At 34.4% G+C, this 57,671-nt stretch carries 49 protein-coding genes (2 of these 49 cut by a window edge); 12 read left to right on the plus strand and 37 right to left on the minus strand.

From position 1 onward, the window contains the following. From HKP48_RS02280 to murI, 8 genes are all read left to right on the plus strand, one after another. Positions 1–333, plus strand: the 3' portion of a protein-coding gene (locus HKP48_RS02280; protein WP_296342377.1) for an acetoin utilization protein acuB. Its footprint begins 324 nt before the window's first position; the window shows 333 of its 657 coding nt (coding positions 325–657); its start codon lies beyond the left edge, outside the window; the stop codon is at positions 331–333. 2 nt (positions 334–335) lie between these two features. After that, positions 336–1,214, plus strand: coding sequence for an NAD kinase (locus HKP48_RS02285; RefSeq protein WP_296342379.1), 879 nt, complete (start codon positions 336–338; stop codon positions 1,212–1,214). Between the two features lie 98 nt (positions 1,215–1,312). Continuing rightward, positions 1,313–2,002: a DUF6089 family protein gene (locus tag HKP48_RS02290; protein ID WP_296342381.1), complete on the plus strand. Its 690-nt coding sequence runs from the start codon at positions 1,313–1,315 to the stop codon at positions 2,000–2,002. Position 2,003: 1 nt separating this feature from the next. Further along, a complete protein-coding gene (locus HKP48_RS02295) occupies positions 2,004–2,744 on the plus strand; it encodes an isoprenyl transferase (protein ID WP_296342546.1) in 741 nt (246 codons plus the stop codon). Continuing rightward, on the plus strand, positions 2,677–5,289 hold the full coding sequence (locus HKP48_RS02300) for a POTRA domain-containing protein (RefSeq protein ID WP_296342383.1): 2,613 nt from the start codon (positions 2,677–2,679) through the stop codon (positions 5,287–5,289). The genes HKP48_RS02295 and HKP48_RS02300 overlap by 68 nt, the downstream gene beginning before the upstream one ends. A gap of 143 nt (positions 5,290–5,432) precedes the next feature. Continuing rightward, positions 5,433–6,542 (plus strand): OmpH family outer membrane protein, encoded by a 1,110-nt coding sequence (locus HKP48_RS02305; RefSeq protein ID WP_296342385.1) that lies wholly within the window; start codon positions 5,433–5,435, stop codon positions 6,540–6,542. A gap of 23 nt (positions 6,543–6,565) precedes the next feature. After that, on the plus strand, positions 6,566–7,078 hold the full coding sequence (locus HKP48_RS02310) for an OmpH family outer membrane protein (RefSeq protein WP_296342387.1): 513 nt from the start codon (positions 6,566–6,568) through the stop codon (positions 7,076–7,078). Between the two features lie 69 nt (positions 7,079–7,147). Continuing rightward, on the plus strand, positions 7,148–7,927 hold the full coding sequence (murI, locus tag HKP48_RS02315) for a glutamate racemase (RefSeq protein ID WP_296342389.1): 780 nt from the start codon (positions 7,148–7,150) through the stop codon (positions 7,925–7,927). Between the two features lie 40 nt (positions 7,928–7,967). Here murI and HKP48_RS02320 read toward each other — a convergent pair whose 3' ends face one another. The 5 genes from HKP48_RS02320 to HKP48_RS02340 form a co-directional block, all read right to left on the minus strand. After that, complete coding sequence (locus tag HKP48_RS02320) at positions 7,968–8,483, minus strand: gamma carbonic anhydrase family protein (protein WP_296342391.1); 516 nt, start codon at positions 8,481–8,483, stop codon at positions 7,968–7,970. A 31-nt stretch (positions 8,484–8,514) separates the two neighbouring features. After that, on the minus strand, positions 8,515–9,249 hold the full coding sequence (locus tag HKP48_RS02325; RefSeq protein WP_296342393.1) for a LytTR family DNA-binding domain-containing protein: 735 nt from the start codon (positions 9,247–9,249) through the stop codon (positions 8,515–8,517). A 7-nt stretch (positions 9,250–9,256) separates the two neighbouring features. Next, positions 9,257–11,413, minus strand: a complete 2,157-nt coding sequence (locus HKP48_RS02330; RefSeq protein WP_296342396.1) for a histidine kinase — start codon at positions 11,411–11,413, stop codon at positions 9,257–9,259. 206 nt (positions 11,414–11,619) lie between these two features. Continuing rightward, a complete protein-coding gene (locus tag HKP48_RS02335) occupies positions 11,620–12,630 on the minus strand; it encodes a type IX secretion system membrane protein PorP/SprF (RefSeq protein ID WP_296342398.1) in 1,011 nt (336 codons plus the stop codon). A 3-nt stretch (positions 12,631–12,633) separates the two neighbouring features. Beyond that, a complete protein-coding gene (locus tag HKP48_RS02340) occupies positions 12,634–17,220 on the minus strand; it encodes a choice-of-anchor L domain-containing protein (RefSeq protein ID WP_296342400.1) in 4,587 nt (1,528 codons plus the stop codon). A 134-nt stretch (positions 17,221–17,354) separates the two neighbouring features. On the opposite strand from HKP48_RS02340, the gene HKP48_RS02345 reads away from it, so the two are divergent. The 3 genes from HKP48_RS02345 (at position 17,355) to HKP48_RS02355 (ending at position 19,995) form a co-directional block, all read left to right on the plus strand. Then, a complete protein-coding gene (locus HKP48_RS02345; RefSeq protein ID WP_296342402.1) occupies positions 17,355–18,257 on the plus strand; it encodes a NifU family protein in 903 nt (300 codons plus the stop codon). Positions 18,258–18,466: 209 nt separating this feature from the next. After that, positions 18,467–19,129, plus strand: a complete 663-nt coding sequence (locus HKP48_RS02350; protein ID WP_296342404.1) for a hypothetical protein — start codon at positions 18,467–18,469, stop codon at positions 19,127–19,129. Positions 19,130–19,182: 53 nt separating this feature from the next. Next, a complete protein-coding gene (locus HKP48_RS02355) occupies positions 19,183–19,995 on the plus strand; it encodes a mechanosensitive ion channel domain-containing protein (RefSeq protein WP_296342405.1) in 813 nt (270 codons plus the stop codon). Here the strand turns inward: HKP48_RS02355 and tsaB are convergent. The 15 genes from tsaB to cyoE form a co-directional block, all read right to left on the minus strand. Next, the gene (gene tsaB, locus HKP48_RS02360; RefSeq protein ID WP_296342407.1) at positions 19,992–20,666 is read right to left on the minus strand and encodes a tRNA (adenosine(37)-N6)-threonylcarbamoyltransferase complex dimerization subunit type 1 TsaB; all 675 of its coding nucleotides are present in this window, start codon (positions 20,664–20,666) and stop codon (positions 19,992–19,994) included. The two genes, HKP48_RS02355 and tsaB, sit on opposite strands and share 4 nt — an antisense overlap. 3 nt (positions 20,667–20,669) lie before the next feature. Beyond that, positions 20,670–21,965: an efflux RND transporter periplasmic adaptor subunit gene (locus tag HKP48_RS02365; RefSeq protein WP_296342409.1), complete on the minus strand. Its 1,296-nt coding sequence runs from the start codon at positions 21,963–21,965 to the stop codon at positions 20,670–20,672. A 2-nt stretch (positions 21,966–21,967) separates the two neighbouring features. Next, a complete protein-coding gene (locus tag HKP48_RS02370; RefSeq protein WP_296342412.1) occupies positions 21,968–23,410 on the minus strand; it encodes a TolC family protein in 1,443 nt (480 codons plus the stop codon). 51 nt (positions 23,411–23,461) lie between these two features. Continuing rightward, positions 23,462–24,631 (minus strand): efflux RND transporter periplasmic adaptor subunit, encoded by a 1,170-nt coding sequence (locus HKP48_RS02375; RefSeq protein ID WP_296342414.1) that lies wholly within the window; start codon positions 24,629–24,631, stop codon positions 23,462–23,464. Between the two features lie 21 nt (positions 24,632–24,652). Continuing rightward, on the minus strand, positions 24,653–25,912 hold the full coding sequence (locus HKP48_RS02380; protein ID WP_296342416.1) for an ABC transporter permease: 1,260 nt from the start codon (positions 25,910–25,912) through the stop codon (positions 24,653–24,655). A 1-nt stretch (position 25,913) separates the two neighbouring features. After that, positions 25,914–27,158, minus strand: a complete 1,245-nt coding sequence (locus HKP48_RS02385) for an ABC transporter permease (RefSeq protein WP_296342418.1) — start codon at positions 27,156–27,158, stop codon at positions 25,914–25,916. After that, a complete protein-coding gene (locus HKP48_RS02390) occupies positions 27,151–27,852 on the minus strand; it encodes an ABC transporter ATP-binding protein (protein ID WP_296342420.1) in 702 nt (233 codons plus the stop codon). The genes HKP48_RS02385 and HKP48_RS02390 overlap by 8 nt, the downstream gene beginning before the upstream one ends. 136 nt (positions 27,853–27,988) lie before the next feature. Then, the gene (locus HKP48_RS02395; RefSeq protein ID WP_296342422.1) at positions 27,989–28,213 is read right to left on the minus strand and encodes a hypothetical protein; all 225 of its coding nucleotides are present in this window, start codon (positions 28,211–28,213) and stop codon (positions 27,989–27,991) included. 103 nt (positions 28,214–28,316) lie between these two features. Then, the gene (locus tag HKP48_RS02400; protein WP_296342424.1) at positions 28,317–28,862 is read right to left on the minus strand and encodes a DUF420 domain-containing protein; all 546 of its coding nucleotides are present in this window, start codon (positions 28,860–28,862) and stop codon (positions 28,317–28,319) included. A gap of 2 nt (positions 28,863–28,864) precedes the next feature. Further along, positions 28,865–29,629 (minus strand): SCO family protein, encoded by a 765-nt coding sequence (locus HKP48_RS02405; RefSeq protein ID WP_296342426.1) that lies wholly within the window; start codon positions 29,627–29,629, stop codon positions 28,865–28,867. Between the two features lie 3 nt (positions 29,630–29,632). Further along, a complete protein-coding gene (locus HKP48_RS02410) occupies positions 29,633–30,340 on the minus strand; it encodes a hypothetical protein (protein ID WP_296342428.1) in 708 nt (235 codons plus the stop codon). Positions 30,341–30,407: 67 nt separating this feature from the next. Next, positions 30,408–30,854 carry a cytochrome C oxidase subunit IV family protein gene (locus tag HKP48_RS02415; protein ID WP_296342430.1) on the minus strand — a complete coding sequence of 149 codons (447 nt, stop codon included), beginning with the start codon at positions 30,852–30,854 and terminating at the stop codon, positions 30,408–30,410. Between the two features lie 19 nt (positions 30,855–30,873). Beyond that, positions 30,874–31,872 carry a cytochrome c oxidase subunit 3 gene (locus tag HKP48_RS02420; RefSeq protein ID WP_296342432.1) on the minus strand — a complete coding sequence of 333 codons (999 nt, stop codon included), beginning with the start codon at positions 31,870–31,872 and terminating at the stop codon, positions 30,874–30,876. A 35-nt stretch (positions 31,873–31,907) separates the two neighbouring features. After that, on the minus strand, positions 31,908–32,498 hold the full coding sequence (locus tag HKP48_RS02425; RefSeq protein ID WP_296342434.1) for a cytochrome c oxidase subunit 3: 591 nt from the start codon (positions 32,496–32,498) through the stop codon (positions 31,908–31,910). 1 nt (position 32,499) lies between these two features. Then, positions 32,500–33,393 (minus strand): heme o synthase, encoded by an 894-nt coding sequence (cyoE, locus tag HKP48_RS02430; protein ID WP_363928579.1) that lies wholly within the window; start codon positions 33,391–33,393, stop codon positions 32,500–32,502. Between the two features lie 152 nt (positions 33,394–33,545). Here cyoE and HKP48_RS02435 point away from each other — a divergent pair, with 152 nt between their 5' ends. Further along, positions 33,546–33,680 carry a hypothetical protein gene (locus HKP48_RS02435; protein WP_296342436.1) on the plus strand — a complete coding sequence of 45 codons (135 nt, stop codon included), beginning with the start codon at positions 33,546–33,548 and terminating at the stop codon, positions 33,678–33,680. A gap of 189 nt (positions 33,681–33,869) precedes the next feature. On the opposite strand, the gene HKP48_RS02440 is transcribed toward HKP48_RS02435, so the two are convergent. The 17 genes from HKP48_RS02440 to HKP48_RS02520 all read right to left on the minus strand — a co-directional run. Then, the gene (locus HKP48_RS02440; RefSeq protein ID WP_296342437.1) at positions 33,870–34,001 is read right to left on the minus strand and encodes a hypothetical protein; all 132 of its coding nucleotides are present in this window, start codon (positions 33,999–34,001) and stop codon (positions 33,870–33,872) included. 173 nt (positions 34,002–34,174) lie between these two features. Next, entirely contained in the window at positions 34,175–34,900 is a 726-nt protein-coding gene (locus tag HKP48_RS02445; RefSeq protein ID WP_296342440.1) for an energy transducer TonB, read from the minus strand. Between the two features lie 61 nt (positions 34,901–34,961). Next, on the minus strand, positions 34,962–35,333 hold the full coding sequence (locus tag HKP48_RS02450; RefSeq protein ID WP_296342441.1) for a VanZ family protein: 372 nt from the start codon (positions 35,331–35,333) through the stop codon (positions 34,962–34,964). Continuing rightward, positions 35,326–35,706 carry a glycine cleavage system protein GcvH gene (gene gcvH, locus HKP48_RS02455; protein WP_296342443.1) on the minus strand — a complete coding sequence of 127 codons (381 nt, stop codon included), beginning with the start codon at positions 35,704–35,706 and terminating at the stop codon, positions 35,326–35,328. The genes HKP48_RS02450 and gcvH overlap by 8 nt, the downstream gene beginning before the upstream one ends. A 58-nt stretch (positions 35,707–35,764) precedes the next feature. Further along, on the minus strand, positions 35,765–43,111 hold the full coding sequence (sprA, locus tag HKP48_RS02460) for a cell surface protein SprA (RefSeq protein ID WP_296342445.1): 7,347 nt from the start codon (positions 43,109–43,111) through the stop codon (positions 35,765–35,767). A 5-nt stretch (positions 43,112–43,116) separates the two neighbouring features. After that, positions 43,117–43,698 carry a Holliday junction branch migration protein RuvA gene (ruvA, locus tag HKP48_RS02465; RefSeq protein WP_296342447.1) on the minus strand — a complete coding sequence of 194 codons (582 nt, stop codon included), beginning with the start codon at positions 43,696–43,698 and terminating at the stop codon, positions 43,117–43,119. 80 nt (positions 43,699–43,778) lie between these two features. Beyond that, the gene (locus tag HKP48_RS02470) at positions 43,779–46,064 is read right to left on the minus strand and encodes an NADP-dependent malic enzyme (RefSeq protein ID WP_296342450.1); all 2,286 of its coding nucleotides are present in this window, start codon (positions 46,062–46,064) and stop codon (positions 43,779–43,781) included. 547 nt (positions 46,065–46,611) lie between these two features. Then, a complete protein-coding gene (locus HKP48_RS02475; RefSeq protein ID WP_296342453.1) occupies positions 46,612–46,920 on the minus strand; it encodes a GIY-YIG nuclease family protein in 309 nt (102 codons plus the stop codon). 300 nt (positions 46,921–47,220) lie between these two features. Then, positions 47,221–48,153 (minus strand): tRNA epoxyqueuosine(34) reductase QueG, encoded by a 933-nt coding sequence (gene queG / locus HKP48_RS02480; RefSeq protein ID WP_296342455.1) that lies wholly within the window; start codon positions 48,151–48,153, stop codon positions 47,221–47,223. A gap of 64 nt (positions 48,154–48,217) precedes the next feature. Continuing rightward, positions 48,218–49,240 (minus strand): Holliday junction branch migration DNA helicase RuvB, encoded by a 1,023-nt coding sequence (gene ruvB, locus HKP48_RS02485; RefSeq protein WP_296342457.1) that lies wholly within the window; start codon positions 49,238–49,240, stop codon positions 48,218–48,220. Positions 49,241–49,309: 69 nt separating this feature from the next. After that, on the minus strand, positions 49,310–51,106 hold the full coding sequence (locus tag HKP48_RS02490) for a cbb3-type cytochrome c oxidase subunit I (RefSeq protein ID WP_296342458.1): 1,797 nt from the start codon (positions 51,104–51,106) through the stop codon (positions 49,310–49,312). Between the two features lie 34 nt (positions 51,107–51,140). After that, entirely contained in the window at positions 51,141–52,199 is a 1,059-nt protein-coding gene (locus HKP48_RS02495; RefSeq protein ID WP_296342459.1) for a cytochrome c oxidase subunit II, read from the minus strand. Positions 52,200–52,224: 25 nt separating this feature from the next. Beyond that, the gene (locus tag HKP48_RS02500) at positions 52,225–53,568 is read right to left on the minus strand and encodes a quinol:cytochrome C oxidoreductase (RefSeq protein ID WP_296342461.1); all 1,344 of its coding nucleotides are present in this window, start codon (positions 53,566–53,568) and stop codon (positions 52,225–52,227) included. A gap of 22 nt (positions 53,569–53,590) precedes the next feature. Next, complete coding sequence (locus tag HKP48_RS02505; RefSeq protein WP_296342464.1) at positions 53,591–54,148, minus strand: cytochrome c; 558 nt, start codon at positions 54,146–54,148, stop codon at positions 53,591–53,593. A 1-nt stretch (position 54,149) separates the two neighbouring features. After that, positions 54,150–54,692 (minus strand): DUF3341 domain-containing protein, encoded by a 543-nt coding sequence (locus HKP48_RS02510; RefSeq protein ID WP_296342466.1) that lies wholly within the window; start codon positions 54,690–54,692, stop codon positions 54,150–54,152. Positions 54,693–54,700: 8 nt separating this feature from the next. Next, positions 54,701–56,431: an NrfD/PsrC family molybdoenzyme membrane anchor subunit gene (gene nrfD / locus HKP48_RS02515; RefSeq protein WP_296342468.1), complete on the minus strand. Its 1,731-nt coding sequence runs from the start codon at positions 56,429–56,431 to the stop codon at positions 54,701–54,703. Positions 56,432–56,458: 27 nt separating this feature from the next. After that, positions 56,459–57,671, minus strand: the end of a protein-coding gene (locus tag HKP48_RS02520) for a TAT-variant-translocated molybdopterin oxidoreductase (RefSeq protein ID WP_296342470.1). 1,871 nt of this gene lie beyond the right edge of the window; only the last 1,213 of its 3,084 coding nucleotides appear in the window; its start codon lies beyond the right edge, outside the window; the stop codon is at positions 56,459–56,461.

The following is a 57,671-nucleotide window of genomic DNA, read 5'->3' on the forward strand; positions in this document are numbered from 1 at the left end:
CTTAATGATATCATTCATTTATTTAATGAAACACCTTTTTTTTCTGAACCAGGTAGCATCTTAATTGTTGAAAAAGGCATCCAAGACTATTCATTTAGCGAAATTAGTCAAATTGTAGAATCTAACGATGCCAAGTTACTCGGTGCTTTTATTTCAAAAATTGAAAATGATTTAGCCCAAATCACACTAAAAATAGGACATACAAGTTTGAATGATGTTATTCAAACTTTCCGTCGTTACAGCTATAATATTATTGCTGGTCATGAAGATGACAGTTACTTAAAAAGCTTAAAAGACCGCTCAAAATATTTAGATAAGTACCTAAACATATAATTATGAAGGTTGCTATTTACGGTCAAAACTACACTAACGAGAACAACCAAAAGGCTTTTGAAGTTCTTCTTGAAAACCTTAAAGGTTATAAAACTGAAATTTTTATTGAATCTCAATTCTTAAAACTTCAAAAAGAGATTTTTCATAATGACTGGCCTTTTGGAATATTTACAGAGCTTGATAATTCATACGATTTATTAATAAGTATCGGTGGTGATGGTACTATTTTAAGAGCGATTACTTATGTTAGAAATTTAGATATCCCTATTGTTGGTATTAATACTGGTAGACTGGGTTTTTTAGCAACAGTACAAACCAATGAGATTGAAGATGCATTAGTAGATATTTTTGAAAATAAATATAAAATATCTGAACGCTCTTTACTTTCTGTTGAAGTTACTCCTGAAAACCATTTAGTAACAGAAACCAATTTTGCACTAAATGAGATAACTATTAGCCGAAAGAATACCACATCCATGATTACTGTAGAAACCCATCTCGATGATGAATACCTCACATCTTATTGGGCTGACGGACTTATCTTATCTACGCCAACAGGTTCTACAGGCTATTCTTTAAGTTGTGGTGGCCCTGTAATTTCTCCAAGCACCGAAAGTTTTGTTCTAACTCCAATTGCACCTCATAATCTAAATGCAAGACCATTGGTTATACCTGATCAAACTGATGTTAAACTTAGAGTAAGCGGTAGAGAAAATCAATTTTTATTATCGTTAGACTCCAGAATAATTACACTTCCAAATACTGCTACAGTAAAAATCAAGAAAGCAGCATTTCATATTAATATGGTTGAACTTTTAGATGAAAGCTTTATTGATACTTTGAGAAAAAAAATGCTTTGGGGTGAAGATCGCAGGAATTAGACAATAAATATCTATAAATACTGTTTTCTATACGACAATTTATATCAAATTGTCATAGACTAATCTTAATTGTTATATTTGCAAACTTTCAAAAATTTATGAAGTATCTACTGCTAGTTTTATTAAGTATACTGGGAAGCCAAACTACTAATGCACAAATCTATGAATTTGGAATATTTGCTGGCGGTAGTAATTTTATAGGAGATGTAGGCGCTACTAATTATATTTCTCCAAATCAGGTTGCACTTGGCGCTATTGTTAAGTGGAATAGAAGTCCAAGACATGCCTTTAGAGCTTCTGTTATTTTTTCAGAATTAAAAGGAATTGACAGTAAATCTGATGACCCTAGACGCATTCAGAGAGGTTATGAGTTTTCAAATGGTATTTTAGAGTTTTCTGCTGGTTTAGAGTTCACTTTTTTTGATTGGGATTTACACGATGCATCTTCAAAAGGCACACCGTATTTATATACTGGAATTACTACAGCAGGTCATGATAATTTTTATTTTGATAATAACGGAACTCTAACTTCTGAAAATACAACAAGCTGGGCATGGGGTATTCCTATGGTTTTAGGGTACAAAGTCCTACTCAACCCGTACATTATAATAGCCGCAGAAGTTGGCGCCAGATATACATTTACTGACGAGATTGATGGTAGTATCCCAGACGCTGATTTTAGAGAACAATTTAGTTTTGGTAACATCAATAACAACGACTGGTATATGTTCACTGGAATAACACTAACTTACACCTTTGGGCAAAAACCCTGTTATTGCGATTTCTAAAATGAATTTAAAAGACCAACTAGACACTTCTAAATTACCAAATCATATAGCTATTATCATGGATGGTAATGGTCGTTGGGCTAAACAAAAAGGATTAGTAAGAGTACTTGGTCATGAAAGAGGAACAAAAGCTGTACGAAAGACTATTGAGGCATGTGCTGAAATTGGTATACAACATTTAACACTTTACGCTTTTTCTACTGAAAACTGGAATAGACCAAAATTAGAAGTGCAAACTCTAATGAAACTTTTGGTTAAATCTTTAAAAAAAGAGATAAAAACACTTCAAGACAACAAAATTAAACTAACAGCCATTGGAAGCTTAAAAGATTTGCCAAAAAAGGCTTTTGACGAATTAGAATTTGTTAAAGAAAAAACCAAAAATAATGAACATATGACATTAACTTTAGCCTTAAGCTACGGTTCTCGCGAAGAACTTGTTAATGTTGTTAAAGAATTATTATTTAAAGTTAAAAATAATATAATTTCTGCTGAAAGTATTGACGAATCAATTATAAATAAGCATCTTTACACGCAAAATTTACCAGACGTAGATTTGCTAATTCGCACTAGTGGAGAACAACGAATTAGCAATTTTTTATTATGGCAAATTGCATACGCAGAATTATATTTTACAGATGTCCTTTGGCCAGATTTTAGTAAAAAACATCTAATTGAAGCTATTAAAGATTATCAAAATAGAGAACGACGATTTGGAAAAACAAGCGAACAGCTTACATAAAAGCATAATACTACCAGCATTGCAAAAATTCTACACTTTAGTATTTCTTCTAGCAGTACTTATTCCTTTTAATTCTTTTGGACAAGCCGCTAAGACTTATACCATAAATGAAATAACAGTAACAGGAAATACGGCATTTAATGCAAATACAATTATAACTTTTTCAAGACTTAAAAAAGGGCAAGAAGTTTCTATTGGAGGTGAAAAAATTGGAGAAGCCGTAAAAAAACTCTGGAAATCTAATTTATTTAGTGCCATTGATATTTATTTCACGAATATAACTCCTGAAAATACTGTTGACATAGAAATCAATTTATCGGATTTACCTGAGCTAAACAAAGTAAAAATTGAAGGTGTAAAAAAAGGCAAAAAAGATGAAATTTTAGACGAAAATAATCTAAAACAAAAAGTAAAAGTTACAGAAAATCTTGTTACAACAACAAAAAACTACCTCACCAATAAATATAAGAAAAAAGGGTTTCTTAATACCAGAGTAAACGTCACAACTTCGGAAGTTACAAATGATTCTATTGAAAAGAAGCGCGTCAATATGTTTATTAACATTGACAAAGGTAACAAGGTAAAAATCAAATCCATTTCATTTAACGGTAACGAAAAGCTTTCAGATAAAAAGCTTAGAAAGGCTCTGAAGAACACTAAACAAAAGAGTCTTAGTCCGCTTCGTATTTTAAAACGTTCAAAATACGTAGAAGATGATTATAAAGAAGATTTAGTAAGCCTTGTGGACAAATACAAAGAAAATGGTTACCGTGACGCTCGTGTCATTAAAGATTCTATTATATATAATGACGACAAAACCATAAGCCTTGTTATAGACGTTGAAGAAGGTGAAAAATATACCTTCGGAAAAATAGATTTCGTAGGTAATACTGTATACAGTGACCAATTTTTATCTCAAATATTACGTATCGAAGAAGGTGACACCTACAATGGTGTAGAATTAAAGAAACGTATCGCCAACGAAGAAAAGCCAGATGGTATAGATATCACTAACATATATCAAAACACGGGCTACATGTTCTCCAGAATTGATCCTGTAGAAGTTAGTGCCGATGGTAATGTTATTGACTTAGAAATTAGAGTTATAGAAGGTAAACCTGCTTATTTTAATAGTGTAACCGTAAAAGGTAATGATGTTACAAATGACCACGTTATTTACAGAGAAATACGAACTAGACCAGGCGAATTATATAGCAGAGCAGATATTATAAGAACTATCAGAGAACTTGGTCAACTTGGATTCTTCAATGCACAGGCTATAGTCCCAGATATTAAAAATCCTAATCCAGTTGATGGTACATTAGATATAGAATATACTGTTGAAGAACAAGGCTCTAGCCAAATAGAACTACAAGGTGGTTACGGTGGTGGTGGTTTTATTGGTACACTAGGATTGTCATTCAATAACTTCTCATTACGAAATATTTTTAATGGTGAAGCCTACAAACCTGTACCAAGAGGAGACGGACAGAGTTTAGCACTAAGGCTACAGGCAAGTCAGTTTTTTCAAACCTATAGCTTCTCATTTAGCGAACCTTGGTTGGGTGGTAAAAAACCTTTTCAATTATCGTCCTCCATATCTTACTCTAAACAATTTCAGTTTAATCCTGGGTCTAGAAGAGCAGACCGAAGCCAAAGTTTTAATATATTGGGTATAACAGTTGGTGTTTCCACACGTTTAAAAGAACCAGATAATTATTTCTTATTGTCTCATGCTTTGAGTTTTCAGAATTATGATCTTAACAACTTCATATCAGGACTCTTTCAGTTTCAAAATGGGTCATCTAATAATTTAGCATACACTATAGGACTAACAAGAAACAGCACTTATAACGATCCTATTTATCCTACGGGTGGTTCTAATTTTTCTGTTTCTGCTAAGTTATCATTGCCTTACTCATTATTTAACGGAGTAGATTATGGTACGCTTAGAGAAGAAAGAGAAGACCCAAACACATCAGCTGAAAGAATTGCTGAAATTGACCAAGAGCGTTTTAAATGGCTAGAATTTTATAAAGTTAAATTTAAAGCAGACTGGTATACTGAGGTTGCAAAAAAATTAGTATTAAGGCCAAGTATAGAATTTGGTTTCTTAGGAGCATATAATAATGATAGAGGTGTAATTCCTTTTGAGCGCTTCTTCCTTGGAGGTGATGGTTTAGGAAACTTTGCCTTAGATGGAAGAGAAATTATACAATTAAGAGGTTATCCAAACCAATCTTTATCTTCACAAGATGGAGGATCTATATACAATAAATTTTCTTTAGAACTGCGCTATCCTGTAACTATAGAAGGTGCAACTAAAATCTTTGGTCTGGGCTTTGTCGAAGGTGGTGCTTCTGTCAATAGTTTTAGAGATTTTAATCCATTTAACTTGCAACGTTCAGCAGGCTTAGGTGTTAGGATTTTTATGCCAGCCTTTGGTTTATTAGGTATAGATTTTGGTCACGGTTTTGACCCATTACCAGGACAATCACAAAAGAATGGTTGGGAAACACACTTTATTATTGGACAACAATTTTAAGTTTGGCACGGTATTTTCTATAGGCTAAATAACATTTCATAGTGGTGTTAAAATTTTTAAGAATATATTTCGTTTATTTGAAGTGTTGCTTACCCTCTTAGAGAATAAAAGCGGCTAATTAAAATAAATAAAAACCATTACTTATGAAATATAGAGTTCTTTACATATTGGCAATTATTGGTCTAATAGGTTTTAGCACCTTTGCACAACGTGTTGCTGGTGCTAGAATTGGATACATTGATACAGAATTTATTCTCCAAAATGTACCTGAATATCAGCAAGCAAATTCGCAATTAGAAGAAAAGCTTACAAAGTGGAAATCTGAAATCGAAAAACGTTTAGCTGATATTGAAACCAAAAAGAAATCTTTAGAAAACGAAAAAGTGCTTTTAACTAAAGAACTTTACGAAGAACGATTAGAGGATATTTCTTTTGAAGAAGCCGAAGTTTTAGATTATCAGCAAAAGCGTTTTGGTCCAGGTGGAGATATGGTGATACAACAAACTCAATTAATACAACCTATACAAGATCAGATTTTTGCAGCCGTCAATGAAATTGCTGAAAACAAAAAATATGATTTTGTGTTTGATAAAAATGCTGATTTTTTGATGTTGTATTCTGCAGAACGTTTTGATATTAGTGAACAAGTTTTGCGAATAATAACTAGGACATCTGCCAGAGAGCAAGCAAAAACTAAAAAGGAGAAAAGAAAACTTGAAAAAGAAGAAGTTGTACCTGAAGTCAATAGTAATAGCACAAAAGATGAACGAGCAAAAGCTCTAGAAGAACGTAAAGCTCAGCGCGAAGCAGATTTAAAACAAAAACGTCTTGACCGAGAAAAAGCTTTAGAGGAGAGAATACAAAAAGTAAAAGAGGCTAGAGAAGCAAAAAAGAAAGAGGCTGAAGCCCGTCGTCAAAAGGTTTTAGACGCGAGAAATAAGAGTAAAACTCCTGATGAAGAAAATGAGGCAAAGAAAAAGGCAAGTGATTCTACTGCAAGCAGTACAGGTAGTGCTTTAAACGAAAAAGAGAAAACTGCTGTAAAAAAAGAGTCTACCAAAACTAGAGCAGAGCTATTGGAAGAAAAACGTAAAAAAGCAGCTGAAGCTAGAGAGGAACGAAAAAAAGCTCTTGAAGCACGTAAAAAGAAAATATTAGAAGACCGAAAAAAAGCCAGAGAAGAACGCTTAAAGCAATTAAAGAAAAACGATTCTATTAGAAAGGCAAAAGCCAAAGAAAAAGAAAACAACTAAAAACACGTAAATACTAAATTAAAATGAAACGATTAAAAACACTATTATTAGCAATTATTCTATTTGTAGGAGGTACAAGTCTTGCAACAGCACAAGCTAAAGTTGCTCATGTAAACACACAAGAAATTCTCGGTACTTTCTCTGAGTTTCTTACTGCACAAGAACAAGCCAAAAAGCTTGGTGAAAGCATGCGAAAAACTGACGAAGTACAGTTTAATGATATGGTAAAGTCTTTAGAAGAAACTGCCGCTAGATACCAACAAGAAGCTGGTACACAGACTAAAGAAGTAAATGATAGACGTGTACAAGAAGTTGAACAAATGAGAGCAAGTATTGCGGAATTTCAACAACAATCTCAAACAAAAATTCAGCAAGCTCAAATGGAGAAAATGCAACCTATTCAGAAAAAAGTAATGGACGCTATTAATAAAGTAGCTACTACACTAGGTTTTCAGTATGTATTAGACAGAGCAAGCTTAGTTGTAGCAAACGGTACAGACATTACAGCAGAAGTTAAAAAAGAATTAGGTTATTAATTCTTTTAAAACAATAAACTATAATTTTAAAGCCGCTTATATAAAGCGGCTTTTTTTATTTTTGTGTATATGAGTAATCAACCTATTGGTATATTTGATTCGGGGATTGGAGGTACTTCCATTTTTAAGGAAATAAAAACGCTTCTACCCTATGAGAATATCATTTACCTAGCCGATAGTAAAAATGCACCTTACGGTAACAAAACAGAAGAAGAGATACTCCAACTTAGTCTTAAAAATGTAAAATTACTACTTCAAAAAAACTGTAAGCTTATTGTAGTGGCATGCAATACGGCTACAACTAACAGTATTACTTATTTACGTAAAAACTACTCTATCCCTTTTGTAGGTATAGAGCCTGCTATAAAGCCAGCATCTTTACAAAGTAAATCAAAATCTATAGGTATACTTGCTACTAAGGGCACATTGAGTAGTACACTCTTTCATGAAACTTCAGATTTATACGCCAAAAACGTAACCATTATTGAACGTGTAGGCGAAGGATTAGTCCCTTTAATTGAAGCTGGTAAACTTAATTCAGACGAGATTAGAGAGTTACTCAAAACATTCACCAAGCCTATGATTGAAGCACAAATAGATTATTTAGTTTTAGGCTGCACACATTACCCATATCTTATTCCCGAATTGAAAAAAATATTGCCGGAACATGTTAAAATAATAGATTCTGGTCTAGCAGTAGCAAAACAAATCAAAACTCTGCTTGAAACTTATAATCTTATAAACACTAGCTTGAATTCTCCCAAAATTCAATTCTTTACAAATGCAAGTGTAGGGATTTTGGACAATGTTCTTGATAAAAAATTTTCTGTTAAGCCATTAAAGTTCTAACGTCTTTATTTTTTTATAGTCATCAAGACAATTAAATAATCTATTCCTTAAACCAACTAGAATATTCTATGTAGTTATTAGCAATTCTGTCTATTTCACCAGAGATTAATTTTTTACTAATATTCTTTACTTTTTTAGCGGGTACGCCAGCATAGATACTTCCAGACTCCACTCTTGTATTTTTGGTCAATACAGCTCCGGCAGCAATAATACTATTACTTTCTACAACACAATCGTCCATTATAATACTTCCCATACCTACAAGTACATTATCGTTTATTGTACAGCCGTGTACAATCGCATTATGCCCAATAGATACATTGTTTCCTATAGTGGTTGGTGATTTTTGATAGGTTGCATGTATCACGGCTCCGTCTTGTATATTCACTTTATTTCCAATTTTTATAAAGTGTACATCACCACGAATGACCGCGTTGAACCAAATACTACAATTCATCCCCATTGAAACTTCTCCTACTATGGTTGCATTTTCTGCAACGAAACAATCCTTAGGTATTTTTGGGTGCTTTCCTTTTACTGGTTTTATAATTGGCATGTTTGATTAGGTTTAAATTAAATACTGTAATTTATTTAAAGTATGACAATAGTTGTGACTTTTTAGATGCTGAAACCATAATTTCTTTACCATTGCTAAGCATAACACTACCTCCTTTTCCTTTAAGATACTTTATAATCTCATCTACATTGACCAAATAACTCTTGTGTACTCTTGCAAAATTAGCTTCGACTAGAGCTTCTTCAATGTACTTAAGCGTCTTACTTACTAGTCTCTTTTTGTTGTCTTTTAGATAAATTTCTGTATAGTTATCGTCAGCTTTACAATACAGGATATTGTTGGTTTCTAAAACTTCAAATCCACTTTGTAATGGTATGGTAATTTTGCCATCTACTGTTTTGGTTTTAGTTGCCAAAACTTGGTCTTGCAACGCATCTTCTTTTGTACGTATCTCCGTAACGTAGTCTACAGCTTTTATTAGCTCGTCAATAGCAATTGGTTTCATTAAATAATAGGATGCATGTGCGTTTAAGGCATCCATCGCATAATTATTATAAGCCGTTACAAAAATGGTCTGAAAATCAGCATCACCAACTTTTTCCAATAAATCGAAAGCATTACCGAAAGGCATCTCTACATCTAAGAAGACAACATCTAATGTATAATTTCGGATTAAAACCAAAGCTTCATCAATATTTTCTGCTTCTCCTAAAACTGAGATATTGGGACAATATTTAGATAAATAATTCTTTAAAATATCACGACTCGTTTTTTCGTCTTCAACTATTATTGCATTTAATTTCATATCGTAATTAGTCTTTTTTTAGAGTTACTGTAACTTTGGTTCCAACATCTCCATCAGCCTGATAATCATCAATAGTTACGTCCAATTTGTCCTTATACATATCATTAAGTATAGAGATTCGCTTTTTTATATTACTCAGTCCTTTTGAATTGTGCTTTTTCTGATTTTCAGTTTTTAAGATTTTAGATTTTTCACGACCTATGCCATCATCTATAATTTGAATGGCAATTTGATTTTTAGTCTTTTGTGTTAATTGAATTTTAAGGTGTCCTTTTTCAGTCTTATAACGCAGACCGTGCCATACCGCATTTTCAATATAAGGCTGAAGTAACATGGGAGGAATAGCGTAATCTTCAACCCTTATGGTATCGTCTATTTCGATACTATAATCAAACTTATCTTTGAACCTGAAATGCTCTAGCTTTGTATATAGTTGCAAAAGCTCTATTTCTTTTTCTAAAGGAATAAAATCTTCTTCACTATTTTCTAAAACGGCTCTCATTAAGAAGGAAAAATCAGATAAATATTTATTTGCTGTGCGTTCGTCATTTAATGCTATAAAACTATTTACCGAGTTAAGTGCATTGAAAATAAAATGGGGATTCATTTGGCTACGTAGGGATTTTAAAGCCAATAGGTTATTTGCTAAGCGCTGTTGCTTAATGTACTTGTAGGTAAAGTATGCCGCAATTAATAATAATACTAGACCGCCAATTAAAGCATAGATAATTACTTTTTGACGTTTGTTTCGCTCAACGGTAACTTGATATTGAGAGCTACTTATTAGCTTATCTTTTTCAAGACTGGTTATTCTGTTTTGGCTTTCTGCTATTGATCGAGATAATCTCGCTGAGTGCGAAATTTCCTGCTGTTTTATCATGTACAACTCGTCTACAGAAGCCATAAATTCTTCAAATGCTAGCTTTGCTTTATCATACTCTCCTAAACTTTCTAGTGCATCTACTTTGCGTCGCTGTGCATCCTTTTTTACTTCTAAATCTTCACGCTTATCCGCCTCTTCTATACTTGCGTTCAAAAAGGGAATAGCCTCATCAAAATTATTCTGAAGCATTAAAGCATTACCTATTTTGTAATTCTGCTTTTGAGGTGTTATAGGACTTTCGTTAGAGATAACAGAATCCTTTTCAATTTCTTTGACGGTGCTAACGACTTCTTTTCTTAGAGAAATCTCATCATCATAATTTCTATTCTTATTATTAAATTCTGCAACATTTACCTTTTCTTCTACAGCTCTTGTCCTACTTACTTTTTGCGCTGAAGAGAGAGAGCTATTATAAAATTTCTTCGCTTTATTAGTATCTCCTGATGTATCATAAGCCTTTGCAATTTTGGAGTTTAAGTCGGTTACTTTCGATTTAATTACAAATGAAGTCGCTTTATTTAAACCTAATTGATAATTAATAATTGCTTGTTTTGAATCTTCCTTTTTAAGATAGACATCACCAAGAGTTTCATAATACTCTGTGATTTGGTAATTGGTTAGCGACTCTTTAGCAATAGTATTTAAAGTTTGAAGGCTTTTTTTATAATCATTATCTGCCAAATAGGCTTTTGCCAATTTTAATTTGATATCCTCTCCATCTCTATTTTGCAAGGCTATTTTATAATTATTTGCAGCCAAATCATACTGTTTCCAATACATGTAAGTATCGGCAAGTGTTTGGTAAGCTTCTGCATTTTGTGTTTGGGAAGTACTCTTATTTAAAGCATCTACAATAAACTGAACACTTTTTTCGGCATCACTTTTAAGATATGTGTCAGCAGAATCTATAAGCTGATTAAACGTATCTGTAGAATTTTGTCTTAGCTTTTGCTTGGAGAGTTTTGGGTCTTGGGGAATTACATCGACTCTAATTCGGTCGTTACTTTTTATAGTATGATATCTCGTTTGAAAATCTGGGTGACTAATTATAAGCTCATCACCTATTTTTACTCTAATTTTAAACGTACCGTCAAAACCTGTCTTTTCGTAAACGCCTCCATTAACCATTATGGTAACATTAGATATAGGCTCATTACTATATTTTTCTTTTACAGAGCCTCTAACAACAAAGTATTGCTCTTCACTGGCTGTATTGAGGTTTTGTGCAGATAAAGGCAGAAAGGCTAACCAAATGATAAAAAGGAAAGAATATTTATACACTCTTTGAAAATTAATTTTGAATAAACTTACAGCCTTTAATTGACTTTAAAAAATCAACAACTTAAGCTTTTAAGCAAATCTCATAGAGAATAGTCCTGATTACTAAATAAAAGTGACACTTGACTCATTTATATAAGCCATATATTCATTCTAGTTTTATTATAATGAAATAAAAAAAACCTCAATGAATATTGAGGTTTTGATGTTTAGTTAATTGCAGGACAATTACACTCGTATTTTTCTCGTCGACAGTTAAAGTTGTAGCCTAAAGTAATTTGATGGAATCCTCCCGTATTAAAATTAATAGTATTCGCTTGGTAAGAATAGGTGTAAGCAAATGTAAACTGATTATAATCTACACCAATAAATGGTGTGAAATACTGAAGTTTTTGGCTGCTTACAGAATTTCCTTCTAGAAATTGTGCACCGTCTAAACTTCTTCTATAAGATAAGCCGCCCCATATTTTACCAAAATCTACTTCCCTATATACCTTAGCGTTGATATCTATTGAAGACTCTTGCGTTGCATCACGATACATATACATTAACGAAGGTTCAAAACTCCAATCACTTCCATATTTTTGAAAAACATATCCACTAGACAATAAAAAGGTTCTGAGATTATTGAATACGAAACCCTGTTCGTTAAAATTAATGCCGTCGTTATTTAATATATTTTTTGCCGTAGCATGTGCATAAAAATCTAAAAAGTGGTACGACATCCCTACATCTATATTAAAATTTGTAGCACTTTGTTCAATACCTGCAATGAGTTGATCAAAGTCTCCTGCAGCCAAAAAGCTTGTTTCATCTAACTTATATTGTATAAATCCAGCACTTAACCCAAAGGAAATCATATTTAAATCTACCTCATTTCGAGATAATAATAAATGATGCGCGTATGTAATATAAGCACCAGTACTAGAATGAAAACCATTAGCATCATTGTACACTATACCACCTATAGCAGATGGCCCATCTCCTATTCTACTGTTTACGCTTAGTGTTTGAAGACTTGGAGCGTCGTCTACACCAAACCATTGTTGTCTAGCCGTTAGCCTTACTTTTGCACAGTTAGCAACACCAGCCATCGAAGGGTGAATAAGATAGTAGTTATCTGTTAAGTAATCTGAATATAAAGGCATACCTTCTTGAGAAAATCCAAAAAAAGTGCTTAATACTGTAAGTCCTACTAGATATGTGTTTTTTAATTTCATAGTTTATCGTTTCAATGTAAAATGGGCACGTTGTTCTTTTCTTTCGCCTGTTGTTGGCTCAATATACTCAACAGTAAACCAATAATCATCTGTTGGCATTAAATTTCCTTGATAGGTGCCATCCCATCCTGGACTTGTTGGACTTAATTGTTTCAACAATTTTCCGAACCTGTCAAATATATAAATTTTTGCACTAGGTTGTGTGTCTATACCTACGATGTTCCACGTATCGTGATTTCCATCGCCGTTTGGTGTAAAATAAAGTGGATAATCTATCACTAAAACCGTATCTGAACCTATTCCACAACCGTTAATATCTCTAGCATAAACCGTATGTAATCCTGGCGATACATTCTCAAAATTACCATCGTCTTGGTAAGATCCATTATCTAAACTAAATTCAAAATCACCAATATTAGTTGTTGTGGCCTCTATAACATGATTTCCTGCAAAAGCTTGAGAGGTGACCTCAGCCACTACAATGGGTAGTTCACTTTCTAGAACAATGGTTTCATCTATATTAGTACAACGCGTTAATATCGATGTTGTATCTGTTACTACTACAGAATAAGTTCCTCCCTGAGTTGGAATTAAGTTTGGTGCAGTTTCGGTCGTTAAAACAACACCCTCTAAGCTCCACTCAAAACTGTAATCTGTAGCAGATAAGCCTGTTTCCAAAACTGGTGGCACTGGCACTACTTCAGTTCCGTTAGTATCGTTACAAAGAATATATAAATCATCTAAATTAAACTCTGGTATTGGATTAACACGTAAAGGAATTTCTGCAACTTCAAAACATATTTCTGGAGAAATATTATTACTTACTCTTACCCAAATGATTTGAGGATTAGTCAAGTTTTCATACAGTACAGGCAATGGTTCTTGGTTATTAATAGCATCATCTTCACTAAAATGGTAAGTCAGTGTATAATCATCTGGATCTTGACCATCTAAAATCTCATCTACTAAGGATTCTAAATTGAACTGAGCGACACCGTCATTTTCAATATTATCATCACATAATTCAAAATCTAATGGTTCGCCGTCGCTATTAACTTGTGCACCTTCTAATACTTCTATAAAAAATGAACCCATGCTATTAGAACAATTAGTGATATTATTAGTTATAGCGAAGAAAACTTCTTGTGGGTTAACTGTATTAGTAAATATATCTGGCTGTGGATTTGTTAAGTCATTAGCATCTTGTTGGCTTATGTAAAAAGTTACTATAAACTGGGCTGGGTCTTGTCCATTTAATATTTCATCTCTTTTTTCATTTAAATCAAAATCGAAAAAACCATCCGTCCCATTTTCACATTCTTCGAATGGTGTAACAGGAATTACATCTGGCAGTGGGTTTACAGTAATATCAAAATCTACAATAGCAAAGCAATTGGTTACAGTATCTAAAACTCTTACATAAATAGTCTGGGTTGCACTTGTATTGCCATAGGCCGTTGAATTAGTAATCTCGTTTGCTGTAACATTGTTTAGTGCGTCATCATAACCTGTAAAGTAGGATGCTGAAAGGTTTGTAGCACCATCAAATATAAAAGCTTCGTTCTGTGTTAAATCGAATTCTTCCGACAAATCGCCAATAGTTATATCATCACAAAGCACCAAGTCTACTGATTCCGTATCCGTTCTAGGTGTTGGGTTTATTGTTATTAACTCGAACTCACCTATTCCTTGACAAGAATTATCGTCATCATTATCTATTCTAAAAGTAATGGTTTGATTGAAAGGCGATACTGAATTAATATGACTTGTAATGTCAGGTATAGCATTGGTTTCCGCTAAAGCATCTACTGTAGTTTCATAATACGTAACCGTAATATTTTGCCCAACAGGAAATAAAGCAACTATTTGAGCGGTGGCATCGCTGAAGTCAAACGTAGTAATACCATCTGTAATGTTATCATCTACTCGAGTATCATCACATTCTTGGTATGTTGGTATGACAAACCCCGCTGGTATTTGTGATGTAGACACAAACAAATCTAACTGTGCTACTCTAAAACAGGTATCTGTATTTTCTACCCTAACAAATATAGTATCTGGATTTGCTGATGAATCTGTATTTGGATAATTCAACGCATTAGTAATAGGGTTAGTTGCATTTTCTGCATCTGCTAGTGTTGTATAATAGGTAAACGTTTCTGTTGCTGCATTTATTGATATTAAATCATTAGCTTCTGTTAAGTTAAACTCTGATAAGCCATCTGTATCAATATCACATTGCCTTAAATCCACGCTAGCTGTTATAATAGGTAAGGCATTTACTTGCAGAGTTACTGTGGACGTCTCGTAACAATCTGGATTATTATTATTTTGCACTCTTGCATAAATCTCCTGCATATTGGCAGTCGTGTTTGTATACAAGTTTGGTAGTGGACTCGCTCCTGTACCTGCATCTATTTGGTCAATATGGTAACTTACAGTAAACTGCGTTGGGCTTTGAGCACCTAAAACAAGGTTATCTCTAGAAGATAACGTAAACTCTACAATGCCGTTGGTATCATCGCCATCGTTAGCGTCATCACAAAGCTCATAGGTAACCTCTTCGCTAATTACAGAAGAAAATACTTCAAGCTCAAAATCATCTATTACCACACATTGCTCAGTCGCTATATCTGCAATACGTATATAAATGATTTCTCCATCTGTAGCAGTATAATTATTAATATTTGTTATAGGGTTATTTCCTGTTTCTGCATCAACAAAAGAATTGTGGTATGTTAATGCAAATTCGGTATCGTCTTGTGTCCCAAAAACGATAGGTGTATTTTGCTCAAGGTTAAACTCAGCACTACCTGTTGGACTACAACCTGCCAAATCTATTGCAGGAGCAATTAGTTCTGGGCTTGTTCTAAATTCTACGATAATGCTATCACTTGTATCACAATCAGGTGCAAACTCCACAAACACACTATATGTACCTGCTTCGTCAATCTCTAAAGTAGACCCAGTACCTGCGTCAGGAATTGGCACACCGTTAAAAGACCAAGTATGTGTAGCATCTGGTGCTTGCGTATCTAGAGTAACTGTTTGTCCACCACAACTTGCAGTACCAGCTGCAAGCGTTATATCGTCACCTAACTCACCTCCCAAATTAAAACTTCCTGCCTCTATAAAAATAGCTGTATCATACGCTTCATCTCCCTGATCAGCAACAACAAGTTTAATTACATAAGTTTGATTAGGGTTTAAATTTAAAGCAGAAGCTGTTAAGACCTCTGTTCTACCATTATAATTGGTGTCTCCAACATTATAACCATTAAAAAAATTAGTATTCTCAGGACAACTATCTGAGCCATTTATAGTGCTAACATTTACTTCCGTACCATCCGGTAAAACAGCTAGGTTTTCTATATCGCCATTTGGTCTTGTTAAAATAAAAGCAAAACCATCAGCAAAATCACATTCTGTTTGCCCATCGTACTCTTCTGAGGCCAATAAATAATTAAAATCTACTCTGTCAGCAGTTGGTATAAAATTAAATTCGATGAAAGTTGCATCATTTGTACCAACTATACCAAGAGCATTCTCTAGGTCAAAATCACCTGGTTGATTGTTTCCTGTATTTTGTTGTATAATTTGATTGTTAAATACGTTTCCTCCTAAAAAAGCATTACCAGATGTTAAAACAATACCAGAATCAAATGGAAAATCTGTGCCACCGCTTGTAAAATAACCATAGCTTTTTGTCTGTAAATCATCTGGTTCGCCAAAAACTTGCTGATCTACTAACTCAACTTTTGCACAGCCGCCTGAAACCAAAACTTTTTCAACAAGTTCTGGAAGTGATAGTTCAGACTCTTGAAAAGCAGCGTTATTTATAGATACTATTGGGTCTCCTACCTGAACTGTAACATTTATTGTTTCCGAACAACCTAAAGGATTATCATCAGACACAGTAAACTCTACATTATATAGACCTGACGTCGTAAACTGATGTGATGCTATAGGTGTATTTGCTGTTCCGCCAGTACCAAAATTCCAGAAGTAAATAGCATTAGCTCCGGTATCTGAAAATGTAGCACTACCGTTAAATTCTACCGACTGTCCTGGCATTATAGATATCGTATTGGTTGCTGTATCTAGAGCTGGCACCGTACTATCAATAGAAGGTGTAATCGTTTGGCAAGGTGTTGCACATTGAATAATAGCATCCCAACCTAAAGTTTCTCCAAAACCATTACTTGTAAAGCTTATGGTTAAACATCCTGAAGCATCTGTCGATGTTACTTCTCCAGGGCTTAGACTAACAGAATAATCACCTATTAGAGGAGAAGTTGTACTATCGCCATTATAAATGGTCATAATATCTCCATTTTGAGTACTGAACCTGTCAAAGTTTAGTATAACGACCTCTCCTGCATTTTGCGGACAAATCGTTAATGTAAAATTTTCATTAACACCGTAGCTTCCAGATTCACCACCAGAGTCATAAAAACGATCAGGTGCGCATCTATTGAAAGTACCGTTTTGCATAGTTAAGTCTTGAGCAGCTATAGGAACAGAAGAGCATAAAACAGCGACAAAAATCAGAAATTTGTATATAGAATTTAGGCGAAATTTGTTTCTCATTTTTTGCTTAACATTAACAACAAGGACGAAATTTAAGAATTTTAAACGACTTGTAAAGTTAAAATATGGACTAAACTTTAGTTAAACAGTTAACGTTTGGTTTTGTTATTTCATATTTTTGAAAAAAAAAATAAATGTCAACTACTAATATATCCATACAACCTACTTCGAATGATGCTATTATCAAATTTGAGGCCGACTACTTTATCACCCAACATAATAGCTATGAGTTTAATAATATAGATGACGCATCTAACTCTCCACTTGCACAACAGCTGTTCTATTTACCTTTTGTAAAAAAAGTATATATAGCCTCTAATTTTATAGCTATTGAACGTTATAATATTGTAGAATGGACAGATGTGCAGGACGAAGTTGCTGAGCAAATAAAGGCTTATTTAAATAGTGATGCACCTGTAATTAAAGAGGAATTGTCTAAACCTAAAAATGCGGTTACCGTTTATGCGGAAAGCACACCAAACCCAAGTGTTTTAAAATTTGTTTGCAACAAAGCACTTGTTGGACAAATCTGCGAGTTCTCGTCTATTGATGAAGCTAAAGTATCCCCTATGGCTACTGAGTTATTTCAATTTCCTTTTGTGCAACGTGTTTTTATGGACAAAAATTATATCTCAGTCACCAAATATGATGTTGCTGAGTGGGAGGAAATTACAACACAGCTTAGAGAGTTTATCAAAAATTATGTTGAAGATGGGAAACCTATTTTAAGTGAACCTATTAGCTCACAAAAAGAAGTTAAAGAACAACAAGTAGAATCTACTTTTGAAAAATTAGACGATACTTCAAAAAACATCGTTAATATCTTAGAAGAATATGTAAAGCCTGCTGTAGCCAGCGATGGTGGTAATATTGAATTTATATCTTATGATGATAGCTCTAAAAAAGTAGAAGTTTTATTACAAGGTGCTTGCAGTGGTTGCCCATCTTCAACCTTTACATTAAAAAATGGTATCGAAAATATGCTTAAAGAGATGCTGAATGACGAAAACATATCGGTCTCAGCAATAAATGGTTAGCTAAAAGTTAGCATTTTTATGCTCAATCTATAAAGCCTTTCATTATTTTAATAATCCAAAGGTTAAAGCATAGGTTTTCGGAACAATTTTTGATATTATTATAAAAACATTTTATTTATGAAACGAGCATGCTAAACATATTATCACCTAAAGGAATGATTAATAGCGAACAGCATGTGTCCTTATAAAAACAATAAATATAAAAATACATGAAAAAAATATTAATCGTATTCGTATTTGTATCGCAACTTGGTTTTGCGCAGTTTAATCAACAAAGTGTATGGGATTTTCAAGACGCCATGGCAAGAGACCCTTCTAAAGAAATAGTTGCACAAGGCTCTCAGTACATACAAAAAGACTTCACTCCTATTAAATTAAACAAGTTTGGAGATAAGGTTTTTAACGCAAAGTTCAATGCCTACAATGGAGAAATGCAAGTTCAAACTGTTGAAAAAACTATTGCACTTGATATAAATGATGACTATACCGTAACTTTCTTAGTCGATAATAAAATCTATAAAACATTAGATTTCTCTAATAAGAATAGCACCTTCGAAAGAGGCTTTCTCGTTGTACTAAAGGAAACAGAAAAATATGGTTTATATAAAAAAGAAACTATAAAATTTCAGCCTTTAATTCCAGCAAAGACATCTTATGACAAAGAAAAACCTGCAAAATTTAAACGTTCTCAAGATGAGTATTACGTTAGCTTTGGAGATAACGTTGAATACATCTCTACTAGAAAAAAGGATATTTTCAAAGCTTATCCCAATCATAGTAAGTCTATAAAAAAATACATTAAAGAAAAAAAATTGTCTCTTTCTAAAGATGATGATTTAGTTATTTTATTTGATTTCATTTCTAAACTTTAAGAGATAATTATTTAAACCATCTTTTTTACAATCTTAATTACCTCCTATAAAATATGAACACACAAGACTGGATAGACAAAGGTTATGATTTACTAATAACCTTTGGGCCAAAATTAATCGCCGCTTTTTTAATATGGATTGTTGGTGGCTTTGCTATCAGAATTATCATGAAAGGTGTTAAAAAAGCCTTCAAAAAAAGCAACTATGACGAAAGCTTAGAAAAGTTTTTAACTAATCTTATTAAGTGGTCTCTTAAAGTTGTACTCATTGTTGTTGTACTGACTACCGTTGGTATTGCTACAACGTCATTTGCTGCTATTTTAGCCTCTATTGGACTAGCAATCGGATTAGCTTTACAAGGTTCTTTGGGAAACTTTGCTGGTGGAGTGTTAATTATGCTTTTTAAGCCTTTTAAAATTGGTGATTTAATTGAAGCTCAAGGCCAAATTGGCGTCGTCAAGCAAATTGAAATTTTCACAACAAAACTTACAGGCTTATCCAATCGGGAAATCATCTTACCTAATGGAAACCTATCCAATGACACTATAATAAATTTTACTACTGAAGGCACAAGACGTGTAGATTTAGTTATTGGCGTAGGTTACGATTCAGATATTAAAAAAACTAAGGATGTTTTAATGGAAGTACTAAGAGCACATCCATTAGTAATCGAAGAACTTTTACCAACGGTTGATGTTTTAGAATTAGCAGATAGCTCTGTGAATTTTGCTGTAAGACCATGGTGCAAATCCGAAGATTATTGGCGCGTCTATTTTGATATTACTGAGAATACTAAAATTGCACTTGATGAGGCTGGAATAGAAATTCCTTATCCACATCAGGTTGAAATTCAGAAAAAGGGTTAAATCTTTTTTGATTTAATAGCCACAAAATCTTTTAAGTAATACGGTTCAAAATAAGCGACATCTTCAAAGTCGCTTATTTTGTACTTAGCATTAGCAATTTTACTCATGGTTGCGGCAGAAGGTAACTTGTTTTCAATAAAAATAGCGTTACTATTATTAATTAAAGTCTTTGTTTTTTCAACTCCACTTCCAATAAAATAAACTTGTCCTTTCTCTAATTCAGAATTAAAACTACCGCTATCTAAAACCTCAGCTTTTACTTTTCTTTGTAAGCTATAATCTGAATTAAATATGGCAGAATATACTTCCATACGCCTAGCATCAAGCATGGGAATAATCATACCTTTTGGAGATTTTACCTGATATGCTAAAGCTTCTAGCGTAAAAACTGAAATCAAAGGTTTATCTAAAGAAAAACAGAGTCCTTTTGCCGCTGAAACACCAATACGAAGACCTGTATAGGAACCTGGTCCTTTACTGATTGCTATAGCGTCTATATTAGCTTTTGAGGTACCCGTAGTATCAATGACATCCTTAATAAACAGATGTAATTTCTCGGCATGAGAATAACCAGCGTTATTATCTTCCTTTAAAACCAAAATCTCCTCATCTTTCGATAAGGAGACTGAACAATTTGTTGTACTAGTTTCTATATTAAGTATTAGAGCCATTTATTAGTCTTCAGCCTTTTCTGTGGCTTCTTTTTTATCCTTTTCTTCTACTTTATCACCAGGCTTTAAGGTCTTAGACACCATATTATATGGACCAGTAATAATCTTATCACCTTCTTCTAACCCTGAAACAATTTCAATGTTAGTGTCGTCCTGGATACCAGTTTTAACTACACGTAATTTTGCTGTTCCATTTTCATTTACAAATACGCACTCAAACTTTTCTTCCTCTTTAGATGAAGTATCTGTATCCACTTTTTTACCATAAACTTTTTTGGTTGAACTTGTATCTGTTTTTATGACGATTGCACTTATTGGGACGGCAACAGCTTTTTCACGCTTATTAGTAATAATATCTACAGTAGCTGTCATACCAGGTCTAAACGGTGAGTATGATTCTGGTTTACCTTCTGTTAAGTCAGCATAAGACTCTTCAATGATTCTAACCTTTACTTTAAAGTTAGTGACTTGATCTGCGGCTAATGTTCCTGCTGCTGAATTGGCAATTTCGGTTACAATTCCTTTAAATTCTTTTTTCAAATAAGCATCAACTTCAACAATGGTTGTATCGCCAATATTTACCTTAACAATATCATTTTCATTAACATCTACCTCAACTTCCATGTTATTTAAGTTAGCAACACGAAGTATTTCGGTACCTGCCATTTGTTGCGTACCTACAACTCGCTCACCCAACTCTACATTAAGTAATGAGATGGTACCGCTCATGGGTGCATAAATAGTTGTTCTACTTAAATTATCCCTAGCTTCATTTACAGTAGCACCTGCACTTTGCACACCATAATAAGCGGAACTTCTTCCTGCTTGTGCTGTTTCGTAAGTAGCAATTGCTCTATCCCAATCGGCTCTTGAGATTACACCTTTTTCAAACAAGGCCTTGCTTCTTTCGTAATCTGCCTTAGCTTGTTTTAACGTTGCTTCTGCTTGTTCTAAATTCGCTTTTACATTTTGATAAGATGCTTGTGAACGACTTAAAGCAGACTGTATTAAATCTGGATTAACTCTCACTAGCAAATCTCCTTTTTTTACTTGCTGACCTTCTTTAAAGGGTAATTCTAGGATTTCTCCAGAAACTTCACTAGAAATTTTTACTTCTACTTCTGGTTGAATTTTTCCTGTTGCAGAAACAGTTTCAATAACCTCTTTAAGTGCTACTTTTTGTGTAGTTACCTGTTTAAAGTTTCTTTTCTTCCCAAATAATCCTGAAGCCTTTCCTCCTACTAAAAGTAGTAGGAAAACTGCAACAACGATTAGAGTTATTTTTAATCCTTTACTCATCTTTAAAATTTTAATTCAGTGGCTGGTATTCCGAAAAACAATTCTAGAACTTTAAGTCTAAAAATGTAATCGTATTTAGTTCTATTTAAGTTAATTTTCGAATTATCGTATCTTAATTTTGCTTGGCTAAAATCGAAAGCATTGGTTAAACCTTCATCATATCTTGCTTTTGCATATTCGTAAGCTAACTCTTGTGACTCTAAAGCAGACTGAGCTGCTTCATATGCTTTTAAGGTTCCTTTTGCGTCTACGTAAGCTTGGTATACATTAGATTCTAAATCTAACTCTGCTTGCTCTAATTGAAATTTACTACGCTCTAGATTAATTTTATTTCTTTTTACACTTGCTCTAGTATTAAATCCATTAAAAATTGGGATATTAAGACTAAAGCCATAAGCAATACCATCATTTTGATATAACTGGTTAATAAAAGGGTCTACTGTTGTTTCTACCAAAACTTCAGGAAAAACATTAGCTAAAACTGCTCCGCCGTTTGAATCTACTAGATTAGTAGGTGACTGACCTATTGGTCCTTGACTAGTATCTTGAAATGACAGTAAACTTGTTGCATCAGAAAACCTCGTGTCATAACCAAAAAATGCTGTTAAAGTTGGCAAGTATGCTCCTTTGGCTATTTGTAAATCTTTATTTGCTAACTCTACGTTCTGTTCTGCTATCTTAATCTCAGAGCGATTTTCTTTAGCATTACTAATTATTTCATCTATTGTTTTATCCGAAATAGAATCTACAATTCCATAACCTTCATCTTCAATATCGAAATTTTCATAATCTTTTATTAGTAGAATTTGGGCCAATGTTATTAAAGAAAGTTTAATTTGATTTTCTGCATTAACTATAGATTGCTGCTCTCCAGCATCAGTAGCTGTAATTTCGAGTAAATCGCCTTCTGGAAGTGTGCCTACTTCGACCAATTGCTTAGTCTGCTCGATTTGTTGTTTAGTAACTTCGTTTTGAGATTTTAGCACCTCTAAATTGGCTTTGTTTAGTAAGACAGATAGGTAACTATTAGCAACTAATAAGGAAATATCATCTTTCATTTTGGACAAACGGTATTGACCAGCTAAGTTTGAAACTTTTGCACGCTGTGCTTGTCTAATATTTCTGAGTCCATTGAATACCGTATAGCCTACATTGACTCTACCAGATGCTGCTAAAAAAGTTGTTGTTTGAGCATTATTAGTGACAGGATTGAAACTTAAACCTGTATTTTCGTTTACACCAGCAGAAGCACTTAACGATGGTAAAAAATTACCCAAGGCTGTTAAGGCTTCAATATCTGTAGCTTTTAAGTCCAGCTCACTCTGTTTTATAGAAATATTATTCTCTAAGGCGTACTCAACACATTCTTTGAGTGTCCATTTTTTTTGAGCAGTTGCTGAAACTCCTAAAAGCAAAACAGCTATGATGATGATTGATTTTTTCATAATTAATACTATATGTCTCTATAATTTTTAAAGTGTTACACAAAAAAGAGTTTAATTTCTTCCTGCGTATTTTGGAGGACCTTGTAACTGGTTCCAAACCTTGATTTTATCTTCTTTTGTAATACCGTTTTTTACTTCAACAAAAATGCCATTACTTATCCCTAAATCCACTTCTTTTCTTTCAAACTCTTGATCTCCAACTTCGACTTCTACAAATGGCTTCTTGGTTTTTATATCGTACTGTACTAATGCCTCTTTAATGGCTAAAACATTTTCTGCTTTTTCTAAAATAATTGAGGCGTTTGCACTCAAACCTGCTCTTATGAATGTTTGCATAGAATCCAATTCTTTCAAAGAACCTTCAATTTCAAACTGAATAGCTCCATTTTCAGCAACACCCTTAGGCGCAATGTAATCTAAGATAGCATCGAACTTTTGATTCTCAATAGCTCCTACAGTAATTTCTAATGGTAGACCTTCTTTTATTTTTCCGACTTCACTTTCATCTACTTTTCCTTCAAAAATCATTTTTGAAATATCCGCTAAGGAAGCTATCGATGTTCCCTCATTAAAGTTATTAGCTTCAATTACCTGATTTCCCTCTTTTATAGGAACGTCTAAAACCATTCCTGATACTGTAGCACGGACTTGGGTTTGTGCTACATTGCCTAAACCAGAAGTCGTTCCTGTTTTAATAATATCATAGTTTTGTCTAGATTGTTGTAAATCTATACGTGCTTGTTGAACACGTTGTTTCGCTTGCAAATAAGTGTTATTAACTTGGTCGAAATCATTAGCAGAAACAACACCTTTATCAAACAATTGCTTTTGCCTATCAAAAAGTGCTTTTTGAGTTTTAAAGTTTATCTCGGCTGTTTCTAAAGAATTTCTATTAGAAGCAATGTTATTTTTTGCACTAGTTAAAGAAGATACGTTTGGTATGACCCTTATCTTAGCAATTAAATCTCCTTGTTTCACAAACTCTCCTGCCTCTACATAAACCTCTTCAATAACTCCAGATATGTTTGGTTTTATAAGAATTTCTTCCTCTGGAACAATACTTCCTGTTGCAACGGTGTTAACAACGATAGTTTCGGTTGATGCCGTTTGAGTTGTGAATGTAACAGGGTTTTCCTGATTTTTATCCCATAAATAATAGAGTGATATCGCAAATGCTAATACGATAACAACTAATACAACTACAGTGGTGGTTCTTTTCATGATATATATTTAGTAATAATTTTATTCTATTCTTAATGCATCTACAGGCTTCATTTTGGTAGCCCTATTTGCTGGAATTAAACCAGCTAAAAGCCCCGCTAATACTAAAATTGATAAAGCGACAACTACAACAGTCATACTTACACTAGGATTAGCAAAATTTTCTACTGGTCCAATACTATCTAAAATAGAGTTCATACCCCAAATAGCAAATGCTGCAAAAGCAACGCCCAGCATACCAGATGTTATTGTTAATATTAAACTTTCTTGAAGAATTTGACCCTTAATCATCCATGGTGTCGCTCCCAGTGCTCGTCTTACGCCAATTTCTTTAGTCCTCTCTTTTACGACGATAAGCATAATATTATTTATACCGATAACTCCAGAAGCAAGTATTAAAATACCTACAAAATAACCTACGATTGCGAGTATATTAAATAATCCATTAATACGTCCAAATGCTTCAGCACGGTCAAAATGACCTATTGCTCTATCGTCATCAGGATGTACATTTTTACGTGATTTGATGATATCGAAAACACGTTCTTTAATTGATGTAATGCTAAATCCATCTTTTGCAGTAATTGCCATCCAACCTACTCGATCACCATAATTGAATGCTTGGTTAAATGTTGTAAAAGGAATAAATACAGTATTTGCTTCTTCTTCAGAATCTCCTTGAGAATTCGTAATCTTAAATGTCCCAACAACTTTAAAATTAACTCCGTTAATTTTTATATAGCTTCCAATCACTTCTTCTCTTTTATCATAAAGCCCTTTAACAACATCTGGTCCGATAACACATATTTTACGCTTAGCTTCAATATCAGAATAGCTTAAAAAACGCCCTTCTAGAATATCCATAGGCTTTTGTTTAATAAACTCTGGATAATCTCCGTATATCTGAAACGCCCCAGTTTTTGTTCCTCTTATAACATTGTTAGCACCTTGATAACCACCAAGCGAATTTCTTGGAGATATGTATTTTAATTCTGGGATTTCAGCCCTAATAGCCTCTACATCAGATATTTTATACTGTAAACGCTTGCCTTTGGGAATCCCTTTGTAAGAAATTGAAGTTCTTTGGCTCCACATAAACATGGAGTTTGTTGCAAAATTCCCAAAATCAGATGTTACGCCATTTCTCAAACCATTAGTTAAGGCTAATAATAATACTAAAATAGTAATTCCCCAAAATACACCGAATGCGGTAAGTGCTGTCCTTACCTTATTGGCATTAAGTGCTTCTAATATTTCGTCCCAACGGTCTTTGTTAAACATCTTATTCGTCTCTCAGTGCTACTATTGGTTTAATTTTTGCAGCCCTGTATGCAGGTAAAAATCCTGCAAAAGCACCAGCAACTACTAAAATAAATACTGTGGTAATTGCTGTACTAAAATCTACTTGTGGAAATTTAATAAAAGGGCTATCTACATATGGTCCTGCAATTTCTAGGACGGCCAAGCCAGCTATTAATCCAAATAAGCCAGAAAACATAGTTACAAAAATAGCCTCTTGGAGAATCATACCTATAATTGAAGAAGGCACTGCGCCAAGGGCTTTACGAATACCAATCTCTTTAGTTCGCTCTTTTACAATAATAATCATAATATTACCTACACCAACTACACCTGCTATAATAGTTCCGATTCCAATAAACCAAAACACAGCTTTTATAGTGTCAATCAGTGAGTATATTTTTTGAGCTTCTTCTAAAGTGTTGTTTACTCGTATGGCTGCTGTATCATCAGGTGCAATTATGAGTTTTTCTTTTAAGTCCTTTTCAATTGCTTCTGTAATATTTTTTGAAACAGCTACGGCTTCATCAAAATTTTCAGACATCTTCACTGTAAACGACATATTTCTAATATTATCTCCTCCATTAAATGCTACGCGAGCAGACGTTAATGGTAGAAATACTTGACTTTCTTCGCGCTCACCGCCTGGATCAAAATAAACGCCTACAACTTTATACGGGATACCAAATATTGATATGTATTTGTCAATTGGATTTTCATTTTTAAATAGGTCTAGGCTAACTTTATTTCCAATGACTGCAACCTTTCTATTTTCGTTGACGTCAGAAAAATTAATAAATCGTCCTTTACCAATATCGGCGTTTTCTATAAACTGATTATCTGGCAAAACACCTTGCACACGGTAGTTTCCCGTTTCGTTTTTATAAGCCACTTGACCGCCCCATATACTGTAGTTTGCTGTTCGGTATTCTAAAAACTCATCGTAGTTATTAGACACCATTGCAAAATCTTCATCTTTAAGTTGAATTCGACGTCCCGGATTTAAGCCTTTGTAACCTTTTGTTGTGATACGTGTTCGTATGAAAATTTCATTTGTTGCATCTTGCTGAAATTCTGACGTTACCCCATTTTCTATTCCAGAACTAAAACCTAGTAGAATTACTAAAATAAAAATACCTGAAGCCACTGATAAGCCCGTTAAAAATGTACGGAGCTTATTTTTTCTGAGTGTTTCAAATATTTCTTGCCAGCGCTCTACATTAAACATACTGTTGTGCTCTTACTTGTTCTACTGGGCTGTCATCTATAATAACACCATCTTTAAGATTAACGATGCGTTTGGTCATGTGCGCAATATCATCTTCATGAGTAACTATTAATATAGTTTTTCCTTCGTCATTAATACCTTGAATTAAATCCATAACCTCGTAAGAAGTTCTAGTATCAAGCGCACCTGTTGGTTCATCAGCTAATAATACTTTTGGTTCGCTTGCTAATGCTCTCGCAATGGCTACACGTTGTTTTTGACCACCAGACATTTCGCTAGGTAAATGATGTGACCAGTCTGCCAAACCTACTTTTTCTAGATAATGATGGGCTTTTTCTACACGTTCTTTACGTGCCATACCACTATAAAACATTGGTAACGCAACGTTATCTACTGCTGTTTTATAATTTATAAGATTAAAAGACTGAAAAATAAAACCTAAAAACTCATTTCTGTATTTTGCCGCAACCTTTTCATTTAGATTTTTAATCGGAACACCATCAAGGATATAACTTCCTTCATCTGCTTCATCGAGCATTCCCAAAATATTGAGTAATGTAGATTTTCCTGAGCCAGAAGAGCCCATGATAGAGACCAACTCGCCTTCTTTTACGTGGAAATTTATTCCCTTCAATACGTGAAGCGAATTATTACCCATGTGGTAAGATTTGTGTAAATCTTCGATTTTAATCATAGTAAAGAAGGTTAATTCATTACAATATTACACAAAAGCATAGCTGGTATGTGCTAAGTATTTGTTAAGAATTAACATTTTGATTGATATTTATAAGACGTCTAAATACCTAATATGACACTACAAAAGTTTGTTTTTATACTTCTGGCTTTTTCTTGAAGAATTTAATGTAAACAACATACCCTATTCCAAATACCAATATATAAGGAATGGCCATTAAATAAACAATCCCATCATTAATGCCTTGGGCGGCAGATTGACCTTCTTCACTTTCCAGAACAGCACGACACATGGCACACTGAGCTTTACTCTCTAAAAAAAAGAGAAAGGAAAAAAGAAGAAAGACAATTTTACGTTTCATGTGTTTATATCTATTGTTTTTTTAAGGACACATGCAGTTCGCTATTAATCATTAATTTGGGGGATAATATGTTTAGCATGCTCGTCTTCATAATACAAATTTGTTAAGCGTAATAGGGCGAAATCATCAAATAAACCACAACACCTGTTAAGGCAACATATAACCATAACGGAAATGTGATTTTAGCAATTTTTTTGTGACGCTCTATATTATTTGTAATTGCTCTAACGTAAGTAATCAATACAAAAGGAATAATAACTATTGACAATAATATATGTGTCGTAAGAATAAAAAAGTATACATATCGCATTACACCTTCTCCTCCATATTTGGTACTATCACTAGTCATATGGTAAGCGACGTACATTACCAAAAATGAAATGGATAATGCAATAGCAGACTTCATTAAGTTTTCATGGAGTTTGCGGTTTCCTTTTTTTATCGCGATGACTGCCAAAACTAAAACAACAGCTGTTAATCCATTTATAGCTGCATAAATTGGAGGAAGGAATGTCAATGGCTCTACCAAAATTCCGAAATCTTGGAGCTTAACTCTAGATAAAATAGCCACAATAACAGGAATTACTATTGCCAATACAATTATCCATTTGTTGTATTTTTTTTCATTTTGAATATCTACTTGACTCATAATTATTCTTTTAAAAGTTTAGCAATATCTTCTTTTAAGATGCTAATTTCTTGAGGAATACCTTCATCATCTACACCTTCTTCTTCTGACACAATTCCGTTATAATATATTAATGGATTGTCTTTAGATGTTAGACGCGAACGGATATAACCTTCCTTATCTATTAAGGCAAAGTTTCCTGAATGTTCAAAACCAGTAGCGTCTTCACCTTTTGCAGCGTATAAATAGAACCCTTCGTTTGCTAGCTTGTAAATTGTCTCTTCATCTCCTGTCATTAAATGCCAGTTAGGATTTGTAATCCCATATTTTTTAGCATACGCTTTTAAAACTTCTGGAGTATCTACTTCCGGCATTATGGTAAAAGATGCCACTCCAAAATTATCTGTATAGTCTTCAAAATGATTTTGAATTTGCACCAAATTATCACTCATTCTTGGGCAAATGGTTGGGCATGTCGTAAAGAAAAATTCAACCAAATACACCTTACCTAAATAATCTTTGTTAGTAATGGTTTTGTTATTTTGATTTGTGAAACTAAAGGCTGGTACTTTACGATTTCCACCTTGACCATCTGGTATATATTCCAAGTCTGATTGATTCTTATTAATGGTTTCAATTTTTTGTGTAGTCACAATTTTACTTCGGCTTTCGTCTCTAGTAACATCAGAATTAGAGAGTCTATCTATTATTCGTGGAATAAAAATGATTCCAAAAACTAGGATAATAAATGCAATACCTACATACGAGTAATTAGTCTTCTTTGCCATAGTTTATTTCTTTAAATCGTCTGCTCTTCGTGTTGTTGAATTGAATTGCCCCTTTCGTTTTTGACGGTATTCTGTAAACAGAATACGTATATCTTCACTCATTTTATTTTTTATAATATCGACGTCAATACAGTTGTAAGCATTTAAAGAAAGAATTGGTTTTTTAGCCTCAATCTGTTTTTCAGTCCTATTATCAATTCTTCCTCGCTGATTTAAGTCTTTATCTATTACGAAAACATCATCAGTGGACAAATCATTTTTTAAGGGATTTTCAACCTTGAGACTGCTGTAAAGGCTCTTTATATCTTCTTCTGAACCATATATATAATGCCAAAATCTTAAATCCTCATAAGTAGCAATTTCTTTTTGAAGTTTTTCCGTTTCTGTTTCAGTTCCGTAAGGCATTACAAGAACCACCTGAAATTTTTTAAATCCTATAAAGGAATCATAAACCAATTCCTTTAAATTAAAAACTGCTGTTTTATTATCAATTGGAGATTTACCTAAAAATGCTAAAATTGTAATATGCTCAGAAAGCTGAATTTCTTCCTCAGATTCAGATGAAAACTTTGAGATTTCTTCGACATTTTCATTGACGATATCCAAAGGAGTATAGTTGTGTTTTGCTGGGTAAAGCATCAACAAAAAAGCCACAGGTAGGAAGAATAAAATACCGAGAACTAGATTGCGCTTAAGGTTGTTTTTCTGCATGGTACAAAAATAAAAAAGGTGGTTTAGAAAAACCACCTTTTAATATCATATTAACGCTTAAATATGTTTAAAAATCTCTTTTAATCAATGCGTCTTTTGTATTGTATACTTCAAATACGTAACCACCTTCTTGCAAAAGAATAAATATTAAATAACAGATTAAGAATACACCTGTCCAAACTACAGCTCTACGTAAGCTTGGCTTTTCGTCACGCATGTGCATGAAATCCCAAGTAATGTAATATGCTTTTACTATGGTAAGTAAAATAAATATTAGATTTAAAGGCTTCATGTATATAAAAGGAGACAAAATAATATTACCTAATGTTGCAAAGAAACCACCTTCAAAAGGAGATAACCAAGTATGCATTAAAATATCAGGCTTATAGATACCTAATACAACCTCTATTGCTGTTACTATTGTTAAGAAGATTAATACTCCCCAAATTTTTTGTGTATTGGACTTAAATTTTAAAAGTCCTCTAAATATTTCTAATTTATGTTCGTGTGCCATTTTATGTTTCTGTCTTAAATTAAACTAGGTAAAAGAAAGTAAATACAAATACCCAAACTAAATCTACAAAGTGCCAGTACAATCCAACTTTTTCAACCATTTCATAACTTCCTCTTCTCTCATAACTTCCAAGGACAACATTGAAAAATATGATGATGTTAATTACAACACCTGAGAATACATGAAAACCGTGAAAACCTGTAATAAAGAAGAAAAAATCAGCGAATAATGACGTACCATACTCGTTAACTACAAGATTTGCACCTTTAACAACTAACTTTCCATTTTCTTTTATTTGCTTTAGAGATTCTTCTCTAGATAATACTGTTTTTTCACCTTCTTCATTAATGAGCTGGCTACGTACTAATATGTTTGAATTTGCAGCTAAACCCGAATAAATTTCACTTACAGTATAATCTGGCAACGGTGCTTCATCAACAAACCACAAACCATTTTTACGCTCATGTTCTGTTCGTGCTGAAGCCTCAGTTACAGCAAAGTCATCTATTGATATGCGTTTAAATTTTTCTTCCCCATCTACAGTGACATATTCCCCAAACTGAAGAATATTGCCTCCTTTTGTTTGTACAGCACCATAATCTCCCTGTATAAATGTCGCCCATTCCCAAGCCTGAGAACCAACAAATATAGCTCCACCGATGATGGTTAAAAACATATATAAGGTTACTTTAGCTTTATTCATGTGATGACCAGCATCTACCGCTAATACCATTGTCACAGAAGACATGATAAGAATAAACGTCATAAAAGCTACATAAATCATAGGATAGTTCCCATGAAAAAAAGGAACGTGCGTAAACACTTCGTCGGCAATTGGCCACTCTCCAATAAACTTAAATCTTGAAAAACCATAAGCTGCTAAAAAACCTGAAAATGTTAAAGCATCTGAAACAATGAAAAACCACATCATTAGTTTCCCATAACTTGAGCCCATTGGTCTATTACCACCGCCCCAAGTTTTGCCTTCTGTACCAGTATTTGCTACTGTAGTATCCATATAACGTATTTAATTTTAAGATGTGACAAAAATAATCAAATTATGTATCTAAAAAAATATAAAAATAAAAAGAGACATACCCATAAAATGTCTACAAAATGCCAGAAATGTGCTGCCAATTCTATACCTAACATATTCTCTGGGGAATATTTTTGTTTCAAATGCTGATAAATAACAACTAATAAACTAATAAGAGCGCCGATTACGTGTGCGATGTGCACAACCGCAATAACATAAATAAAGGAAATAGTCACATTACTTGTTGGTCCTGTAAAGTTATAACCTTGAGCAATAAACTGGGAAAATCCTTGAAATTGATTCAAAATAAAGAAGACACCTAGAGCGAAAGTCACTAGCAAAAACATTGTCGTCTGGCTTCTATTATTCTGTATCATGGCGCGTTTGGCCAAAATCATAGTTATACTACTGATTATAATTACAAAAACTGAGATTAAAAAAGGTTGAGGCAACTCAAACTCATTTAACCAATCCTCACGCTTTCTACTCACTATAAATGCACTGGTTAAAGCAGCAAAGGTCATTATCAATGAGCCAATAGCAAACCAAAGCATCATTTTCTTGGACCGTATTTGTTTTTCTTCCTGTGTTCCTTCTGTTAAATCCATATTAACTTAAAAATTTATCAGCTACAAAAACTATTTGTAATAATGTGATATATAAAACGCTAGAGAGCATTAGCTGTTTTGCTGCTTTTGTTGTTCTTAATTTAAATAATTGTAAAGCATAGTAAAGCATAACCATACCCAATAAGAAAACAATAATTGCTCCTACGATAGACAATTTTAAATCTCCTGTAAAACCAAATACTGGTATTATCGAGGCTATAATTGTCCAAATGCTATACATAATGATTTGCACAGCGGTTCCTTTATCTGGTTTTCCTGAAGGTAGCATAAAAAAGCCTCCTTTTTTATAATCTTCGTGTAAAAACCAGCCAATAGCCCAAAAATGAGGAAACTGCCAAAAAAACTGAATCGCAAATAAAGTTCCTGGCTCAATACCAAAACCATTTCTTGCAGCTACCCAACCTAGCATAAAAGGTATGGCTCCTGGTATAGCTCCAACAAAAACTGCTATAGGCGTTTTCGTCTTTAATGGTGTGTAGATACAAGTATAAATAAATATGGAAATTGCACCATACATTGCCGTTTTAGGGTTGATGATATACAACGTTGCTACGCCAGCAAGTGTAAATAATACAGCTATAATAAAAGCGGTATTTACAGACATTCGTCCCGCGGGTATAGGTCTGTTTTTGGTGCGATCCATCAAAGCATCTAAATCTTTCTCAATAATTTGATTATAAGCATTAGAAGCCCCAACCATAAAGTAACCTCCAAAAGCGAGGAGTATTACAGTGGTGATATCAATAGATTCTGCTCCCAGAAAATAACCTGCAATAGATGAAAACACCACACTTAGGGACAAACCCATTTTAGTGATTTCCTTAAAATCTATCCAAATAGAAGCGGGAGAAACTGTTGTTTTAATCGTACTCAATACTATAAAATTATGCGAATGCAAAGATAACTTGAAAATTGCTTTTGGACAACGTAAAAGCATAGTTATTAACTAAACTTAAATGTTTTATGTAAGAATACATAATTTTGAACAACTCATTAGTCTTTAAACACAACAATAACAATCAACACATGAAACAATTATTAATTTTTCTATTAGTATTTATGACTTCAATTGGCTTTGCACAATCAAGATTTGATAGTGTAGAAATAAAGAACGGTACCAATCGCCAATCAATTTTTACCATAGCCAAACTGAAGATTTAAAAACTTAGCAGATGTATATGACAAATAGGCTTCCGCAACTGGGTAATCGTAACTATCATCCTTAAATCGCTTTCCAATTCCTCGTCTGGGAATAATTGCTGGGTCTGGACCAAAGCCTTTTAAGCGATCTACATACTCATTAAAATATTGAGCAAAACGCCCTTACATTCATAAAAAGAGGTCGTGAAATTAAGACGTTTTCCAAGTCCTGCTTGGATAAAACACCTCTCGTATTATTATATATGTAGAACCACCTTCAGAATCACTACCTCTGCCTGTAAATCTAATATTGGATCTATGATAAACCTGTAATCTTTCCATTGGACTTGCACTAAATGTTCATTCCAAAGTTAACGGCCAGTCCAAGTTTGGGTGTCTGTTGCTAGGCTTTCTTTTTCTGCGTTAATATTATATGAAAGTCACAATAAGCATACCAAAAAAAAATCCCGTCCAATTAATTTTGAACGGGATTTTTAAAATATAAATGTTCTTTTTTAGTCTTGTACTTGAAATACAATTGGTAAACCATAAGGTACTGTTACTGCTTGTCCTCTTTGTCTACCTGGTTTCATTTTAGGTAGTAATCCTATAACACGTTTTGCTTCTTTCTCTAATCCTGGATGCGGAGCTCTAGCATAAATGTTAGTTACATTTCCGCTTCTGTCTACTTTAAATCCTACACTTATACGTTGTCTTCCTGACAAACCTAAATCACCTGCTAAATCTGTATTAAACTTTTTATTAACAAACTTTGCGATTTTTTCAGACATGCATTTTTTCTTGGCATTATTTCCTTTTTGTTTTTCGCAACCTGGAAATACTGGTACGTTTTCGATAACAGCAAAAGGGACTTCTAAAATTTCCTCTACCTCTTCTACTTCAACATCCTCAACTTCAACAATTTCTGCATCTTGCTCTGTTTCTGTAGATTCTATTACAGTTTCTTCAACTTCCTCTTCATCTTCAACCACTTCAATAACTTCTGGTGCTGGTGGTGGTGGTGGCGGTGGTGGCGGTGGCGTTACTAATTGTTCAGTAATCGGCACTTCTTCTTCTAACTCGTCATCTAGGTTTAAACCATCTAGTGCGATATCACTCTTGTCATACGTTTTGTAATTAATCGCTAAATTAGTTACAAGCAACATCAGTACTAGACCAACAGCAAAGTAAATTGAGCTGTTACGTCTAACATCTGATTGTGGATTCTTTTTAGGTTCCATAATTTTTTTGTTCTAAGTTGCTAATTTAATTAATAAATTATTAAAAAAACAAGGTATAATATTATTTTAACTTAAGATTTTTATAATAAAACACAATAATCGTACCAACAGCTACACCAATACAATTGGCTAACAAATCTAAATTATCATATTCTCGGAGCGGATTTAAAATTTCTTGAATGATCTCTAAGATAACACCGAAAGTTAATGTTGTTGTAAAACTTATAAGAATTGCTTTTTTATATTTTGCTTTTAAAGCAAAAAAACCCCAGACTAATGCCAACAGTACGTAAGCACCAAAATGAAAGATTTTATCTTGAAACTCAAGATATTCTTTTACTAAAAGCTTTTCAGGATTTGCTAATGTAATATACAACAGAAAAAGCGTGTAGCCTATTGCAGTAAAAAGATAAAACTGACGCTTTTTAAGCACCTACTAAGGCTTTGTAATCTTCCGCGGACATTAAATCTGCTAATTGACTTTCATCTGAAAACTTAATCTTAATCATCCAGCCAGCACCATAAGGGTCTGTATTTACAGATTCAGGTTCGTCTTCAAGTGCTTCATTAAATTCAATAATTTCTCCACTTAAGGGTAAAAATAAATCAGAAACCGTTTTAACAGCTTCGACTGTTCCAAAAACCTCCTCAGCCTCTAGGGTTTCGTCAAGAGTTTCGACTTCGACATAAACGATATCCCCAAGTTCACCTTGGGCAAAATCTGTAATACCTACCGTTGCCGTATCACCTTCTACCTTGACCCATTCGTGGTCTTTAGTATATTTTAAATCTGCAGGAATATTCATAGTGCGCTAAATTTTAAATGCTGAGCAAATGTAATTTTTTAAAAGCCGATTTTCAAAATTAATTTCCAAAATTATAACGTAAAGTAAATCCTGACCTAACAGATGTTTGTGGGAATGATGTAGAAATTGCAAAATCTGAAAACGAATAATCAAAGAAGAATATTCCTGTAATGTTTCTATTCAAGTCGTATTGCGCATTAAGTTTAGCGCCCCAAATGGTTTGGCCTGCTGTTATTTGATTGTTTTCTAAATCTAAATATCTAATAATAGTTAAGTTATCTCTCACGTTGGCATCTAGTGTAATATTAAGGTCACTATTTACATTTCCATTTCTATTACCGCTTAATTTTTTAAAGAGTCTTACATTTTTAATTCTATAACCCAATCCTAAAGTATATTCTTTACTCTGCTCCTCGGTCATTAAATTATTATCAAAGCTTAATAATAAAAGACGACTTGTTCTCATCTCTGCAGTAACTTGTAAGGAGTTTTTCATTGTGGCCTCTATGCGAAATAATGGACTAAAAGATTCTTCTAAATTAATACTGCTAAATAATTTTTCTGATTTATAATTACCTCCTTGATCTATAACATCTTGATTTTGACTCTCAAATTCAACACCTGGTTGAAATAAACTTGGGTCATAATCTAAGTTAGTTCTAAACTGATTGATGCTATAGGTAGAACGGTACCCGTGTTGCAGCGAAAAACGCTTAAAGTTTTTTCTAAACCAAGGTAGTTTCATTAATCCAGTATACTTTAATTGCCAGTTAGGAATAGGAATATCTCTAAATGCTCCTAAACTTACACTCTCTGGATTAGAGCCATGATATGCTGATAAAAAGGCTGGTAATAATACTTTTTGACTGTTTTTACCATAACCTTCAGGAAAGCCCTCAGTATCTAAATTATCTGTATTATTAATATCAACTCCATCTTGTAAAGCTAATCTACGAGCAATTATTATTCTATTTGCTTTAAAATCATCAAAAGTTGCGGATTGGTTGGCATCACTTTTTCCAAATGCAGTACCAATCAAAGATGTAGTTATATTAAAATTACCAAAAGAGTTTGGGGTTAAACTTCTGTAATCTAAAACACCATCTGTACCTAATTCTCCCTGGGCATCTAAAAAGTCTTCAACCCTAAAGTTTTCAGTAAAGTTTTCTTGATAATTTCGTGACCCTATTAAATCAATTTTTAAATCACGCATAGGCTCTAATGCCGCTGTAAAATCTAAACGTGTATCTGTATTCTCTGTATATTGCTGGTTGAACTCTGGAAAAAGTGTTAACCACCCATTTCGTGCTACGGTTTGCCTAATATCTCTTTGGCTACCAAATGTGTAACCCAATGTAGGCTTGAGTGTTCCAATAAATCCTGGTGTATTGATATAACCTGGTAAAAACGTTCCGTTGTTTTCAACGTAATTAACGTTAATACGCTTTACCATAGTCAGAATATCTAAAAATGTATTTCCAATTTTTCTACCTGCGCTTTTCTTTTTAGGTGAACTATTTTGTCGTGTATTGTTTCTTGTGCTTCCTGAAGTTCTTCTAGATCTATTTCGGTTAGGCGTATTGGCTTTTTTTATACCTAATTCTTTATACAACGCCTCCATATTCAAGGTTGTATTTAGCGTATGCGCGTTGGAGTTTTGTATGGTATTCCCTAAGTTAAACGTACCCTGTAAATCACCGTTGTTATCACGCTGCTCAAAATTAAGGTTAATGTCAGAACCCTTTTGCCATTGAAAATTACTATTGTAAGTATATGTTGACTGTAAGAAACTTAAAATTGGAATTTTATCAAACGGTAAGTTGTAATTAACTAAAAGTTGCTGGTTTTGAATATTTGGATCACCAAAATCGAAGAATCCATCCCAAACATCCAACTCTGGGTCTTGACGTCCATTTAATCTATCATCTATAAAATAATTACGGACAATATTATTGTTGTTTGCCGTATAATTAATACTTAAATTATCACTAAGGTTGTAATTGATTGCATACTGAAAATCAAAAGTGTAGTTACGTCTAAATACTTCTTCAATACCAATATTATTTCCTGCAAGTGCGACTTCTCTAAATTTCTGACTATTAAAATCTCTATTAATATCTGTATTTATTGAAAAGTTTGTTGGCAATAGATTAAGATTAAAATCCTTAAAAATCTTCCAATATTTTCCTGTAAAAAGGGAATCATTCTTTTTAAATGGCTCTATCTTTTTAGGTTGAAACGTATGCGTATAGTTGGCACCAACTCTAATATTTTGTTGTAAGGAACGCTCAATTTCAAAATCGCGACGCTGAATCTTGTTATTAGAGTAATTTAATGTAAAATTCTCAATATCGTAAAAACGAGCTGGCTTGTCTCCTGTTCGTTGTTTTTTGACGCCTATAAAATTAATACTTCGCCTTTTGGTATAAGTTTCAGATTGACGCTCTATTTCTTCAGCTTCAGCCGAAGACTCAGCTGCATTAATACGAGACTCTAAAGTTAAATCGTTGTAAAACGCATCAAACTGTGGTTTAATTGTTTCTTCAGCTTGCGAGTAACTCAATGGTAAATTAATACCCCACTTTTTTGGTAATAACTGTCCTAGTTTTACATTGGTAATAACATCGTAACCAATGACGTCTTCTCGGCTTCGCTCGTTAGGACTTTGCTCTATACCTCCAAAACCAACTGTACTTCGATTACCTGAAGCACTTATTGTTGCAAAATCTGCAAGATTAGTATCCATGGCCATAATAGCTGCCCAACCGCCTTCATTTTCTAAGTCAGACATACGTAACTCATTAAACCAGACCTCGCCACAAGCTGATGTTCTATTTTTACCAGAGTGCTTTAAACCCACCATTAGCACCCTAACATTACCAAAGTTTGGATTTCCTTTTATGGCAACACGCGTATTTTCTATTCCAAATGTACCGTTTCCATCCTCATCTTCTGGAAATTCTAAGGCGGGTGTCTCACTCAACTCACCATCAATAACATCATAATATGTTGGGTTCTCGTTTGCTAGGGTTTGATTGGAAATCCCTCTAGATTTTATTTCCTGCAAAAACTCTAAAGGAATATTTATTTCATTGTCTTCTGGCCAAATAGTACGTTCTAATGATACCGCATCTGTAATTAATTCGCTGTTCTTAAGTGGAATTTCTACTTGGTAGAAATTTTCTGTAAAATCGTTACCTAATCTAATAAATGCCACTAGCTCGTCATCTTCTAAACTTTGATTTTCTTGAGGTTGTGCATGTAAGAACATTCTTAGTTTTTTATACTGCCGCATGTCTAAGTTAACATTCTTGAAAACGCCTTGGGAGTCTGTATCTACTAAATCACAGGCTTCTAAAACTAATGATTGCTCATTTTGACGAACAACATTATTATTGTTATTTAATTCTTCACGTCTTACACCTGGCGGAATCACATAGTTGCCATCATTTTCTTGAATACCTATAATTGCAACATTAAACTCTGCGTCGGGACTATCATTGGTAGTGTCTGTATCCAAATCTTGAGTAAAACGTCTCCAATCACTACGTACCAAATCTAAACTAGCAAAACGCATAACCGTATTTTGGGTAAACTCGGTTAAATACAGCCTTGCAAAACGTACCGAACGAATGTCTGTAATACCACCTACAGCATTTGTTGGCTCTGAAATAGGAAGTCTAAACTGATACCAGGTGACATCTCTGGTTGAGCCATTTGGCAATGTAACAGAAGCTACTTTTACATCATTAATTCTAGGGTTATTAGCATTAAGAGTGTTTGGAGTTATATCTACTTCATATTCAAAATAACTATCTATGGTGTTCATCGTGTTGTCACGATTAATATCTTCTACATCTGGTTGTGTTGTGTTTCCTCTGTTGGTTTGAGAAAATTCTTCAGGAGTATTGCCTTCAAAACCATTGTACTGGCGGTAACGCTCAAAAATATTACCATCAGTATTTAAAAAGTATCTGTAGTTATCTAATGATGGATCAGGTCCATAATCCCCACCAAATGGCTGGCCCAAACCTGTTAAAGTATCTAAAAATCCCTGCTCTTCTGCATCATCATAGCCATCGTAACCAACATCTTGATTGATTCGTTCTTGTCCTGTAGTGCCAAACGTATAAATCAATGACTGATTTTGTGGTACAGCATAAGGTGTTTGCAAGTTTATATTTTGAAGAAAATCAATATTTCCATCTTCTGGCAAACCGTTTTCAAACTGTTTTTTTCCATCTTTTAAAACGTCTTCAGAAATATTACCAAGGTTAACAGTTAACTTACCTCCTTGATTTGTTGAGTCATCTAAAAATGGATCCTGTACCCAAAACTCAATATATTCTACATTGGCTTGTTCAAAATCTGTCGTTGTGATTTGTCTTGTAATTCCTGCCCAACTGTCATTGGGGTTTAAAGGTTGGTTATTTGATGCAGATGGGTCAAAGTTATAAGGGCCACGTTCAGTTGGATAGTACACTAAGTCTAGTGTATTAATTACTGCTTGCTGCCCTTGTATCAAATCTATTTCAGGAAAAATTTCACGAATAAAAACACGTCGTGTGTATAAGTCAGAAACATCTTCGTCTGTAATTTCACTTGGTCGTTGCGGTCCGTAGAATATAGGGTCAATGGTATACCAATTTAAAAACGCACGATCAAAACCATTTTGAATTCCTGGGTCATCCTCATTTCCTTGCGCGTAAACACGACCAAGGTTTCGAGGCCTACTTGAAAGGCTCCAAACTAACGGTGATAATAAATCTATATTACCTTGTGTCCCTTCAAAATCGTCTATGTATGCAGTTGCTTCGCCATTAAAATCAGTTCCTTTTGGTGCTCCTGGAGCGAGATAAGCAAACTCTCCTCTAATAGAAAAATTTGAAGGTGCATCTGTATCTATATTTGGAAGCTTGTTGACAAGCCTTGTTAAGAACGGTACTTCGGTAGCATAATTTCCATTCATGCCAAAGATTGTATTATTGATTGGCTCCGAGTCAAAATTAGCTTTTTGGGTTATTGGGCGTTCATTTAAATTTAAAAGTGTAGCACCCAATAAAAAGTCTTCATTAAATTGATGCTCAACATTTACACCTGTAAATCGTCTTGTTTGTTGACCAAATAATGCATTGTTTTCTACATCTACATTTATAGGTGTATTTGACGCTTTTAGTGACTCGTCTAAAATTTCAACACGGGCTGCAGGATAATTGACAACGTAATCTATACCTTCAACCAATAACTGTCCGTTTGCTGTAACTCTTACCGAACCTCTTGCTGCATTAAATGGAATAGGTATTCCGCCACTCCCACTACTTTTAAATCGTCCTTTGATTTGAAATTTATTTTTCTCAGCAGCATCTAACGCTTGTGTCTTGGTACTCTTATACAATAAATCGTAGACGTACTTTTCTTGATTGGGGTTATATGTTGCTGTGTTTTCATAATCTTCTGTCAGATCATTTGGATCATCCAAAACATCGAATAAATAATTACCAAAAGGCTGAACCTTAGTGAAAATAATTTTACCGTTTTGAACCAATACGGTTTGACCTGGTACAAAATCAAAAAAACCGTCACCGCCTTCTTGCGGATCGCCATTAAAGTTTAATCGGTCTAGATGAAATAAGCGTATGAGTGCTGTATCCTCAATTTCAGAATCATCACCTGATATAAATGTGTTATTATCGTAGAGCTGTGCAAAAGGTACAGGCACACCGTTAACTTCAGCTGGCGTAATATAGTTTAAGGGCGATGCTTCTGTATAGAATATGTTTAACCTAAAATCTTCTTGAGACAGTTGAAAAGCACCAGTATCATAGATATTCTTCATCATTAAATCCCAAATAGGCTCTTCAACAGCCGTTATAGCACTCTTTAACATTTTGAGTATTAAGCTCTGATTGTTTACTATTTGATTTCCATTAGTACCATCTACAACATTTGTTGCATCGACACCATCATTAGCAAACTCACCTACTTGAAATACTTCTCCCCCAACTGTATATTGAAACGCTACGGCTAATACTTCGTCATTGAGTAATCGTTGATTTAGTGAAATATATCCCAATTGGGTGTTCAAGGTATATTCTTGTCCTTGATTAAGCTTACGTGCACTTTCTAGAATACCATAATCAAACCCTTCATTCACTTGCACTCCAATGCCATTTTGCACATTAGTAATATCACGAACATTGTCATTAAGTAGTGAACCCGCACCACCAACATTAGTAGGATCAAAATCGTTGTTGGAATCATCAGGAAAACTTGTACTTGGTACATTCACAAATCCTCCTGGAGGATTATCTAAACCTATACGATCTGCTTCCCCTAAATCTTGAAACGCAACCACATTTCTAACATTCTGTGTTTGATTGTTTCTGTTAGTTACCCAAACCTCTATTCTTGTAATTTGGATATTATTATTGAGATAAGGATAAGTTAGCATAGCCCTATCGTAATTCTGCTCGAAATATTGAGCTAAAAAGAAGTGACGATTTTCATCGTAATCTCTTGCAAAAAACTCAAATTCCTCGAGAGTTCCTCCACCTTGAGCCGTCACAGAACGAGACTCAGATTGTTGTTCTGAAAAAACTGCTGTAACCGTAGTTTTACCAAACTGTAATTGTGTTTTTACCCCGAACAAACTTTGCGCTCCCGTAATTAGAGAACTATTGAGTGGCATGTTAACGTTCCCTATTTCAATTTTTTGAATGATATCGTCCTCTGTTGGCGTGTATTCTAACTTTACTAAATTCTGAAAATCGAACGTACGTTCTGTATCATATTGCGCATTAACCTGAAGCCTTGTCCCAACTGTACCTGTTAAACTCATACTGATACGCTGATCGAAATCAAATGTAAAATTACTTCGATTACGTGGTGTAAATGTTGGGTTATCTTGTCGTGAAAATAAAACGCCCAAATCAACATCTACAGAACCTTGCGGAATTACAGAAATCTCATCTCCCCCAAAGAGTGTCGAAAAGAATCCTGGATTAAGATAGAAACTTGGCAATAAATTTTTCTGAGCATCTTCGGTTCCTTCTTTCTGTCCAGCAGCCGCGTCAATCTGTTCTTTGTAATAGGCATTTAAACGTTCGCGTTGAACTAACTTCTTAAATTCCGCAGGTGTTAAAATTAATGGATAGTTAATATTGAATCCACCTATTTTTTCATTATAAATGTATCTGTCTAATACAGGATCGTAAGTGTATTTTGACTCAATACTGCCTAGCTTAGGTAATTTAATATCTCCGAAAGTAACCGTAGTTTTGGTTGAATCTGTTTGTGTAGGATTGGTCTGAGCGTAAACCACTAGAATGCTCAAAAATCCTAATAAAAATAGGACCCATTTTAATTCTCCCAAGAAAAAAGATTTTTTAGCGGTGGTTGTATTCAAAAGAATTATAAGTTTTTTAAGGCGTCTTTAATTAATGTTTCTACATTAGCATCTGGTTGTTGCGATACTAATTTTTCAATAACTTTTTCGGATTGTTTTTTATTAAATCCTAAAACCTCTAATGCTGATAACGCTTCACTTTTATTCGTATTGTTTTGTGATAAAGAAACTTCATCAATTCCATACACCTTTAACACCTTATCTTTTAAGTCTAAAATAATGCGCTGGGCTGTTTTTGCTCCTATACCTTTGACAGACTGAATAATAGGCACATCTCCTGATGCTATCGCGTCTTTTACTTGTTCTGGATTTAATGAAGACAACATAGTACGTGCCGTACTGGAACCAACACCACTTACAGATAAGAGTAACTTAAAGATTTCACGCTCAGTTTTTGTTGAGAACCCATACAAGGTGTGTGAATCTTCCTTAACTTGAAGATGGGTGTATAATCGCAAATGTTCTTTGTCTGGAATTTGTCCGAAAGTATGTAATGAAATATTAAGCAAATAGCCCACACCATTACAGTCTATAACTACATCTGTTGGATTCTTCTCAACAAGCTTTCCCTCTATGTGTGTAATCATGTAGTTAAAAAAAAGTTAATGCCTCAAATATAATATAATTATTGAGACAAAAAAGCCCTTATAACTCACTATTACGTCAACTATTTTTGTTTACGTTTTTCGCACTCTTGAGCATCGATTACAGCAATAGCCGTCATATTCACGATTTCATCTACACTTGCATCGAGTTGAAGGATATGTACAGGTTTTTTAAGTCCCATCATGATTGGCCCAATAGACTCTGCTTTATTAAGCTCTTTTAGCAATTTATAGGTAATGTTTGCAGACTCTAAGTTTGGAAAAATGAGCGTATTCACTTTATGCCCCGCAAGTTTAGAAAATGGGAAAATATCCTGAAGCATTTCGGAATTTAAGGCAAAATCCGTTTGCAATTCTCCATCAACAATCATATCAGGGTTACTTCGATGTAAATACCTCACGGCATCTCTTACTTTTTTGGTCCTTTCATTATCCGAAGACCCAAAATTCGCATACGATACCATAGCAATTACGGGCTCTATACCAAACATCTTTGCAGCACGAGATGTCATTTGTGCAATTTTAGCCAAGTCTTTGGCAGATGGGTCTATATTTATGGCTGTATCACTCAAAAACATAGGACCGCGTTGTGTCATCATTATGTTGGTAGTTGCAATACGGGTAACACCTTTACCCATTCCTATAAGTTCTAACATTGGTTTTACAACGCTTGGGTAACTTCTAGAATATCCTGAAATTAATGCGTCTGCATCACCTTCATTTACCATCATTGCTGCAAAATAATTACGCTCACGCATAATTTTTCCTGCTGAATATTTTGTGACACCGTTGCGCTGATGTTGTTTCCAATAGGCATCTGCATACTTATCTTTTCTACCTGATTCTTCGTCAGATTTTGGGTCAATGATTAAAACATCAGCATCTTCGAATTCGATTTCTTTCATCAATTCTAAAATGGTGTCTTTTCGACCTAAAAGAATTGGTATGGCTACTCCTTCTTCGTATACAATCTGTGCAGCTTTCAATACATCTAATTGGTCTGCCTCTGCAAATACAACACGTTTTGGGTTTGTTCTAGCGCGATTTAATAGTAATCGAACAAGCTTATTATCTGAACCTAATCGTTCTAACAAACTGTTTTTATATTTTTCCCAATCTTCAATTGGTTCTTTTGCAATACCGCTTTCCATAGCAGCTTTAGCTACAGCTGGTGGCACCTCAGCAATTAACCTTGGGTCAAATGGCTTAGGAATAATATAATCCCTACCAAAAGTTAATCGTGTTTCGCCATATGCGATATTCACTTGTTCAGGAACAGGCTCTTTGGTTAGATTTGATAGTGCTTTAACTGCTGCCATTTTCATGGCTTCATTAATTTTTGTTGCTCTCACATCTAGCGCTCCTCTAAAAATAAAAGGAAAACCTAAAACATTATTTACCTGATTTGGATGGTCGCTACGACCTGTTGCCATAATAATATCATCCCTTGTATCTATGGCCAATTGATAACTTATCTCTGGGTCTGGGTTTGCCATAGCGAAAACAATAGGATTATCCGTCATTGTTTTTAACATAGCTGGCGTGACAATATCTGCCATAGATAAGCCTACAAATACATCGGCATCTACCATTGCCTCATCGAGCGTGTCTATATTTCTATTTGTAGCAAACTCTGCTTTTTGGCTTGTTAAATTATCTCTGTCTTTTCTAATAACGCCTTTACTATCAAGCATAACAATATTCTCACGCTTAGCGCCAAAAGCTTGGTATAAACGTGTACAAGAGATAGCCGCTGCACCTGCACCACTAACAACAATTTTAACATCTTCTATGTTTTTTTCGGCAAGCTCTAAAGCATTTAATAATGCTGCTGCAGAAATAATTGCTGTTCCATGTTGGTCATCATGCATTACAGGAATATCTAATTCCTCTTTTAATCGGCGTTCGATTTCAAAAGCTTCTGGAGCTTTAATATCTTCTAAATTTATCCCACCAAAAGTTGGTGCAATATTCTTAACAGTTTCTATGAACTCATCAACATTTTCAGTATCTACTTCAATATCAAAAACATCAATATCTGCAAATATTTTAAAAAGTAATCCTTTACCTTCCATGACAGGTTTAGAAGCCTCGGGACCTATATTACCTAAGCCTAAAACAGCTGTTCCGTTAGAGATTACGGCGACTAAGTTGCCTTTTGTAGTGTACTTGTATACGTTTTCTTTATCTCTATCAATTTCTAAACAGGGTTCTGCAACACCTGGAGAATATGCCAAAGACAAGTCACGCTGTGATGCGTATTTTTTTGTTGGGACAACTTTTATTTTACCTGGAGTCGGCTTGGCATGATATACTAATGCTTCGCGTCTTTTGCTTTGCTTACTCATAATTTAAAACTAAATTAAGTTACAAAGATACAGATTGTAAGTGGGTCTATAAAAGTTGGAAGATTTAGATTTTAAACATTTTTTGGTGTTGGGTATTGTCTTTAAAGCTTTCAATTTTCATTGTAACACAGTCCGAATGTCATTCCGACCGTAGTGGAGGAATCTTACCGGTAAAAAGGAGTGTATGACATTTGACTTGACTACATTTAAGATTTCTCCATTACGCCTATGGCTCCAGTCGAAATGACAGAACGTTAAAATGATGTTTAGTTTATTAACTCTTAACTTTAATTCTTGTCATTCCGACCATAGTGGAGGAATCTTAATGATGAACTAGTGTTCGAAACTTGATTCTGCTGAATCTGAGATTTCTCCATTACGCCTATGGCTTCAGTCGAAATGACAGAACGTTAAAATCACGTTTAATTTATTAACTCTTAACTTTAATTCTTGTCATTCCGACGGAGGTCATTGAGCCTGTCGAAATGCAGCGGAGGAATCTTTAGATGCAACATCGTTAAACCGTAAGGTTCAACGGAGCCAAATCTCAAACTGCATCATTAAGAAACTTCAAAGTTGGATTAAACGATTTAATAAGCTTATCTTTTTTTTCTCGACGCCATCTTTTTAACTGTTTCTCTCTAGCAATAGCATCTTCAACATCAAAAAAATGCTCATAATAAACCAAGTACTTAAATCTATATTTATGTGTAAAACTCTTCGAGTAGGGTTCTGGATTGTTATGATAGTAGAGTCTGTCTTTTAAGTTATTGGTCATACCAACATACAATACAGTTTTAGCTTTATTAGTTACAAAATAGACATAATAATTATGTTGGGCTTGGACTTTTACCATAGCAAAGGTTTTCTGGAACATTATCAAATATACTCATTAAGGTGTTACAAAAAATTGAGATTCTAGATGAGATTTTGCAACGAAACCTGAGATTTCTCCTTTACGCCTATGGGCTTCAGTCGAAATGACAGTAGGACTTGGAATGGTAATTTAGTATAAAAATTAATCACTAATGTCATTCCGACCGTAGTGGAGGAATCTTAATGATGAACTAGTGTTCGAAACTTGATTCTGCTGAATTTGAGATTTTTTGGTATTATGAGATATAATATTATAACTCATTTTTCAAAATCTTAAGTTCTAATCCTTAATTTTCAAAAACCTGATATTTCGTTGTAAACCCGAAAACTTAGTTCGTTTTACAGCAGATTTTTTAAAGACTTTTCTAAACGTGTCTTCAGTGATGTCTTCCCAATCTTTTTTTGACATAGATAAGAGTTCAGGATGTGGATTAAACAATGGCTCATTATGGGATTTGCTAAAGCGATTCCATGGGCAAACATCTTGGCAAACATCACAGCCAAACATCCAATCGTCAAATTTTCCTTTAAATTCTGAAGGGATATTTTCTTTTAATTCTATTGTAAAATAGGAGATACATTTGCTACCATCTACAACATAAGGTGCTGTAATCGCTTGCGTTGGGCATGCGTCTATACATGCAGTGCATGAGCCACAATGGTCTGTGACGGGTGTGTCGTAATCAAGTTCTAGATCTATGATGAGCTCTGCGATAAAATAAAAAGAGCCTACTTTTTGAGTGAGTAAGTTACTGTGTTTTCCTATCCAACCTAAACCAGATTTTGCTGCCCAAGCCTTATCCAAAACGGGTGCCGAATCTACAAAAGCGCGTCCGTTGACTTCTCCTATTTCATCTTGAATAGTGTGCAAGAGTTCTTTTAGCTTGTCCTTAATCACAAAATGGTAATCGGTGCCGTAAGCGTACTTAGATAGCTTATAACTATTTGCTGTTTGCTCTTGGTTCGGAAAATAATTCAATACTAAAGAGACGACACTTTTTGAGCCTTCTACCAATAATGTTGGGTCGAGGCGTTTATCGAAATGGTTTTCCATGTAACGCATTTTGCCGTGCATATTCTTATTGAGCCAAGCTTCTAATCGGGGGGCTTCTTCTTCTAAAAATTCTGCCTTACTGATACCACAAGACAAAAAACCGAGGCGTTTGGCTTCAGTTTTAATAAGTGCTGTGTATCTGGCTTTGTTGTTAATCATGATGAGATTCTTCGCTTGCATTTCGACTGTGCTTAATGTGCAGCTCAGAATAACATTTAAACTTTTAAAAAAGTCCTCCTTGCGTTGGCCCTTTAATTTTTCCTAAGTGTTTATAAGCTTGCTCTGTAACTTCTCGTCCTCGTGGCGTACGCATTATAAATCCTTGTTGGATTAAAAATGGCTCATATACTTCTTCGATAGTTTCTGAACTTTCACTTACAGCTGTTGCTAAAGTTGTTATGCCTACCGGTCCACCTTTAAATTTCTCAATAATCGTAGTTAATATTTTATTGTCCATTTCATCCAAACCATGTGCATCTACGTTTAGTGCTTCTAATGCAAATTTTGATATATTGATATCGATATTTCCGTTACCTTTTATCTGGGCAAAATCACGAACACGTCTTAAAAGTGCATTTGCAATTCGTGGTGTACCACGACTACGACCAGCAATTTCAATTGCAGCCTCCATTGTTATAGGCATATTCAATATCTGAGCACTTCGCTGAACAATTGTTGTTAGCAATTCTGTTTTATAATACTGAAGCCTACTACTTATTCCAAAACGTGCACGCATTGGTGCGGTTAATAGTCCAGAGCGTGTAGTTGCGCCAACCAATGTAAATGGAGCTAAATTGATTTGAACGGTTCTAGCATTTGGTCCAGATTCAATCATGATATCAATCTTATAATCTTCCATTGCAGAGTATAAATACTCTTCAACAATTGGACTTAAACGGTGAATTTCATCTATAAATAAAACATCACGCTCGTCAAGATTTGTCAATAATCCTGCTAAATCTCCTGGTTTATCTAAGACTGGTCCTGAGGTAACCTTAATACCAGCGCTTAACTCATTAGCCAAAATATGTGCTAAAGTCGTCTTACCTAAACCTGGAGGTCCATGAAATAAAGTGTGATCTAAAGCCTCATCTCTGAGGTTAGCCGCCTGAACAAAAATCTGAAGATTTTCTAACACCTTATCTTGACCTGTAAAATCATCAAAGGAGAGTGGTCTCAATTTCTTTTCGACATCAAGTTCTTCTGGTGAAAAATTTTCGTTTGTTGGATCTAAATTTTCGTTCATATTAAAACAAATATAAAGAAAAAGCCTTTCTAAATTAGAAAGGCTTTGTATATAAGTTATTAGAAGAATTTAATGTTGCAATTCTTCTTCACCGTCTTTCATTGGTACGTTTTGTGGCACATAATCTTCGTCATGCCCTGGCTTACTGTAATCGTAAGGCCATCTATAAACCGTTGGTAATTCTCCAGGCCAGTTGCCATGAATGTGTTTCACGGGTGCTGTCCATTCTAGAGTATTGGATTTCCAAGGATTTTTTTCAGACTTCTTACCGTAGAAAATGCTGCTCACGAAATTATATAGAAATACTAATTGAGCAGCTCCAGCTACCAGTGCAAATACGGTAATCACTGCTTGTGCATTTGTAGTATCATCGAATAATGGAAAATTTGAGTTAGTATAATAACGTCTTGGTAGGCCTGCCATACCTATAAAGTGCATTGGAAAGAAAACCCCATAAGCACATATTGCTGTTACCCAAAAGTGTATATAACCTAAGTTTTTATTCATCATTCTTCCAAACATTCTTGGGAACCAATGATATACTCCTGCAAATACACCATATAAGGCAGATATACCCATAACTAAGTGAAAATGCGCAACTACAAAATACGTATCATGTAGGTTAATATCTAATGCACTGTCGCCAAGAATAATACCTGTTAATCCACCTGTTATAAACGTTGACACCAAGCCTATTGAAAACAGCATAGCTGGATTCATTTGTAAGTTACCTTTCCATAATGTGGTTATATAATTAAAGGCTTTCACCGCTGACGGTATTGCAATTAATAAAGTTGTAAATGTGAATACAGACCCCAAGAATGGATTCATCCCCGAAATAAACATATGGTGACCCCATACTATAGTAGATAAGAATGCAATTGCTAAAATGGAAGCAACCATTGCTCGATAACCAAATATTGGTTTACGAGAATTTGTTGAAATTATTTCAGAAGTGATTCCCAAAGCTGGTAATAATACAATGTAAACTTCAGGGTGACCTAAGAACCAGAATAAGTGTTCAAATAAAACCGGTGAACCACCTTGATAGTGTAATACTTCGCCTTGAATAAAAATATCTGATAAGAAGAATGACGTTCCAAAACTTCTATCCATTATCAATAATAATGCTGCTGACAATAACACAGGGAATGAAATAACACCAATAATAGCTGTTACAAAAAAGGCCCAAATAGTTAATGGTAAGCGTGTCATTGACATCCCTTTTGCTCGTAAATTTAATACAGTCACAATATAATTTAATGACCCCAATAAAGAGGATGCAATAAATATAGCCATTGATACTAACCATAAAGTCATACCTGCACCTGAACCACCTTGTGCCATTGGCAAAGCAGATAGTGGAGGATAAATCGTCCAACCTGCTGCTGCTGGTCCAGCTTCAACAAAGAAAGAAAGTATCATGATAACACATGATAAAAAGAATAACCAATACGATACCATATTAAGAAATCCTGAGGCCATGTCTCTAGCTCCAATCTGTAATGGAATTAACAAATTACTAAATGTACCGCTCAGACCTGCTGTTAGTACAAAAAATACCATTATTGTACCATGAATGGTTACTAAGGCTAAATAAATATCTGCATCCATAACACCACCTGGTGCCCATTTACCTAATAATGCTTCAAATAATACGTTTGGCTGCTCTGGCCATGCAATCTGCAGACGTATCATCATAGACATCATAATACCTATGATACCCATTATAATTACACCAGTAATTAAATACTGCTTAGCAATCATTTTATGATCTTGACTAAATATGTATTTAGTCACAAAAGTTTCTTTGTGATGATGTACGTCGTGGTCGTCGTGAACGTTTGTTTCTGCTGTTGTTGACATAATCTCTTTTCTTTTTCTTAAAACAATTTTTTTACTAATTTAATGAATTTCCGAAAGTTTTTTGTTCTTTCATCCACGCATCAAATTCTTCTTGCGTTTCTACTACTATCTTCATTTGCATGTTATAGTGAGATTTTCCGCATATTTTATTACAAAGTAATAAATAATCAAATTCGTAAGTTAAATCCTGACCAGAGGCTTCTATCTCGACTTTACGTTCTAGACGTAATGCGTTAATATTAGCAACTTTTTCTTGCATATCTGGATTTTGACGCATTTCTGATGTAGTTACCGTTGGTGTAAAAGCAAATTGGGTAACCATACCAGGGACACAATTCATTTGGGCTCTAAAATGGGGCATATAAGCAGAATGCAATACATCTTGTGATCGCATCTTAAATAAAACTGGTCTTCCCTTTGGTAAGTGCAATTCTGTAACGATAACATCATCTTGTGCGTTTGGATCATCTTCATCTACACCAAGTATATTGGCTTTATCGATATCAATCAATCTAACATTAGCCTTACCTAGTACATTATCGTCTCCGCCATATCTTGCTTTCCAGTTGAATTGCTGAGCGTATAACTCAACAACCATTGGATCTTCACTCTCGTCTAAATTCATAATATCATTCCAAGTAAATAATCCAGAGATAATTAAACCCGCTAAAACAATTACAGGAATTACTGTCCAGATAAATTCAAGCGTATTATTGTCTGCATAAAACAGAGCCTTACGCCCTTTTTCACCTTTGTATTTATAAGCAAAGTAATGCAATAAAAATTGTGTTACTGTTTGCACAAAAAAGATGACAACCATAGAGATAATCATTAAATTATCAATACCAGGTCCATGCTCTGAAGCAGAGTTTGATGTTAATGGCAAATCTCCTAAATAAACAAAACTAGCTATAGTAATGGCGTATATGAAAATCAAAAAACCTATCATCATATAACCATTAAAACGGTTGTCCTTATCGGTGGCTATTTGCGAATTAGACGCACCTACTTGTGCTAAATCAAAAATCTTAACCATTTGCCACATGGCAACGGCTACAAATAGTACTATTACAAATATTAACAAAGTTGTCATTATCTTATCAGTTCTAAATATTTAATTAATAATGAAAGTTTTCACTCTCCTTAAGGAAAGGGTTTCCTTTAGCCAATAGTGGTGCCTTGCTTAATGCAGTAAACACAACAAACAAGAATATTCCCGCAAATAGGCATATCGCTCCAATCTCTGGTGCTCCTATATACCATCTATCACCTACTGTTGCAGGCATAATCATATTGAATACATCTAGGTAGTGCCCACAAAGAATCACAATACCAGCCATAACTACAAACCAAGGAATACGTTTGTAATCGCTATTCATCAATAATAGTAATGGGAATACAAAATTCATGGCTACCATACCGAAAAATGGTAATTTATAGTCTTCAATTCTTGACACAAAATATGTAACTTCTTCAGGTATGTTTGAGTACCAAATTAACATGAATTGAGAGAACCACAAGTATGTCCAGAAAATACTAATCCCAAACATAAACTTAGCTAAATCATGTAAATGACTATCATTTACAAATTCTAGTAATCCTTTAGACTTTAAATAGATTGTTATTAAAGCAATTACAGTAATACCACTTACAAACATGCTTGCAAACACATACCATCCAAATAATGTTGAGAACCAGTGTGGGTCAACAGACATAATCCAATCCCAAGACATCATTGACTCTGTGTAAATATAAAATACTAAGAAACCAGCTGATATTCTAAAATTCTTCTTAAAGTTACTATTACCTTCTACTGTATCTTGTGCAAGGGAAAACTTGCGAGAGAAATAACGATATAACGACCAACCTGCTAAGAAAATAATTGCTCTTATAAAGAACCAAGTTTTGTTTAACCAACTTTCTTTAGCTTGAATGATTTCATCATGAGCAACAACGTCTGGATCCATCCAAATAAAAATATGAGAACCTCCAAGAGCTGCAACTAATAATACTAAAATACCTCCTGGTAGCACATATGATGTAATACCTTCCATAACTCTAAAGAGTACTGGAGACCAACCTGCTTGTGCAGCATATTGAATTGCATAAAATGCTAAGACGCCTAATGCTATCATAAAGAAAAAGAAAGCCGCCACATAAAGTGCAGCATAAGGTCTGTTGTGTATTTGGTGTAACACATGTTCTTCATGACTCATTTTATGACCTTCTTCTGCATGGTCTTCGTCTTGTGAGGATTCGACCTTATAAGCCGAAGCACTACCATTGTCTTCGTTGTGATATGCGTCACCGTGTCCTTCTCCATGACTATCGTTCATGTATTCAGATATATTGTCTTCAGTTACATCATGAGAACTCATATAGCCCCAACCCCAAAGCAAACCGCCTAAAACCACTAATATGATTGACGCTATCTTTAATCGATTTGAAATTTTATATTCCATTTATATAATCTTTATCTAAATCTTATTTTTCTAAATCTGCTTTCAGTTTTTCAACATAAGCTACTACTTGCCAGCGTTCTTCTTCGCTCATAAAATTTGCGTAAGAACCCATAGAGTTTTTTCCGTAATAAATAACATGATAAATACTACCTGTTGTTATTGCTCTTCCTGCATCTGCATAACTAGGAACACCTAGAATTTTTTCTCTCTTCATTAAAATACCCTGACCAGCACCTTTAGTTCCGTGACAAATTCCACAATAAATATCATAAAGTTCCTTACCTCTAGCATAATCAACTGCTGTAGAATCTAATGGACTTTCCAAGTTTGCTTTTGCATACTCGTATCCGTCATTAGTGTCTTCAATTTCATATAAGGAATAGCCTCTTGGTATAGTTCCTTCTACTGGTAATTGCGCTTCCACACCATTTGCAAATGCGTCTGATTCTTGATAAGCCTCGTAACCTACAGATTCGTACATGTTAGGCATATACTGATAGTTACGCCTCGTCTTCTTGTTACAAGACACGATACTTAATAGTAATGCTAATACTACTGTTATTTTTAAAGTCGTCTTCATATTAATGTGCGTCTTCGTCTTTTTCAACAATGTTAATTTCAACAGCTCCGGTTTCGGTAAGAAGCTTTGTTAAATCGGCTTCATTATTGTGGATAGTAATTTCCATAAGGAAATGGTCGTCTGTTGTTCTTGGGTCTGGATTTTCTGCTTTTTTGAATGGCCACATTCTACTTCGTAAGTAAAATGTAATTACCATTAAGTGAGCGGCAAAAAATACCGTAAGTTCAAACATGATAGGCACAAACGCTGGCATATTTTCTATATAGCTAAAACTTGGTTTACCACCAATATCTTGTGGCCAATCTTCAATCATGATGTAATTCATCATAACTACTGCGACTATTAGACCTACACAACCATACATAAAAGATGTTATAGCGATACGTGTTGGTGCTAGACCCATTGCCTTATCAAGTCCGTGGACTGGAAAAGGTGTATATATTTCTTCGATATGATGCTTTGCTGCCTTAACCTTTTTAACGGCTGACATTAGTATATCATCATCGGTATAGATAGCGTGAATTACTTTTGAAGCTGCTTCCATATCTATTATTAGTTTAATAAGTTTTTAGCTTGTCCTGCCCAATCGTCACGTTCTGCTCTTCCTGGGAAAGAACCTGTAATTGAATCTAACAAGTCGTATTCTTTTTTGGTCATCTTACTTACTTGTAAGAATTTATAAATACCTATACTGTTGAGTACTTCTTCCATTTTAGGGCCTACACCACTAATTTTCTTTAAATCATCTGCAGAATCGGTAGCGGCATCAAATGTACCAATACTACCTAGAAGGTCATTAACTCTCCCGTCGTCTGTATTTGGTAGCGGCGCTTCAGTAGATGGTGTTAATTCAGCAGGGCTAGAAGTTCTTTTATCAGCTCCTGTACCTACTAAGCTATCGCCTCTTTCTCTAATTTTTTTGTAACGTTCTCCTGAAGACTTCAAAATAGTTTTTACTTCTGCTTGTGCTATTACTGGGAATGTACGTGAGTACAATAAGAATAACACAAAGAAGAAACCAATAGTTCCGATAAAGATACCAATATCAACAAATGTTGGAGAGAACATAGACCAAGATGATGGTAAGTAATCTCTATGTAATGATGTTACAATAATTACAAAACGCTCAAACCACATACCGATGTTAACTACAATCGAGATAGCAAAGGAAAACATGATACTGGTTCGTAGTTTCTTAAACCACATAAATTGTGGCGAGAATACATTACATGACATCATTGCCCAATAAGCCCACCAGTAAGGTCCAGTCGCTCTATTTAAGAATGCATACTGCTCATACTCTACACCAGAATACCATGCAATGAATAACTCAGTAATGTAAGCTACACCAACTATAGAACCTGTAAGCATTATTACAATATTCATTAATTCAATGTGTTGTACAGTGATATAATCTTCTAAACTACACACTTTACGCATAATAATAAGAAGTGTATTTACCATAGCAAATCCAGAGAAAATCGCACCTGCTACAAAATAAGGTGGGAAAATCGTCGTGTGCCATCCTGGAATAACTGATGTTGCGAAATCAAAAGATACAATAGTGTGTACAGAAAGTACTAATGGTGTTGCTAAACCTGCTAATACTAATGACACTTCTTCAAAACGTTGCCAATCTTTAGCGCGACCAGACCATCCAAAACTTAATAAAGAATATATTTTCTTTTGAAATGGCTTTACAGCGCGATCTCTGATCATTGCAAAATCTGGTAATAAACCTGTCCACCAGAATACAAGCGATACCGATAAATATGTAGAAATTGCAAATACATCCCAAAGTAATGGTGAGTTAAAGTTTACCCATAAAGACCCAAATTGGTTAGGAATTGGTAATACCCAGTATGCTAACCATGGACGACCCATGTGAATGATTGGGAACAAACCTGCTTGTACTACGGAGAAAATAGTCATGGCTTCCGCAGAACGGTTAATAGCCATACGCCATTTTTGACGGAATAATAAAAGTACAGCAGAAATTAGTGTTCCTGCGTGACCAATACCTACCCACCAAACAAAGTTTGTAATATCCCAAGCCCAGTTTACAGTCTTATTAAGACCCCAAACACCAATTCCTGTAGATATGGTATAAATAATACAACCTATTCCCCAAAGGAATGCTACTAGAGCAATACTAAAAACAATCCACCATGCGCGGTTTGCTTTTCCTTCGACAGGTCTAGCAACTTCGACAGTAACGTCGTGATAGGATTTTTCTCCTGTTACTAAAGGTCTTCTAATAGGTGCTTCGTAATGAGACGCCATAATTATATATTGATTTCTTTAATTAATTTAAGCTTTCGTATTTCTAACTTTCGTATGATAGAATACGTTTGGTTTCGTACCAACGTACTCTAATAAATGATACATACGATCATCTTCTTTTAATTCGGCAACTTGACTTTCTTTATCATTAACATCTCCAAACACCATTGCTCCGTTTCCGCAGGCTGCTGAACAAGCCGTTTGGAATTCACCATCTTTAACTTCACGTCCATCACGTTTAGCATCCAAAATTGTTTTCTGAGTCTTTTGGATACAGAAAGAACATTTTTCCATAACACCACGAGATCTAACAGTAACGTCTGGGTTTAATACCATACGTCCTAAATCGTCATTCATAAAGTAATCGAACTCATCATTTTGGCTGTATAAGAACCAGTTGAAACGACGCACTTTATAAGGACAGTTATTTGCACAGTAACGCGTACCTACACAACGGTTATATGCCATGTGGTTTTGACCTTGACGACCGTGAGCTGTTGCAGCAACAGGACAAACCGTTTCACAAGGTGCGTGATTACAATGCTGACACATTACTGGTTGGAATACCACTTGAGGATTCTCATTAGGGTTTTCCATTTCACCAAACTCACTTAATGAGCTTCCTAAACCAGAAATATTTTCTTTCTTTTCTAAATCTTCGCTGAATGAATCTTCAGAAGAATAATATCTGTCAATACGTAACCAATGCATATCGCGACTACGTCTCATTTCGGACTTACCAACTACTGGCACATTATTTTCTGCGTGACATGCAATAACACATGCACCACAACCCGTACAAGCATTTAAATCAATCGATAAGTTGAAGTGATGCCCGATTGAACGGTCAAAACTATCCCATAAATCTACATCTGGAGATGTTACAGGCGTTTCTATATGATTTAATGATACCTCAGGAATTGCGTTCCAGTATTTTTTATCTTTTGTATTAAAGACTTCTAAAGTGGTTTCTTTAATAATGTCGCCACGACCCATTAAGGTATTGTGCAATTGCACACAAGCAAACTCATGCATTCCTGAAGCTTTAGAAATAGAAACTTCTTGAACTGCATTAAAGTTTTGATATAATGGGTAGGCATTGACACCTGTTTGCATTTCGGGTTTAAGACCTAAAGTTCTACCATAACCTAATGAAAGCCCTACAGCACCTTTTGCTTGACCTGGCTGAATTAATACAGGAACATCTTTTACAGTAACACCATTTACAGTAACATCGACT

It is taken from the genome of Winogradskyella sp. (assembly GCF_013042245.1).
Taxonomy (GTDB): Bacteria; Bacteroidota; Bacteroidia; order Flavobacteriales; family Flavobacteriaceae; genus Winogradskyella.

Excerpts from the sequence above, each read along its gene's own strand:
- HKP48_RS02470 (WP_296342450.1), bottom strand. The coding sequence starts at position 46,064 with ATGAGTAAGCAAAGCAAAAGACGCGAAGCATTAGTATATCATGCCAAG.
- HKP48_RS02325 (WP_296342393.1), bottom strand. The coding sequence starts at position 9,249 with ATGAAATTAAATGCAATAATAGTTGAAGACGAAAAAACGAGTCGTGAT.
- HKP48_RS02505 (WP_296342464.1), bottom strand. The coding sequence starts at position 54,148 with ATGAAGACGACTTTAAAAATAACAGTAGTATTAGCATTACTATTAAGT.
- HKP48_RS02490 (WP_296342458.1), bottom strand. The coding sequence starts at position 51,106 with ATGTCAACAACAGCAGAAACAAACGTTCACGACGACCACGACGTACAT.
- HKP48_RS02335 (WP_296342398.1), bottom strand. The coding sequence starts at position 12,630 with ATGAAATTAAAAAACACATATCTAGTAGGACTTACAGTATTAAGCACT.
- HKP48_RS02375 (WP_296342414.1), bottom strand. The coding sequence starts at position 24,631 with ATGAAAAGAACCACCACTGTAGTTGTATTAGTTGTTATCGTATTAGCA.
- HKP48_RS02295 (WP_296342546.1), top strand. The coding sequence starts at position 2,004 with ATGAATTTAAAAGACCAACTAGACACTTCTAAATTACCAAATCATATA.
- HKP48_RS02310 (WP_296342387.1), top strand. The coding sequence starts at position 6,566 with ATGAAACGATTAAAAACACTATTATTAGCAATTATTCTATTTGTAGGA.
- HKP48_RS02400 (WP_296342424.1), bottom strand. The coding sequence starts at position 28,862 with ATGAGTCAAGTAGATATTCAAAATGAAAAAAAATACAACAAATGGATA.
- tsaB (WP_296342407.1), bottom strand. The coding sequence starts at position 20,666 with ATGGCTCTAATACTTAATATAGAAACTAGTACAACAAATTGTTCAGTC.
- HKP48_RS02350 (WP_296342404.1), top strand. The coding sequence starts at position 18,467 with ATGAAAAAAATATTAATCGTATTCGTATTTGTATCGCAACTTGGTTTT.
- HKP48_RS02435 (WP_296342436.1), top strand. The coding sequence starts at position 33,546 with ATGAAACAATTATTAATTTTTCTATTAGTATTTATGACTTCAATTGGC.
- HKP48_RS02345 (WP_296342402.1), top strand. The coding sequence starts at position 17,355 with ATGTCAACTACTAATATATCCATACAACCTACTTCGAATGATGCTATT.
- HKP48_RS02475 (WP_296342453.1), bottom strand. The coding sequence starts at position 46,920 with ATGGTAAAAGTCCAAGCCCAACATAATTATTATGTCTATTTTGTAACT.
- HKP48_RS02385 (WP_296342418.1), bottom strand. The coding sequence starts at position 27,158 with ATGTTTAATGTAGAGCGCTGGCAAGAAATATTTGAAACACTCAGAAAA.
- HKP48_RS02305 (WP_296342385.1), top strand. The coding sequence starts at position 5,433 with ATGAAATATAGAGTTCTTTACATATTGGCAATTATTGGTCTAATAGGT.
- HKP48_RS02405 (WP_296342426.1), bottom strand. The coding sequence starts at position 29,629 with ATGGCAAAGAAGACTAATTACTCGTATGTAGGTATTGCATTTATTATC.
- queG (WP_296342455.1), bottom strand. The coding sequence starts at position 48,153 with ATGATTAACAACAAAGCCAGATACACAGCACTTATTAAAACTGAAGCC.
- HKP48_RS02320 (WP_296342391.1), bottom strand. The coding sequence starts at position 8,483 with ATGCCAATTATAAAACCAGTAAAAGGAAAGCACCCAAAAATACCTAAG.
- HKP48_RS02500 (WP_296342461.1), bottom strand. The coding sequence starts at position 53,568 with ATGGAATATAAAATTTCAAATCGATTAAAGATAGCGTCAATCATATTA.
- HKP48_RS02440 (WP_296342437.1), bottom strand. The coding sequence starts at position 34,001 with ATGGAAAGATTACAGGTTTATCATAGATCCAATATTAGATTTACAGGC.
- HKP48_RS02355 (WP_296342405.1), top strand. The coding sequence starts at position 19,183 with ATGAACACACAAGACTGGATAGACAAAGGTTATGATTTACTAATAACC.
- HKP48_RS02340 (WP_296342400.1), bottom strand. The coding sequence starts at position 17,220 with ATGAGAAACAAATTTCGCCTAAATTCTATATACAAATTTCTGATTTTT.
- HKP48_RS02380 (WP_296342416.1), bottom strand. The coding sequence starts at position 25,912 with ATGTTTAACAAAGACCGTTGGGACGAAATATTAGAAGCACTTAATGCC.
- HKP48_RS02395 (WP_296342422.1), bottom strand. The coding sequence starts at position 28,213 with ATGAAACGTAAAATTGTCTTTCTTCTTTTTTCCTTTCTCTTTTTTTTA.
- HKP48_RS02410 (WP_296342428.1), bottom strand. The coding sequence starts at position 30,340 with ATGCAGAAAAACAACCTTAAGCGCAATCTAGTTCTCGGTATTTTATTC.
- HKP48_RS02495 (WP_296342459.1), bottom strand. The coding sequence starts at position 52,199 with ATGACAACTTTGTTAATATTTGTAATAGTACTATTTGTAGCCGTTGCC.
- HKP48_RS02290 (WP_296342381.1), top strand. The coding sequence starts at position 1,313 with ATGAAGTATCTACTGCTAGTTTTATTAAGTATACTGGGAAGCCAAACT.
- HKP48_RS02370 (WP_296342412.1), bottom strand. The coding sequence starts at position 23,410 with ATGAAAAAATCAATCATCATCATAGCTGTTTTGCTTTTAGGAGTTTCA.
- murI (WP_296342389.1), top strand. The coding sequence starts at position 7,148 with ATGAGTAATCAACCTATTGGTATATTTGATTCGGGGATTGGAGGTACT.
- ruvA (WP_296342447.1), bottom strand. The coding sequence starts at position 43,698 with ATGATTACACACATAGAGGGAAAGCTTGTTGAGAAGAATCCAACAGAT.
- HKP48_RS02425 (WP_296342434.1), bottom strand. The coding sequence starts at position 32,498 with ATGGATTTAACAGAAGGAACACAGGAAGAAAAACAAATACGGTCCAAG.
- HKP48_RS02285 (WP_296342379.1), top strand. The coding sequence starts at position 336 with ATGAAGGTTGCTATTTACGGTCAAAACTACACTAACGAGAACAACCAA.
- ruvB (WP_296342457.1), bottom strand. The coding sequence starts at position 49,240 with ATGAACGAAAATTTAGATCCAACAAACGAAAATTTTTCACCAGAAGAA.
- HKP48_RS02510 (WP_296342466.1), bottom strand. The coding sequence starts at position 54,692 with ATGGAAGCAGCTTCAAAAGTAATTCACGCTATCTATACCGATGATGAT.
- gcvH (WP_296342443.1), bottom strand. The coding sequence starts at position 35,706 with ATGAATATTCCTGCAGATTTAAAATATACTAAAGACCACGAATGGGTC.
- HKP48_RS02445 (WP_296342440.1), bottom strand. The coding sequence starts at position 34,900 with ATGGAACCTAAAAAGAATCCACAATCAGATGTTAGACGTAACAGCTCA.
- nrfD (WP_296342468.1), bottom strand. The coding sequence starts at position 56,431 with ATGGCGTCTCATTACGAAGCACCTATTAGAAGACCTTTAGTAACAGGA.
- HKP48_RS02365 (WP_296342409.1), bottom strand. The coding sequence starts at position 21,965 with ATGAGTAAAGGATTAAAAATAACTCTAATCGTTGTTGCAGTTTTCCTA.
- HKP48_RS02390 (WP_296342420.1), bottom strand. The coding sequence starts at position 27,852 with ATGATTAAAATCGAAGATTTACACAAATCTTACCACATGGGTAATAAT.
- HKP48_RS02415 (WP_296342430.1), bottom strand. The coding sequence starts at position 30,854 with ATGGCACACGAACATAAATTAGAAATATTTAGAGGACTTTTAAAATTT.
- HKP48_RS02420 (WP_296342432.1), bottom strand. The coding sequence starts at position 31,872 with ATGGATACTACAGTAGCAAATACTGGTACAGAAGGCAAAACTTGGGGC.